Source organism: Arthrobacter sp. 2RAF6 (genome assembly GCF_052115205.1).
Taxonomy (GTDB): Bacteria; Actinomycetota; Actinomycetes; order Actinomycetales; family Micrococcaceae; genus Arthrobacter.
Genome location: NZ_JBFRGF010000034.1, coordinates 1 through 53,175, shown reverse-complemented (window position 1 = coordinate 53,175; position 53,175 = coordinate 1). Strand labels below are relative to the sequence as shown.

53 protein-coding genes and 1 pseudogene are annotated in these 53,175 nt (G+C 63.8%); 25 read left to right on the top strand and 29 right to left on the bottom strand.

All coding sequences use genetic code 11. From position 1 onward, the window contains the following. Window positions 1-481 precede the first annotated feature (481 nt). On the top strand, window positions 482-976 hold the full coding sequence (locus tag AB4Z38_RS20060; protein ID WP_441431333.1) for an FBP domain-containing protein: 495 nt from the start codon (window positions 482-484) through the stop codon (window positions 974-976). A 145-nt stretch (window positions 977-1,121) separates the two neighbouring features. On the opposite strand, the gene AB4Z38_RS20055 is transcribed toward AB4Z38_RS20060, so the two are convergent. The 3 genes and pseudogenes from AB4Z38_RS20055 to AB4Z38_RS20045 form a co-directional block, all read right to left on the bottom strand. Then, window positions 1,122-4,586 (bottom strand): ATP-binding protein, encoded by a 3,465-nt coding sequence (locus AB4Z38_RS20055; protein ID WP_441431332.1) that lies wholly within the window; start codon window positions 4,584-4,586, stop codon window positions 1,122-1,124. Between the two features lie 200 nt (window positions 4,587-4,786). Beyond that, window positions 4,787-5,662 (bottom strand): annotated as a pseudogene (locus tag AB4Z38_RS20050) (DUF4194 domain-containing protein); the annotation flags it as partial. Then, window positions 5,655-7,112, bottom strand: coding sequence for a DUF3375 family protein (locus tag AB4Z38_RS20045; protein ID WP_441431331.1), 1,458 nt, complete (start codon window positions 7,110-7,112; stop codon window positions 5,655-5,657). The gene AB4Z38_RS20045 and the pseudogene AB4Z38_RS20050, both read right to left, overlap by 8 nt. 245 nt (window positions 7,113-7,357) lie before the next feature. On the opposite strand from AB4Z38_RS20045, the gene AB4Z38_RS20040 reads away from it, so the two are divergent. Next, the gene (locus AB4Z38_RS20040; protein ID WP_441431330.1) at window positions 7,358-7,660 is read left to right on the top strand and encodes a hypothetical protein; all 303 of its coding nucleotides are present in this window, start codon (window positions 7,358-7,360) and stop codon (window positions 7,658-7,660) included. Window positions 7,661-7,724: 64 nt separating this feature from the next. Then, complete coding sequence (locus tag AB4Z38_RS20035) at window positions 7,725-9,677, top strand: acyl-CoA dehydrogenase family protein (protein WP_441431329.1); 1,953 nt, start codon at window positions 7,725-7,727, stop codon at window positions 9,675-9,677. On the opposite strand, the gene AB4Z38_RS20030 is transcribed toward AB4Z38_RS20035, so the two are convergent. After that, the gene (locus tag AB4Z38_RS20030) at window positions 9,674-10,078 is read right to left on the bottom strand and encodes a YchJ family protein (RefSeq protein ID WP_441431328.1); all 405 of its coding nucleotides are present in this window, start codon (window positions 10,076-10,078) and stop codon (window positions 9,674-9,676) included. The two genes, AB4Z38_RS20035 and AB4Z38_RS20030, sit on opposite strands and share 4 nt — an antisense overlap. 192 nt (window positions 10,079-10,270) lie before the next feature. Between AB4Z38_RS20030 and AB4Z38_RS20025 the strand changes: the two genes are divergently transcribed. Then, on the top strand, window positions 10,271-11,053 hold the full coding sequence (locus tag AB4Z38_RS20025; RefSeq protein ID WP_441431327.1) for a hypothetical protein: 783 nt from the start codon (window positions 10,271-10,273) through the stop codon (window positions 11,051-11,053). A 111-nt stretch (window positions 11,054-11,164) separates the two neighbouring features. Here the strand turns inward: AB4Z38_RS20025 and AB4Z38_RS20020 are convergent, their stop codons facing one another. Beyond that, complete coding sequence (locus AB4Z38_RS20020; RefSeq protein ID WP_441431326.1) at window positions 11,165-11,656, bottom strand: flavin reductase family protein; 492 nt, start codon at window positions 11,654-11,656, stop codon at window positions 11,165-11,167. 245 nt (window positions 11,657-11,901) lie between these two features. On the opposite strand from AB4Z38_RS20020, the gene AB4Z38_RS20015 reads away from it, so the two are divergent. The 3 genes from AB4Z38_RS20015 (at window position 11,902) to AB4Z38_RS20005 (ending at window position 14,145) form a co-directional block, all read left to right on the top strand. After that, a complete protein-coding gene (locus tag AB4Z38_RS20015; RefSeq protein ID WP_441431325.1) occupies window positions 11,902-12,936 on the top strand; it encodes an aldo/keto reductase in 1,035 nt (344 codons plus the stop codon). A gap of 54 nt (window positions 12,937-12,990) precedes the next feature. Then, entirely contained in the window at window positions 12,991-13,386 is a 396-nt protein-coding gene (locus tag AB4Z38_RS20010) for an RNA-binding S4 domain-containing protein (RefSeq protein WP_441431324.1), read from the top strand. 141 nt (window positions 13,387-13,527) lie between these two features. Next, a complete protein-coding gene (locus AB4Z38_RS20005) occupies window positions 13,528-14,145 on the top strand; it encodes a uracil-DNA glycosylase (protein ID WP_059388685.1) in 618 nt (205 codons plus the stop codon). Window positions 14,146-14,153: 8 nt separating this feature from the next. Here the strand turns inward: AB4Z38_RS20005 and AB4Z38_RS20000 are convergent, their stop codons facing one another. Next, window positions 14,154-15,155, bottom strand: coding sequence for a glycosyltransferase family 4 protein (locus AB4Z38_RS20000; protein WP_441431323.1), 1,002 nt, complete (start codon window positions 15,153-15,155; stop codon window positions 14,154-14,156). 147 nt (window positions 15,156-15,302) lie between these two features. On the opposite strand from AB4Z38_RS20000, the gene AB4Z38_RS19995 reads away from it, so the two are divergent. Then, window positions 15,303-15,809, top strand: coding sequence for a hypothetical protein (locus AB4Z38_RS19995; RefSeq protein WP_441431322.1), 507 nt, complete (start codon window positions 15,303-15,305; stop codon window positions 15,807-15,809). 88 nt (window positions 15,810-15,897) lie between these two features. On the opposite strand, the gene AB4Z38_RS19990 is transcribed toward AB4Z38_RS19995, so the two are convergent. Together AB4Z38_RS19990 and AB4Z38_RS19985 are read right to left on the bottom strand one after the other, a co-directional pair. Further along, window positions 15,898-16,479 carry a hypothetical protein gene (locus tag AB4Z38_RS19990; RefSeq protein WP_441431321.1) on the bottom strand — a complete coding sequence of 194 codons (582 nt, stop codon included), beginning with the start codon at window positions 16,477-16,479 and terminating at the stop codon, window positions 15,898-15,900. Window positions 16,480-16,577: 98 nt separating this feature from the next. Next, window positions 16,578-17,729: a Fic family protein gene (locus tag AB4Z38_RS19985; RefSeq protein ID WP_441431320.1), complete on the bottom strand. Its 1,152-nt coding sequence runs from the start codon at window positions 17,727-17,729 to the stop codon at window positions 16,578-16,580. A gap of 320 nt (window positions 17,730-18,049) precedes the next feature. Between AB4Z38_RS19985 and AB4Z38_RS19980 the strand changes: the two genes are divergently transcribed. From AB4Z38_RS19980 to AB4Z38_RS19955, 6 genes are all read left to right on the top strand, one after another. Then, window positions 18,050-18,769 (top strand): FadR/GntR family transcriptional regulator, encoded by a 720-nt coding sequence (locus AB4Z38_RS19980; protein WP_441431319.1) that lies wholly within the window; start codon window positions 18,050-18,052, stop codon window positions 18,767-18,769. Window positions 18,770-18,789: 20 nt separating this feature from the next. Then, window positions 18,790-19,815, top strand: coding sequence for an asparaginase (locus AB4Z38_RS19975; protein ID WP_441431318.1), 1,026 nt, complete (start codon window positions 18,790-18,792; stop codon window positions 19,813-19,815). A gap of 45 nt (window positions 19,816-19,860) precedes the next feature. Beyond that, on the top strand, window positions 19,861-21,285 hold the full coding sequence (gene aspA / locus AB4Z38_RS19970) for an aspartate ammonia-lyase (RefSeq protein WP_441431317.1): 1,425 nt from the start codon (window positions 19,861-19,863) through the stop codon (window positions 21,283-21,285). Between the two features lie 125 nt (window positions 21,286-21,410). Further along, complete coding sequence (locus AB4Z38_RS19965) at window positions 21,411-22,928, top strand: amino acid permease (RefSeq protein WP_441431316.1); 1,518 nt, start codon at window positions 21,411-21,413, stop codon at window positions 22,926-22,928. Between the two features lie 191 nt (window positions 22,929-23,119). After that, window positions 23,120-23,791 carry a FadR/GntR family transcriptional regulator gene (locus AB4Z38_RS19960; RefSeq protein ID WP_441431315.1) on the top strand — a complete coding sequence of 224 codons (672 nt, stop codon included), beginning with the start codon at window positions 23,120-23,122 and terminating at the stop codon, window positions 23,789-23,791. A 90-nt stretch (window positions 23,792-23,881) separates the two neighbouring features. Continuing rightward, entirely contained in the window at window positions 23,882-24,283 is a 402-nt protein-coding gene (locus tag AB4Z38_RS19955; protein WP_441431314.1) for a VOC family protein, read from the top strand. Between the two features lie 9 nt (window positions 24,284-24,292). Here AB4Z38_RS19955 and AB4Z38_RS19950 read toward each other — a convergent pair whose 3' ends face one another. The 8 genes from AB4Z38_RS19950 to AB4Z38_RS19915 all read right to left on the bottom strand — a co-directional run bounded on the left by AB4Z38_RS19950 (window position 24,293) and on the right by AB4Z38_RS19915 (window position 32,378). Beyond that, entirely contained in the window at window positions 24,293-25,195 is a 903-nt protein-coding gene (locus AB4Z38_RS19950) for an amidohydrolase family protein (RefSeq protein WP_441431313.1), read from the bottom strand. Continuing rightward, window positions 25,192-26,145, bottom strand: a complete 954-nt coding sequence (locus AB4Z38_RS19945) for an aldo/keto reductase (protein WP_441431312.1) — start codon at window positions 26,143-26,145, stop codon at window positions 25,192-25,194. Before AB4Z38_RS19945 ends, AB4Z38_RS19950 begins: the two co-directional genes overlap by 4 nt. Further along, window positions 26,142-26,456 carry an L-rhamnose mutarotase gene (locus tag AB4Z38_RS19940; RefSeq protein ID WP_441431311.1) on the bottom strand — a complete coding sequence of 105 codons (315 nt, stop codon included), beginning with the start codon at window positions 26,454-26,456 and terminating at the stop codon, window positions 26,142-26,144. The genes AB4Z38_RS19945 and AB4Z38_RS19940 overlap by 4 nt, the downstream gene beginning before the upstream one ends. Before the next feature lies 1 nt (window position 26,457). Then, on the bottom strand, window positions 26,458-27,741 hold the full coding sequence (locus AB4Z38_RS19935) for an alpha-L-fucosidase (RefSeq protein WP_441431310.1): 1,284 nt from the start codon (window positions 27,739-27,741) through the stop codon (window positions 26,458-26,460). Between the two features lie 76 nt (window positions 27,742-27,817). Next, a complete protein-coding gene (locus AB4Z38_RS19930) occupies window positions 27,818-28,717 on the bottom strand; it encodes a carbohydrate ABC transporter permease (protein WP_441431309.1) in 900 nt (299 codons plus the stop codon). After that, window positions 28,710-29,681 (bottom strand): carbohydrate ABC transporter permease, encoded by a 972-nt coding sequence (locus tag AB4Z38_RS19925; RefSeq protein WP_441431308.1) that lies wholly within the window; start codon window positions 29,679-29,681, stop codon window positions 28,710-28,712. The genes AB4Z38_RS19930 and AB4Z38_RS19925 overlap by 8 nt, the downstream gene beginning before the upstream one ends. A 73-nt stretch (window positions 29,682-29,754) precedes the next feature. After that, window positions 29,755-30,993, bottom strand: a complete 1,239-nt coding sequence (locus AB4Z38_RS19920; RefSeq protein WP_441431307.1) for an ABC transporter substrate-binding protein — start codon at window positions 30,991-30,993, stop codon at window positions 29,755-29,757. A 62-nt stretch (window positions 30,994-31,055) separates the two neighbouring features. Continuing rightward, complete coding sequence (locus AB4Z38_RS19915; RefSeq protein WP_441431306.1) at window positions 31,056-32,378, bottom strand: L-fuconate dehydratase; 1,323 nt, start codon at window positions 32,376-32,378, stop codon at window positions 31,056-31,058. Between the two features lie 144 nt (window positions 32,379-32,522). Here AB4Z38_RS19915 and AB4Z38_RS19910 point away from each other — a divergent pair, with 144 nt between their 5' ends. From AB4Z38_RS19910 to AB4Z38_RS19870, 9 genes are all read left to right on the top strand, one after another. Continuing rightward, a complete protein-coding gene (locus AB4Z38_RS19910) occupies window positions 32,523-33,434 on the top strand; it encodes a fumarylacetoacetate hydrolase family protein (protein WP_441431305.1) in 912 nt (303 codons plus the stop codon). Then, window positions 33,431-34,180 carry an SDR family NAD(P)-dependent oxidoreductase gene (locus AB4Z38_RS19905; protein ID WP_441431304.1) on the top strand — a complete coding sequence of 250 codons (750 nt, stop codon included), beginning with the start codon at window positions 33,431-33,433 and terminating at the stop codon, window positions 34,178-34,180. The genes AB4Z38_RS19910 and AB4Z38_RS19905 overlap by 4 nt, the downstream gene beginning before the upstream one ends. Before the next feature lie 97 nt (window positions 34,181-34,277). Beyond that, window positions 34,278-35,591: an ATP-binding protein gene (locus AB4Z38_RS19900; protein WP_441431303.1), complete on the top strand. Its 1,314-nt coding sequence runs from the start codon at window positions 34,278-34,280 to the stop codon at window positions 35,589-35,591. Window positions 35,592-35,670: 79 nt separating this feature from the next. Continuing rightward, entirely contained in the window at window positions 35,671-36,330 is a 660-nt protein-coding gene (locus tag AB4Z38_RS19895; RefSeq protein ID WP_441431302.1) for a transmembrane-type terpene cyclase, read from the top strand. A gap of 3 nt (window positions 36,331-36,333) precedes the next feature. Continuing rightward, entirely contained in the window at window positions 36,334-37,581 is a 1,248-nt protein-coding gene (locus AB4Z38_RS19890) for a low temperature requirement protein A (RefSeq protein WP_441431301.1), read from the top strand. 213 nt (window positions 37,582-37,794) lie between these two features. Next, on the top strand, window positions 37,795-38,034 hold the full coding sequence (locus tag AB4Z38_RS19885) for a helix-turn-helix transcriptional regulator (RefSeq protein WP_441431300.1): 240 nt from the start codon (window positions 37,795-37,797) through the stop codon (window positions 38,032-38,034). After that, window positions 38,031-39,242 carry a type II toxin-antitoxin system HipA family toxin gene (locus AB4Z38_RS19880; RefSeq protein ID WP_441431299.1) on the top strand — a complete coding sequence of 404 codons (1,212 nt, stop codon included), beginning with the start codon at window positions 38,031-38,033 and terminating at the stop codon, window positions 39,240-39,242. Before AB4Z38_RS19885 ends, AB4Z38_RS19880 begins: the two co-directional genes overlap by 4 nt. Window positions 39,243-39,412: 170 nt before the next feature. Beyond that, window positions 39,413-39,559, top strand: coding sequence for a lmo0937 family membrane protein (locus tag AB4Z38_RS19875; RefSeq protein WP_441431298.1), 147 nt, complete (start codon window positions 39,413-39,415; stop codon window positions 39,557-39,559). 184 nt (window positions 39,560-39,743) lie between these two features. After that, window positions 39,744-40,286 carry a DUF1003 domain-containing protein gene (locus tag AB4Z38_RS19870; RefSeq protein WP_441431297.1) on the top strand — a complete coding sequence of 181 codons (543 nt, stop codon included), beginning with the start codon at window positions 39,744-39,746 and terminating at the stop codon, window positions 40,284-40,286. Between the two features lie 27 nt (window positions 40,287-40,313). Here the strand turns inward: AB4Z38_RS19870 and AB4Z38_RS19865 are convergent, their stop codons facing one another. From AB4Z38_RS19865 to gluQRS, 4 genes are read right to left on the bottom strand one after another with little or no spacing between them, the layout of a single operon-like run. Further along, the gene (locus AB4Z38_RS19865) at window positions 40,314-40,847 is read right to left on the bottom strand and encodes a phosphohydrolase (RefSeq protein ID WP_332602888.1); all 534 of its coding nucleotides are present in this window, start codon (window positions 40,845-40,847) and stop codon (window positions 40,314-40,316) included. A gap of 8 nt (window positions 40,848-40,855) precedes the next feature. Beyond that, window positions 40,856-41,983, bottom strand: a complete 1,128-nt coding sequence (locus AB4Z38_RS19860) for a serine hydrolase domain-containing protein (protein WP_441431296.1) — start codon at window positions 41,981-41,983, stop codon at window positions 40,856-40,858. Window positions 41,984-42,009: 26 nt separating this feature from the next. Beyond that, window positions 42,010-43,026: an NADP-dependent oxidoreductase gene (locus AB4Z38_RS19855; protein WP_441431295.1), complete on the bottom strand. Its 1,017-nt coding sequence runs from the start codon at window positions 43,024-43,026 to the stop codon at window positions 42,010-42,012. Next, window positions 43,027-43,935: a tRNA glutamyl-Q(34) synthetase GluQRS gene (gluQRS, locus tag AB4Z38_RS19850; protein ID WP_441431294.1), complete on the bottom strand. Its 909-nt coding sequence runs from the start codon at window positions 43,933-43,935 to the stop codon at window positions 43,027-43,029. It lies immediately after the preceding gene. A gap of 102 nt (window positions 43,936-44,037) precedes the next feature. Here gluQRS and AB4Z38_RS19845 point away from each other — a divergent pair, with 102 nt between their 5' ends. Beyond that, window positions 44,038-44,262 (top strand): hypothetical protein, encoded by a 225-nt coding sequence (locus AB4Z38_RS19845; RefSeq protein ID WP_441431293.1) that lies wholly within the window; start codon window positions 44,038-44,040, stop codon window positions 44,260-44,262. A gap of 332 nt (window positions 44,263-44,594) precedes the next feature. On the opposite strand, the gene AB4Z38_RS19840 is transcribed toward AB4Z38_RS19845, so the two are convergent. From AB4Z38_RS19840 to AB4Z38_RS19805, 8 genes are all read right to left on the bottom strand, one after another. After that, window positions 44,595-45,185: a TetR/AcrR family transcriptional regulator gene (locus tag AB4Z38_RS19840; protein ID WP_268020064.1), complete on the bottom strand. Its 591-nt coding sequence runs from the start codon at window positions 45,183-45,185 to the stop codon at window positions 44,595-44,597. Between the two features lie 74 nt (window positions 45,186-45,259). Continuing rightward, window positions 45,260-46,429, bottom strand: coding sequence for a pyridoxal phosphate-dependent aminotransferase (locus AB4Z38_RS19835; protein WP_441431292.1), 1,170 nt, complete (start codon window positions 46,427-46,429; stop codon window positions 45,260-45,262). A gap of 80 nt (window positions 46,430-46,509) precedes the next feature. Continuing rightward, window positions 46,510-47,322 (bottom strand): SDR family oxidoreductase, encoded by an 813-nt coding sequence (locus AB4Z38_RS19830; RefSeq protein ID WP_441431291.1) that lies wholly within the window; start codon window positions 47,320-47,322, stop codon window positions 46,510-46,512. Window positions 47,323-47,434: 112 nt separating this feature from the next. Beyond that, window positions 47,435-48,472, bottom strand: coding sequence for a biotin-dependent carboxyltransferase family protein (locus AB4Z38_RS19825; protein ID WP_441431290.1), 1,038 nt, complete (start codon window positions 48,470-48,472; stop codon window positions 47,435-47,437). Continuing rightward, entirely contained in the window at window positions 48,459-49,271 is an 813-nt protein-coding gene (locus tag AB4Z38_RS19820; RefSeq protein WP_441431289.1) for a carboxyltransferase domain-containing protein, read from the bottom strand. Before AB4Z38_RS19820 ends, AB4Z38_RS19825 begins: the two co-directional genes overlap by 14 nt. Before the next feature lie 47 nt (window positions 49,272-49,318). Beyond that, entirely contained in the window at window positions 49,319-50,122 is an 804-nt protein-coding gene (locus AB4Z38_RS19815) for a LamB/YcsF family protein (RefSeq protein WP_441431288.1), read from the bottom strand. A gap of 119 nt (window positions 50,123-50,241) precedes the next feature. Further along, complete coding sequence (locus AB4Z38_RS19810; protein WP_441431287.1) at window positions 50,242-51,591, bottom strand: MFS transporter; 1,350 nt, start codon at window positions 51,589-51,591, stop codon at window positions 50,242-50,244. Between the two features lie 49 nt (window positions 51,592-51,640). Then, window positions 51,641-52,273 carry an RraA family protein gene (locus AB4Z38_RS19805; RefSeq protein ID WP_441431286.1) on the bottom strand — a complete coding sequence of 211 codons (633 nt, stop codon included), beginning with the start codon at window positions 52,271-52,273 and terminating at the stop codon, window positions 51,641-51,643. Window positions 52,274-52,540: 267 nt separating this feature from the next. On the opposite strand from AB4Z38_RS19805, the gene AB4Z38_RS19800 reads away from it, so the two are divergent. After that, the gene (locus AB4Z38_RS19800; protein ID WP_441431285.1) at window positions 52,541-52,999 is read left to right on the top strand and encodes an Lrp/AsnC family transcriptional regulator; all 459 of its coding nucleotides are present in this window, start codon (window positions 52,541-52,543) and stop codon (window positions 52,997-52,999) included. A gap of 2 nt (window positions 53,000-53,001) precedes the next feature. Here the strand turns inward: AB4Z38_RS19800 and AB4Z38_RS19795 are convergent. Then, on the bottom strand, window positions 53,002-53,175 hold a 174-nt coding region (locus AB4Z38_RS19795), incomplete at its 5' end, for an HNH endonuclease (protein ID WP_441429665.1).

Here is a 53,175-nt window from a genome sequence, read left to right as displayed (position 1 = left end):
CGTCCCGTGCGGCTGCAAATAGTACTCATGCATGAACTCACGGATCTCTTCACGCGTAAAACCCTTGTTATCAACGGCCATCGCCGGCTCCTTCAATCAACAGGTAATGAATGACTCACAACCAGCTTGACGATGAGGGGCCCGCTCACCTATAGTCGGGATTTTTGGACACCGAGGACGGCGTTTGCAAAGATGACAGAGCCGGTTGATTCAACGGACCGCGCCAGGGCCGCGAAAGCGGCGGAGATCGAGAGGATGAGCATGCGCACTGCACACGTTGGCGCTGCCATGGTTGGCGAGGTGGCCGTGTTGGCCTACTTTGCATCCCCCTCTGCGTCGGCCATCCCGCTCGGCGGCCAGGGAAACTAACCCCGCCGCCCCGCACGAGCAGCACGCGAAGGGTTCCTTTGTCGTGCCCTCAGATCGCCGAACGCCAGCGTCCTTACTCTTCGGAGCCCAAACGATCTGAAAGAACTTCGCCGTGCAGAAAATCAGCGCTCAACAAATCCGTTCCTCATTCATCAATGCGAGCCGCTCGGAGGCCACCAAACTCAACCTCCCGAAGGACTTCGATTCCCTCGACTGGGACAGCCTCGAATTCCTTGGCTGGCGCGACGAAAAGATGCCGATGCGGGGCTACCTCGTCCTTCCGAACGATAGTTCGCTCACTGGCATCATGCTGCGCGCGCCCGAGGGAGGCTCCGGCAAGAAGCGCTCGGTCCTTTGCGAATTGTGCCGCGACGTGTTTTCCAAAGACGATGTCTATCTTTGGGTTGCCAAGCGCGCAGGCCAATCGGGGCGCGACGGCAATACCGTGGGGACGTTGATCTGTGCCGAATTCGGCTGCTGCGCCAACGTCCGCAAGGAGCCCCCGGCGAACGAGATCAATCCGGACCCGGCCGCCGTAGTCGTTCGCCAAATCGCCGGACTGCAGTCCCGGACCGCCCAGTTCCTGGGGCGGGTCCAAGGAAAGTAGACGCCGCGGCGGCAAACGCCCGCTCACTTTTGAGGGCAAAACCCCCGACGCCGGCTCTCGTCTAGTGAGCGGGCGTCCGCCGAAAGTGCCACATAGGTGAGCGAGCGTCCCGCCGAAAACCGCTATAGGTGAGCGGGCGTCGGGGCTAGCGGAGGACGATGTCCACGGGGTTGGCTTCGGAACGCCATTCGCCGGGCACGCCCGGACCGCCGATGACGGGAGCCGTGAGCACGCCGGAGCGGTTGGTTCGTTTGTCGCGCAGGATTTCCGTGACGGAGCCAAGGTGCCGGGACAGGTCAATGACGTTTTCGGGCGCGGCCAGCAACAACTGGAAGCCGAACTCGTGCAGGGCCTTGATGCCTGCACCGGCGAACTCCTCCGAGGCCAGGACGAACGCCTCGTCCATCATTACCGTTCCATAGGTCGTGAAACCCTGCTCAGCGATGCCCAACTGGTAGCTCAGGGCCGCCGCCATGATGAACGCCGTGAAGCGTTGCCGCTCACCACCGGACATCGAGCCGGTGTCCGCGTGCATGTATACCTCGGTCTTCTTTCCACCCCGCGGGCCTTGGACGGAGCGGTGCTCCTTGCACTGGATGAAGAGATGCCCGCGAACATCCAGCACCTCGGCTCGCCATCGCCGGTCCTCGGGGGTCTGCGAACCGAGCCGCTTGACCAGGGTCTCAAGCGACTTGTAGCGGTTGGTGAGTTCGACGTCGTCGTCCGCCTCGCTCGGGGCCCCGGCACCCGAAGCCGCGCCGGCCGCGCGGGACGGCCGCGAGTGACGCGTCTTCAACGCGTTGTGGATGGCGTCCTTGAACTGCTTCGCGGTGGCGGGCAGCGTCTGCTTGATGTCGAGTTCCAGGAAGCTGCCCTCGTGGAAATTGACCTCGGACAGGATGCCGTTGAGGGGCAGGATGCGGCTCGTGATAGCGCGGCGTTCCTCGTCAAGCAGGTGGAGCAGCGTGCTGAACGATTCGTGGGTGCGCTGGTTGAAGAACTGCCGGAATTCGGCTTCCTGCGCGGGCAACCCTTCGCTGACGATCTGGTGATAGCGGGACTCGAACTCCCCCGCAGCACCGATCGAGGTGCCGTGGTCCGCGGAAATGGCGGTGCCCCATTCGCGTACGAATCCTTCGAACATGCGCGTCAGCCGCTCGGCCAACGCCTGCCCGCGCGACTCGGCGGCGTGCAGTTCCGCCAGGAGCTTGCTCCGGACTTCGGCAGCCAGGGTGTCGAGTTCGTGGAGCTCGCCAACCTCACCGAATGCGCTGAAGTACGGTTCGAGGGCAGTAACAGTAGTGCCCGACGGCGGCGCCTGGTCCAGGCGGTTGCGTGCGGCATCAAGGAGTGCGTCAGCCGTGGTCATCTGGTGGTCGAGCGTCCTGTATTCGCTCTGCAAAACCGCCGCCGACCCTGTGGAGGACTGGTGCTTTTCGCGTACGGCCTCGATGTTTGCACGCAAAGGTTCCAAGTCGGCCTGCGCTGCCAAGGCGTCCTTGAGCCGCTGTTCGATCTTCGCCAGCTCCTCGGCCGCCACTGCTGCAGAGACCTGATCCCAGCCACGTTCGTCGTCGGCGATGCGGCGCAACGCTTCGAGCTGGCGCGTCATGCCTTGGTGGGAATCCTCGCGGCTTTGGGCGAGTTCTGCGGCCTTCAGAAGCTCGTTTTCAAGCTCGCCGACTTTCGCCGCCACGAGCTCAAGCTTGGAAGCATTGTCGAAACCGAGAACGTAGTCCTGCCGGCTCGTGAAGCGGTCGTCCTTCTCCACGGTGTGCCTGTTGCGCTTGACCACTCCGCCCAGGCTCAGGCCTTTGTCCAGCTTGGCGAGCTCGTCCGGGTCCTCGACACACGGGTAGGCGAAATCGAGGGCGATCCGCTCGCGGATCCACTGTCCGGCGTTCTCATTGGCACCCAAGGTGAGGATGTTCAGCTTCGTCAGCAAATCGCCGTCGGACACGTCCTCCACAGCCAAAGCGCCGCCCGCGAGCGGTTTGGAAACGTCCACGGCCCGCAGCGCGCCGCGGACAGTGTTGTCGTTCAGGTAGCGCGTGACCGCAGCGAAATGCTCGCCCGGAACCAACAGCGTCGTGGCCAGGTTCCGCAGGGCGCGCTCGGCCGCGGGCCGCCACTGTTCCTCCCCCTCGGCGAGGTCTATCAGCTCGCCTCCAAAGGGCATGCGGTCCTCGGGAACGCCGGTGGCTGCGGCGATCGCGGTGCGGTTTTCAATGCTCGACGGCGGCAGCAGGGACTTGCGCGTCTTCAGCGAGACGAGCTCCTGCTGGGCTGCGGCGAGTTCGCGTTTCTTGGTGGCGTGGCCGTCGAAGGCTTCGAACCGGAGTTCCCTCAGCGCTTCGGAATCGTCCTTGAGTTCGACGGAGCGGCTCGCGGCCTGCTCGTGGGCCTGGTCCCACCCCTCAGCCGTCCACTCAAGGTTGAGTCCGGCGTCGGCCAGTGCTTGGCGGGCCGCTTCCTCGACCTGCTGGCGAAGCTTGAGGCCGACCCGGGCATTTTCAAGCGACTGCTCGATCGCCGAAATCGCGTTACCGCCCTGGTTGTTGTAATCCGATTCGAGCTGGCGAAGTTCCTTGGCGAGCGCGTCGCGGACCCCTCGCTCAGCGCTAAGCTCCTTGGCTTTCGCCTGGGCAAGGTCCTTGAAGCGGGCCAAGGTCCTGGCGTGGACCGTGACCGAGAGCTGCTGCTTGTAGGCGTCGAATTCCTCGCCGCTGAGCTCCCGGAGCCGGTTGGCCTCCAGCAGCGACTGGGCATACTCCTTATTCATCCCGGGAACGGGAGCGAGCTGATCACGCTGCTGGCGGACGTCCTCCAGCCGCTGCCTGATGGACATGAGGTTGCTGAATTCCTCGACGACGTCGTCCGCAGCAGTGAGCGTCGCGGGTGCGTCGAGCACCTGGTCGCGGAAGAACGTGTTGACGCTGCCGCCGAGCCCCTTACCGGCCTGGATCACACGCAAAAGCGGAAGCGCCTGGTCCGAGTTGATGCCGAGAAGCCTGCGGAAACGCTCCGCAAAAGCCTTGTGGACATCGAAGGTCTGGGCATCCGGGAAGATGGTCTCAAGCGCGCCCTTGGTGAAGCGCTTCTCCGCGATGCCCTCGATCGCTCCGAGATCCAGGGGCTTGTTGTCAATCACGTAGAACCGGCCGACGCTGGACTCCGTGCCGTTCTTTGGCAGGTCAAAGAGGGCCGAGATAGTGATATTGGTTCCGGCCGCATTGTCGAACGTCAGCGCGACGGCGGACCAGGTGGCACCCGGGCGCTGGAAGGCACTCGCCGAACCCTCGCCCACGGCCTTGTCACCCACTTTTCCACGCATGTACGTGAAGGTGGTCCTCTTGTCCTCCACAGCCCCGCCAGCCCGCTGCGCGGCAGCTTCATTGGAGCGCGGACGGGCATCGAAAACGCGCAGCATGGCATCGAAGAGGGTCGACTTGCCGACGCCCGAATTGCCTGTGAGCAACGTGCCGTTGCGGTCCACGTGCATCGTGTGGGCGCCATGGAACGTGCCCCAGTTGACCACTTGGACCAGGGCAAGGCGCATCTGGCCCGGGTTCGTGAGTTCGCCGATCGGAAGCATCGTCGCAATGGTCATTTGGCCGCCTCCCTCTCGGTTGCGTTCTTTGTGGTTGCGTCAGTTGTGGTCGCCTTTGCCTCCGCGGTGGATGCCGGCCCCGCCCCTTCGCCGCTCGGCTGATCTTCGATCAGCTCGGCGCGCGGCTCCGGCAGGCCCGATGCCACTCCCTGGCCGGCATCCACCGCTGCGGCTCGTTCGTCGCCGTTGGTGTCATCCACCTCGGTGTCATCGGGCAGCTCGGAAGCGTCGCCTTCGTCGCCGTCGTCGTCCGCATCTGTTAGTTCGATGAGGGGTTCCGTGCCTGATTCGTCGGCTGCTATTGCGATCAGTGCTTCGATTTGGGCCGGGATGTCGCCGATGTTTTCGAAGGGGAGGGCTAGGGGGAGGGCCCTGGAGATGGCGAAAGTGTCCTCGATGCCCGTGGCCAGGAGGAGTTGGCGGGCCAGGAGCTTCGTGATTGTACGGTTCACGACGTCGGTGTCGCGGAGGGCGTCTTGTTGGCCGGATGGCTGGTAGTGCGCCACGAGCTCGGCGATTTCTTCGCGGTTGATCACCGGGTCGGTCTGGGCCGTCACATGGCGGTCGAGGAGGAGCCTCAAGCGCAGAAGCACGATGGTTTCCACCCGGCTCAACGCGCGTTGTTGGCGAAGGATGCTCGAGCGGGTGCTTCCTCCGATGGCTTCGGGATCGACGGGTCGGAGCACCGCGATCTTGCGTTCGTGGTCCAGCTGCAGGTTCAGGAAGAGCTCCGAAAGCCGGCTGCGGAGAATCACTTGGTTGTCCAGAAGGGTCGTCCAGAGCTTTTCGTCGCGGCCGCCGTCGACATACGGGCCCTTGAGTAGCCGCACGAGGGCCTGGCGGACCTTCATGGGCAGCACGCCGGTGTCGCCCGGGAACAGCGCCGCGCCGTCGACGAACGTGTCGCGGGGCGTGACTCGGAACGGATCCGGGTGGACATGTCCATTCTCCGCCGCAGGTTCCGCCGTCCAGGAATGCGCATGTCCGTCTTGGGGAGCCTCGGACTGGACATGCTGCGTTATGTCCACTCCTTGCTCCGAAGAGGGGGCAAGCTCGGTGGGGTGGGCGTCAGTCATCGGAATCCTTAGTCAGCGTCACGAGCGGCAGGTACGCGGTGCGTGTGCTGCCATCGATTTGTTCGAAGTCGACGTTTTCCCAGGCGGCCCGGTCGAACGCCGCACCACCGTGCAGCGCTTCGGACAGGAGGGCCCGGACCGTGTTGATGTGCCGTTCTTCCTCCGGGAGGTTCGTCCAGGCCTCCGCCAGTGTGGAGGCGCCCGCCATTGCCGAGCGGACGACGTCGGGCCTTGCCTTCGCGGAGCGCAGCGAACGCACGCGGTCGGAATCGCTGAAGGCGATGGGGTCGGCGAGCTTTGGAGGCGCCGCGAACTCATCCGGATCGAAGAGCTTGACCATGGCGAGCGATTCGAATCCCGCGTTGAACAACACCGGGCCGCGGACAAGGCCGGGACGGTCGCGTTCGTAGGGCATGGAGCGAATAGCCTGTTCGGCTTCGCGCAGGACCTGCCGGAGCCGGACGGACTGGCGGATGTCGTCGCTCTGGATGTAGTTGTTGAGGCTTTCGGACAGCCTGCCGTAGATGCGCTGGATCTGGCTGTGCTGGGTACGCAGTTCCGCCACGAGGTTTTTGAGGGTTTCCCGGTCCTCATGGCTCAGGTCGTCCGCGAAGTGGCGGCTCAACACGTCGCCGATCGCTGAACGGAAACGCAACTGTTGCTGCGGGTCCTCGAGGAACGCCGTGAAGGAGCGGAACGTGCGGCCTTCGGGACTCTGCCGCAAGCGTTTGTCCGCCTCCAGGACCTGGGCCATGGTGGCGCCCTTGCTGAGGGACTCCTCGATGATCTGGTTGCGGAGCTCCCCTACAAGTTCTTCGATGCGGTCGCGCATCTTTTTGTAGTCGGCAGGCAGGCTCGCCGCAAGGTCGAGGATGTTCCCGGCTGCTTCGACGGCTTCCTCATCGTCCAAGAGACCGTCGAAGTCGCCCGAGCTGATGTCTTCGATCAACTGCTGGCGCTCCTGGATCTCGTCTTCAAGGGATTCCAAACGGGCGCTTTGGTCCGGGTTCGTCTCATTGGCGAGCTTTTCGACGTCGCCCAGCAGCGTTCCGAGCCGGGAACCGTTGAGGGTGGAGCGTTCGCTGGAGAGGCTATCGAGGAAAGCCAGGACGCGCGCGGCGGCCTCGGTGATTTCGTAGACGATCTGGCCGGACTGGCTGCGTCGGGTGAGGAACTGCTTGCGGGTCCATTCGTCGGCGAACGCCTTGCCGCTCCCCTGGCCGCCCAGTCCGGGATCCTGCCTGCGGAGCTGCTCCAGGAAAGCATCGACGTCGGCATGGAACTCTTCGAGCGGAAGCTGCGGCCTTGTTCGGGTGAAGGATGCCTGGAGCACCGCAATGACCCAGGGGGCCGAGCGCGTGAGAGCCCATGCGGGGCCTTTGGTCAGGAGTTCGAGGTCTCTGAGCCGTGCACTGATGGCGTCGGCTGAGGACATTGCTGAGCGGGACACTTACTCTCCTTCAGCTGCCGCGGAACCGTCTGGCAGCGGAAATCCCGAAAACTGCCCCGTACAAGGTTAACGCAGGGTGCGCCGCAACCCTTCCGTGACCTACCTAGCGGTATGGTTTCGATCGCGTATCAACAGGCCCGGCTCCGGTGTCGTTGCTGGCAGAACCGTTGATGCCACCCCTAGTGTCGACACCAACGACGTCGACGCTCCGACGTCGGCTTTGGCAGCGTTGCGGAGGGGACCCAATGCAGTTCGACTTGACCACTTTAGACAGCAGCACTTATGTCTTCGCGGGAACACTCATCCTTGGCCTGGTTTTGGCAGCCTTCATCGCGGTAGCGGCCATGGCCGCCCTTGCGTTGGTCGGAGCCGGGAGCCTCGCCTGGTACACCGTGAAGAACGTGCTGGGCGGGCTGGTCCACGGCATCAATTTTGCGTGGGACCAGCTGGTCCACCAGGCCGGAAAAGTGGAACTGCCGGTGGAATTCCCATCGCAAACCGCCCCTAGCACAGGTACCTACCCGCGGGTAGCATTGAGGGACAGCTGAAGGGTCCCCCACCCGAGGCGGATCCTGGGCTCGAACCGGCACAACCGGCAAGAGGAGTCCTCCCATGACCTCCGCCACTGATAACAAGAGCAGCGGCGTCACGGCCGCAGAAGCCCGCGCCGTCGCCGAGGCCGCCCGCGACACCGAATGGAACCGCCCGAGTTTCGCCAAGGGACTGTATTTGGGAGACTTCGATCTCGGGCTGATCCATCCGTGGCCCCAGGCAAGAGCCGAAGACGTCGAGCGCGGCGAAGAGTTCATGGCGAAGCTGACGGAGTTCTGCGCCACCATGTCCGGCCGGACCATCGAACGCGATGCCAAGATCCCGGACGAATACCTCGCAGGCCTCACCGAACTAGGCGTTTTCGGCATGAAGATTCCGCGCGAGTATGGCGGTTTGGGCCTGTCGCTGGTCTATTACGGCAGGGCGTTGGCACTGCTGGGGTCAGTCCACCCGAGCCTTGGCGCGCTGCTTTCGGCCCACCAGTCCATCGGCGTCCCGGAGCCGGTCAAAGTCTTCGGCACGCCCGAACAAAAGCAGGAGTACTTGCCGCGTTGCGCCGCCGGCGCCATCACAGCATTCCTGCTGACAGAGCCCGATGTCGGCAGCGACCCCGCCCGGATGGGCTGCACCGCGGTGCCAAGCGACGACGGCGAGTCTTACCTTTTGGACGGCGTCAAACTTTGGACCACCAACGGCGTGATCGCCGAACTGGTAGTGGTCATGGCGGTTGTTCCTGCCCGCACCGCCCCCGACGGCACGGTCCTCAAGGGCGGGATCACAGCGTTCGTCGTGGAAATGGACTCCCCCGGCATCACCGTCGAGAACCGCAACGCCTTCATGGGCCTGCGCGGCATAGAGAACGGCGTGACACGGTTCCACCAGGTCCGCGTACCGGCAGCCAACCGGCTGGGCCGCGAAGGCCAGGGCCTCAAGATCGCGCTCACCACGCTCAACACCGGCCGGCTCTCGATACCCGGGCTGTGCGTAGCGGCGGGTAAGTGGTCGTTGAAGATCGCCCGCGAATGGTCCAACGCCCGCACCCAATGGGGCCGGCCGGTCGGAAAACACGAGGCCGTCGGCAAGAAGATCGCGTTCATCGCCGCCACCACTTTTGCCCTTGAAGCCGTTTTTGAACTGTCTGCCGAGATGGCCGATGCCGGCCAGAAGGATGTGCGGATCGAGGCCGCGCTGGCCAAGCTTTGGTCCACTGAACTCAGCTACACGGTGGCTGATGAGTTGGTGCAGATCCGAGGTGGCCGTGGATTTGAGACGGCGGATTCCCTGGAGGACCGCGGGGAACGCGCGGTGGCCGCCGAGCAGTTGCTGAGGGACATGCGCATCAACCGGATCTTCGAGGGCTCGTCCGAGATCATGCGCCTGCTCATCGCCCGTGAAGCCGTCGATGCCCACCTTTCGGCCGCGGGCGAGCTCGCCTCCGCGGACGCAACCCTGCAGGAGAAGGCGCGTGCCGCCGTCGGCGCCTCAGGTTTCTACGCCAAATGGCTCCCTAAGCTGGTGGCCGGAGCCGGCATGGACCCGCGGTCCTACGCTGAGTTTGGGCGCCTCGCGAAGCAACTGCGGTATGTGGAGCGGGCTTCGCGCCGGCTCGCCCGGCAGACGTTCTACGGGATGGGCCGCTGGCAGGCGAGGCTTGAATACAAACAAGCGTTCCTCGGCAGGATCGTGGATATCGGGGCCGAGTTGTTTGCCATGGCGGCGTGCTGCTCACGGGCCGAGATGCTGCTCCAGACCGCACCGGAGCGAGGCGCAGCTGCGTACGAACTTGCCGAAGCCTATTGCGAGCAAGCCCGGATTCGCGTGGACGGATACTTCGATCAGTTGTGGCGGAACACCGACGACGTCGATCATGAGTTGTCCTCGAATGTCCTCGCGGGCGACTACGCCTGGCTTGAGGCGGGAATCCTTGACCAATCCGAAGGAACGGGTCCGTGGATCGCCGACGCCACCCCTGGCGCCTCGTCGAAGGAGAGCCTGCACCGGAAGTACCGCTAGCCGGCGTCGCCGTCGATGTAGTACCAGCGCCGGTCGATCCGCAAGAAGCGGCTGTTTTCGCGCTGGACTCCACGTTCGCCGTCAGAACGGTAGTGTGCCGCGAACTCGACCGTCCCTTCGGCGTCCAAAGGGCCGCCTCGGTGCGTCGCCAGGATGTCCAGCCGGCGCCATTCGATGTCCGGGTCCAGGTCCAGCGCGGCAGGCCTGGTGTCAGGGTGCCACGTGCGCAGAAGATAATCGCCGTCAAGGACCACAAAGGCCGAGTAGCGCGAACGCATGAGCTGTTCTGCCGTCGGCGCGTCCGCGTCTCCGCGGTGGAAGCGCCCACAGCACTCGGTGTACTGCTCTCCGGACAAACAAGGGCAAGCGCCTAGGCGGAGACGGACCGGATCGAGTGGCATTGAAGCCCTATCTGGAAGAGAAGGTGAGAGCTAGGCAACAAATTTTGCCACAGCAGATAACAGCTTCGAAACAACCTCGGCGAGCCGGAGTTAGGCGGATGATTCATTCAGATTTCGCCCGTAGTCTAGAAGACATGCCCGCAGACCTTCGGTTGCGGCGCCCACCTCACAACTCTGGCTCGGGGAGGCTACGTGGAGGATCCAACAACACTTGGCCTCAATCTGACTTTTTTTGGAACGCTCGGGCTGGCTTTGCTGATGTTCCTTGGCTTGGCCTTCCTGATGGTTGTCACCTTGGTGCTGGCCGGCGTCGCGAAGCTGGTTTGGATCATCTTGCTCGCGATGGTGGGGATCTTCCCGAGGCGCGATGCCGTACCGGTTGTGCACCTGCCCCCGAGGCCTCGACGTGCCCCCGCCCCGCCGTCGGATTCCGAGGAATCGACGACGGCGGAAGACGGCTTGCCGGGCGCGGGGCCATTCGTCCCCGCGAAACCGCGTCCTGGAATCATTGGGACCGCAAGGTTGCTGTGGTCGGCGTCGTGGTCTGCTGTCCTGAACTTCCCTTGGACGTCGCTCGTGAACCCACGGACGTGGCCGAGGCCCGCCCAGGTCAAGGCCGGAATCGCAGCCACGGCCGCCGCCGTAGCCACAACCCAGGCCAAGGAACATCCCTTTGTGGTTGCGGTAAAGCAGGATCCTCCGGTCCTGAACAGCCAGTGGGCTGCCGCCGTCGCCGAGGCTGACGCCCGGGCCGCAGCGCGCGATGCTGAACGGGCGCAGGAAGCGTCAGCCGATGAGGAAGCGTCAGCCGATGAGGAAGCGCCTGCTTCTGACAAGGAACCCGCCGAAGGGAACGCCGCGGAGTCGCCCGGGACTGCCGCGCCGGCCCGCGAACACCGGGGAGACTCCCACGGCGGCAAGCCTGTGTCTTCCGGCCGCATGACAGCCTCTGCCGGGGCCCACCCCCGGGCCTAGCGTCCGCAGTGCCCGGGCTGACCCAACTGATCCCCACCGCCACCCTCGCAGTTGTCGTTTTGGCGCCCGATAACGACACTTACTGCGAGTCAGTTGGGGCCGCGCCCAAGCTCAGGCGGCCAGTTGCCGGAACCCGGCCCCGTGGTAGATGAGGGGCTCGGCGTCGTGGTTGATCTCCACGGACTTCACTTCGAGGACGACGATCGCGTGGTCGCCCGCGGGCGTTTCGGAGACCACTTCGCATTCAAGCACGAGCGCCGCGCCGTCGATCAGCACCGCACCTGCGTCGCTCGTTGAGGTCGCAAGGCCGGCGAATCGGTCCTGCGTCCGCGAGGAAAGCTGCAGGCACACGGATTCCTGGCCTTGGGCCAAAATGGAAACACCCAAACGAGGGGCGCGCCGGAGCTTGGGCCATGTGGTGGAGGAGTTCTGAACCGCAAACATGACCAGCGGTGGTTCGAGCGAGACTCCCACTGTGAAGCTCGATGCCACCAGGGCCTCCGGTACGAAGCCGACCATGGCACTGAAGGCCGCCACGCCTGAGGGAAATTGCGCGAACGCCTGCTTGATCGAAGCGGCTCCATCCACCGTTACCTGGGTCATGGCGGGTTCCTTTCTCTGTAGTTTCGTGCCTGCCTTTCTACTAATTCACTGGACGCAGATAACAGCAATATTTGTGTATTTGCGTGTCGATTCAAGTCAATTCTTAATTCGTCATGCGTTGTTTTCATTACCCCGCAATACGAAAAGCGAAGAATTCGTACGTTTTTCGAGCGCCTCGGCCACGACATGTGTAGCGTCGTGTCAATCCATTGCACAGCCTTGATTCTTCACGGAGGAAGCCGGAGATGAGCCTCAGCGAGCTTCGAACCCTGGGACGCACAGGCGCCCTGATCAGCCCCCTTACCCTGGGAACCCTTAACCTCGGAACGGGTTCGGCGCCCACGGGCGCCGAAGAAAGCATCCGCATTGTCCATGCGGCCCTCGACGCCGGCATCACGAGCGTCGATACCGCAGACATCTATTCGCAGGGCGAGGCAGAGGCTATTGTGGGCCGGGCCCTCCATGGCAGGCGGGATGATGTTTTCCTTTCCACCAAGTTCCACGGACAAATGGGGCCGAATCCCGCGCACGCGGGGAATTCCCGGCGCTGGATCATGAAGGCCGTGGAAGGCAGCCTGAACCGCTTGCAGACGGACAGGATCGACCTTTACCAGGCACACCGCCCCGACTACAACACCGACGTCCTGGAAACCATCACGGCCCTCAACGACCTCATCCGGCAGGGCAAGATCCTCTACTACGGAACGTCGGTGTTCACGCCGTCGCAACTTGTGGAGGCACAGTGGATCGCGACGACGAACCACCTCATACCGCCTGTGGTGGATCAGGTGCCGTATTCCTTGCTGGTCCGCGCGAATGAGCGCGACGTCTTCGCGATCACGCAGCAGTACAACCTTGGCGTGCTCAGCTATGGACCGCTCGACGGCGGCTGGCTCTCCGGGAACTACCGCGTGGGAGTTCCCCAGCCCGCAAGCTCCCGCGCGTCGGCCGTTCCCGGGCGCTTTGACGTCTCGGCACCTTTCAACAGGAACAAGCTCCTGGCAGCCGATGCCTTGGCCCGCGTCGCCGAGAGGCATGGGCTCACCCTCATCCAGCTTGCTGTCGGCTTCGCCCTGAATCATCCGGCCGTCAGCAGCGTGGTTATCGGTCCACGCACGGAGGACCATCTGGTCGATTACCTCAAGGCCGCGGATGTTGTCCTCAACGAAGCCGTCCTGGATGCCATTGACGACATCGTGGCGCCCGGCACCAACTTCCTGGAGCGGGACGCAGGGACCGTCGTCCCGCACCTTGAATACGCGGAACTTCGACGCCGGTAATCGGCTGTGCGGACAACGGCCGAGGCCGCGCGCCGACTATACTCGTTCGCAATCATGACTAGCCTTCCGACTTCCGCCCAAACATCAAAAAGCGGCAATGTGCGCATTGACGCCTGGCTCTGGGCCATCCGTGCTTACAAAACCCGTTCCGCGGCCACAACCGCTTGCAGGGCGGGACATGTGCGAATCAACGGGAACCCGGTCAAGGCCTCCCAGTCCGTGATTATCGGCGATACCATCCGTGTACGACAGCCTGGCTTCGAGCGAATCCTTGAGGTCCGGAGGCTCATTGCAAAAAGGGTAGGAGCCGAAGCAGCATCCCACTGCTTTACCGACCACACTCCGGAGCGCCCCGCCGCGCCCGCCCTCGGGCTGCCGCAGCGCGATCGCGGCGCAGGACGGCCCACCAAGAAGGACCGGCGCGATATGCAGAAGCTCAGGGGACAGTAGCCCAGCCGGCAGGCGGGACGGGAAGCCCGCCGCACGGCCCGGCGTCGGGGAGTTTTGTCCCTCGGCTCTGCAGGAGCGTGAGCGACGCGTAAAGTGACAAGAGACGCCGATTCTGGACGCCGCGCTGCCGAAGGAGAGAACGTGACCATTGACTGGGACGAAAAAAGGGCTTTGCTACAGGAGCCCAATATTGCTGCCGTGACGCAGCTGTGCGACGAACTGATGGCCAAAAGGCCCGGTTCTACCGTGCCTTACATCGATCCGGTGCATGACGAAGATGAGTGCCGGATCGTCACCCTCCAGACCAGCCCGGGGCGGGCTCCTACCTCGGGTTTCGTATCGCACCTCAACGATGACGACGCTGCCCGACGTGCGCAGCTGATCTATGACTCAGCCGACTTGGACGTCCGCTATGTCATGCCGTGGAACTGCTACCCCTGGGTCCGCGACCCGGAACTGCCGCCGGCACTGAGCGCACAGGAGAAGACCGACGGGCTCCGCCCGTTCCGCCAGTTCCTCAAGATCAACAAGCGGGTTTCCGCCGTCGTCGCTCACGGCGCGGAGGCCGCCGCCTTCCTTGCACTCTTTGAGAAGACCTACCACTCGCCGCTCCGGCAGCACGGGATCAAGGTCTACAAAGCCAGCGCGCTCGGTGGGCGGGCGTTTGCCCTGTCCGAGGCGAAGCAGCAGGAACTCCTGGCCAAGAACATCGAAACCTACCGGGACGCGATGCAGCGCGCAGGCATCCAGCACCTATAGCTAAGCCCTTACTCCCCGGTAACGGCGCGAAGGACCTCCCGTGCGGTGTCTTCCCATCGCGGCAACACCCTGCTGGCTGCCTCGGCTGCTGCCCGCCATCCCTCCCGCAGGGCAGGGTCGCCAAGCCATCTCCGCAGGAGCTTCTCCAGCGATCCGATTCCTGCGGTGAGATCGACCGCTTCACCGGCACCGTGGGCGCCGAGCGCTTCGACGGCGCCGGTTCCCTTGCGGACCACTACCGGTATGCCGTGAGCCAGGGACTCCTGGACCACCATGCCGAAGGACTCCGAGTGTGAGATCAACAGACTGAGATCAGCACGGAGCCACTGTTCCTCCAAGGCCGGGCCGGAAAGCTCAGCCGTTCTTTCCACCCGCTTTTCAAGTCCATTCCGGAGGATGCGCTCCTGCACGGCTGCGGCGTAGGAGGGGTCTGCCTTTGTGGAGCCCACAAGGGCAGCGGTCCACGCCAGGTCCTTGATCCGGGCCAGCGCGTCGACAAAGAAGATCTGCTCCTTATTGGGAAGCAGGGCGCCCACCATCATGAAATGCGGTGCCGCAGCCCCTCGTGGACTCGGGCGTGCCTTCGATGGGAGATCTACGCCGGGGGTCGCCAGATGCACGTTGCTCAGGCCCAATCTTCTGGCCGCTTCGGCAGTACGGGAACCGGTGCAGAGAAGACCTGTCGCTGCGCAGAGCGCGCTCCTCTCGAGCGGATCCTCCCCGGAAGGGGGCACGTGGAGCAGCACCCAGACGCGGTGCCCGGCACTGGTTGCTGTCTCGATTTCCGTGGGCGCGCCCGAGGCAATCAGGCCGTCGACAATGTAGATGCGCGGGGCGCCTCCGGCAAATGCATCGGCAAAGCGACTCCGGTCTCCCGCAGTTCCCGAAGGCCAGCCGCCGTCGAGCGTGCAGACGGAGACTTCTGCGCCCTCCGCGCGGAGTGCCTCAACCAGCCTCGCGTTGTAGACATTTCCCCCGGAACGATGGCGCACATTTGCGGGCAAAATCATGCGGATCTCGACCAAGGGTAGTCCTCCATCACGCCGGTCGTTTGGCCTCACGGTCCTCAGACCATGGTGTTGACCATATAGCCCGTCCAGCTTGCGTGGAAGGCGAACTACATGCCCTGCGCTGCGCATCGGCGGTAGATTGTGGGCATGGGACAGACTTCTTCAGATGGTCGGGATGTGTTCGCTGATCGGCTCTTGGGGGTCGCGGAGTTCACCCACGCACACTGGTTCTTCGGCAATCTCTACGAGGCCATCGTCAAAATCCCGGACCGGGTCGCGGCTGCGGAAGCGAGCCGTGAACTCCCTCGAACCCCCTTTGGAGCGGGAAGCCCCGGGCGCTACTACGCGCCGATCGCGCCGATCAGTGCCCCTGCCGCCGTCGCTGCCCTTATCAGCGGATGGAGGCATTCCGACAGCAGGACTTGGCTGATAGTGGCCGCCGCCAGCTCCGCCACGGGTGCGGCCGCTACGGCGTACCTGCTGCGGTCCATCAACCCCAAGCTGTTCTTCAGCCCCCAGCCGCTCGACGAGGCGCGCCGCAAGCCCCTGTTGAAGCGGTGGTACAGGGTCCACGCCCTCAGGCTCACGGCCAGCGCGGTTGCCCTGGCCGCCATCCACCAGGCCCGGACGATCCGGCTGAAAAGCCCCGGATAAGAATTCCAGGGCGACCCCAAAAAACGGTGAACAAGTTCGTCGAAACCGACGATGGCGTCGAAGTGCTTATCGCCGCTTGCAGGTACCACTACGGCAATTGAGGGAAATGCTGGCGGTTCCTGATGCGCGATTCGCCGAACACAACCTCCACTGTTCCGATCTCCCACGGTCCGCGGCCCCTGTGCAGGGGCCTGCCCACGGCGACGTGGGGTACCCAACGGGGCGAGCGGAATCCAAGGGCTGGCGAGCTGAGGATGAAGTCGTCGATGTTGTCGACCAGCAGTTCATCCAAAAGCTCGTGGAGGGCGTGCACGAGGGAGACCTGATAGTCACGTACCGGGGCTGGCACATCCACTTCCAGTCCGCACACTCCGCCGCTGCCTAGGATGATCAGCCTTTCGGCGCTGCCGGAGAAGGCCTCCAGCACGGGCAGAGCCTCAAGCCACGCGACGGTCCTGAGCAGGGTGGACTCGGCATTGGTGTTGCCCTTGGTCCAATCAGCCACGTCCCGACAAAAGTCATCCAGGACGCCCAGGTGCAATAGCGTCATGTGCAATCCCGGCGGCCTACGCAAGGCAAACACGTATCGCGCTAACTCCTCATAATCCGAGGGTCCTGCCCCGATGCCGAGGACCGGCACCTCCACCGTGATGGGCGGTGCTGTCTGCATCGTTGATTCCCATCCCCCGCGCGGACGGTTGGCCATGGATGCAATTATGCTCCGGCAGCAGTTCGTTCGCCTCACGAATGCCTGTTCGGCCAACTGGCCTATTGAGTGTCTCTCAGTATCTGAGGCAGGAATCCCATCTGGTCGAGGCGCCATGTCAGCAACGGTGTTAACTCACTCGGTGCCAGGCGGAGGCGGTAAGTCCTCCTACCGTCGCCAATCGGCTCGATGACGCCTCGATCAAGGAGCTTCCGGATATTCTGGCTGCGCGTTGCAGCCGAACCCGGGAAAGCGGATTCAAGGTCAGCGGCTTTCGCCTCCCCCTTCTTCGCGACGATGAACAGGGCGCTTGCTTCATTCGCCGTAAACCGCGCCGTCTGCAGTCCCCTTCGTAAAGCGGGCAGTATGAGTTCTTCCGTGACGAAACCCCGGGTCCCCAACATCGAAAGTTTCCTCATGTCAGCCAGGAGTCCCTCCAAAACATAGGTAGACCACCGGACGAGCGCCGCAGGCTCGAGCGAAGCAGCATCCTCGAGACGTTCGTAGTAGAGACTTCTGTTCTGGCCAAACACGGCAGTAGGGTTGAGCCCGCGGTAGCCGGCGGCGTCGGAGAACCCGTGTCGCCTCATCGCCGCATACGTGAGGAGTCTTCCAACGCGCCCGTTTCCGTTCCCAAATGGATGAATCCATACGAAGCGATGGTGGGCTAAAGCGATCTTCAACAGTTCAAAGTTCTGCTCGACATCTGCGTTGATGAAATCCAGGAGTGAAGTCATATCGCTGTGGACATCACCCGGAGCGGGAGGGCGATGGGCAGATCCGCTGATGGTGATATCGCTCAGCCGGTAGGCCCCAGGCGTACGATCGCCCTCACGCTCCAGTCCTGCGACCGATATTCGATGGATTTCCCGAACGAGTCCGTGTGTCAGCGTGGTTCCCGGGCTCACCGTTGCATCGACGAAGGCCGTTGCTTGTTGCAGCTGAACGATCTCTTGAACACCATCATTTTGCTGCACGTCGCCATAGCGATCGGCTCGTTCCACACCCGCCACGGCGTCGACAATCGATGTGCGGTTTCCTTCGATTCGCGCGCTCATGATGTTCGACATCAGCTGGAAGAGGTCCTTCAACTGCGAAAAGATCGCAGGATGAGTCGTTCCGGCGCCCATGTCACTACGTATCCGTTCAAGCTCAATGATGGTCTTGGCAAGCGGAGAACTGAACAGGAAGTCGGGAAATTCGATGGGCTTCATCGCATCAGGATTTTCGCCATGGTAGTCATAACAATTAAGACTAAGCCCGGCTGCGCCCCTAGAAATCAACCCACTCGACGTCATGAGAGCATCAGACAATTAAATCCGGACATTCAGCATTTAAGTCGGAGGCTCAGCCAGCAAGCCGGTGAACCTTGACACCGCCCTGTGACCCGTGCCATATTCGTAGAGTGAACCTGTCAGACAGCCGGACAGCCGGACAGGCCGCCACTGGACAGCCAGCCATCAGCCAGAAAGCTGCGGCTGGCCAGCGCACCGCCACAAGCGGCGCCGTCCCCGGGCCGGCCCAAGGAGCCCAAGTGGCCCAACCAACAAGCCCCCGGCCGGCCCAAGCGCCCAGGCCATCAAGCCCCCGGCCCCTCGCCCGCTTCAGTGCCGCGGAAGCCGTGTTCAGCGCCATCCGCCAGGACATCGAAGACGGAACCGTGGAAGTGGGGACCAAACTCAGCTCTGAAGCCACCTTGGCCGCGCAGTACGGAGTGAGCCGCTCGGTCGTCCGTGAGGCGCTCCGCTCCTGCACTGCGCTCGGGCTGACGGTCACCAAGACCGGCAAAGGCACGTTCGTCGTCGCGGACCGGGTAGCCAATGACCTCACGCTCGGCCACTACTCGGCACGGGACCTCAACGAGGCACGCCCGCATATCGAAGTCCCGGCAGCCGGCCTGGCGGCGAAACGCCGCAGCCCGGAAGACCTCGAACACCTCAAGGAAATCGTCGGTTCAATGGCAGCCGAGACCGACCCTGAGACCTGGGTCAGCCTCGACGCCAGTTTCCATTCTGCCATTGCCCGCTCAAGCGGCAACAAGGTCTTCGAAAGCGTCGTCGCAGACATCCGCGAAGCCTTGGCCCATCAATCCGAAACCTTGAACATGGTAGCCGACCGCCAGCATGTTTCAGACGATGAACACCTCCGCATCGTCGAAGCCATCGAAGCCGGCGACGCCTCCGCCGCCGAAGCCGCCATGGCCGACCATCTCAGCGCCGTCAGCGTTGCGTTGGACTCCATCCTCAGCAAATGATCCACCAACTGAAGGAAGTCATGCCCACCCCGCATGCAACGCGCACTGCTATGCCCGCAACCACCCCGGCAGCAAGCAATCCGCCAACCCCGCGCCATGTCCCCCTTGCGGAACAGACCCGCGACGGCTTGGTCGAGAGCATCCACTACGGTTCCCTTATCGCCGTCGGGCCGGACGGCGATACGCTCCTCGAAGCGGGCGAGCCCGATGGTGCGTTCTACCCGCGGTCGTCGCTCAAACCGCTGCAGGCGGTCGCCATGGTCCGCGCGGGGCTCAAGCTTCCGGAGAACCTCCTCGCCCTCACCGCGGCAAGCCACTCCGGCGCCGCGATGCACCTCGACGGCGCCACACGCATCCTCGAAATGCACGGCCTGGACAAAAGCGCGTTGGAAAACAGCACGGACCTCCCCTACGGCATCGCCGAGCGCGAAGCATGGCTCCGCGCAGGCGGCAAGCCCACCCAGCTCGCGCAGAACTGTTCGGGCAAGCACGCGTCCATGGCCGCGACGTGCGTAGTCAACGGCTGGCCTGTCCAGGGCTACCTGCACCCCGAGCATCCCCTCCAGGTGCTTGTGAAGGACACCATCACCGAGCTCACGGGCGAAGACCCCGCGGCCATCAGCACGGACGGTTGCGGCACTCCGCTCTTTGCCCACAGCCTTCACGGAATGGCCCGGGCCTATGGCCGTATGGCCGCGGCGGACAGCACGGAAGCAGAAGGCCAGGTAGCCCACGCCATGCGAGCCTTCCCCGAGATGGTGGCAGGCGAGGATCGCGACGTCACAGCCATCATGCGTACGGTTCCCGGGTTGCTCGCCAAGGACGGCTTTGAAGGCCTCCAGCTCATCGGCCTGCGCAACGGCACCGGCGTCGCCATCAAGATCTCCGACGGCGGCGACCGCGCACGCATGCCCGTCACCGTCCGCGTCCTTGAGGAGCTAGGGCTCGACGGCGGCCAGCTCGCCATGCTCGCCAGCGCGCCTGTGTTGGGCGGTGGCCACCCTGTTGGCGTACTCCGTGCCGCGAACTTCCTCGCATCCAACTGACTCCAACTGGCGCAGTCAAACAAGCACAAAGACCAAAGGACAGCAATGACATCTGCCGTGCACTCCACGACAATTCCAGGGTTCCGCTCGGAACACGATCTCCTCGGCGACCGCGACGTCCCTGCTGACGCCTACTGGGGCGTGCACACGCTGCGTGCCATCGAGAACTTCCCTATTACCGGTCACCCTTTGGCCAGCAACGCCAACCTCGTCAAGGGCCTCGCCGCAGTCAAGCTCGCCGCCGCCCGCACGAACCGCGAGCTCGGCCTCCTGGACGACGAACAGGCGGAGGCGATCGAGCAAGCCTGCCAGGACATCCTGGACGGCAAGCTCCACGAGCAGTTCATGGTGGACGTCATCCAGGGCGGCGCTGGCACCAGCTCCAACATGAACGCCAACGAGGTCATCGCCAACCGGGCGCTCGAAATCCTTGGCCACCCCAAGGGAGACTACGCCAGGCTGCACCCGAACGACCACGTCAACTTGAGCCAATCCACCAATGACGTCTACCCCACCGCCGTCAACCTGGCCACGATTTTCTCGGTCCAGGGGCTTCTTTCGGGTCTGCAGGAACTCCAGGTCGCGTTCGCGGAAAAGGGCGAGGAATTCCGCACCGTCGTCAAGATGGGCCGCACGCAATTGCAGGACGCCGTCCCTATGACCCTCGGCCAGGAATTCGGCGGCTACGCCGTGACTGTGGGCGAGGACCGGGCGCGTCTGGCCGAGTCCCAGCTGCTCATCCACGAGATCAACCTTGGGGCCACCGCCATCGGAACCGGCCTGAACGCCCCCGTCGGATACGCCGAAGCAGCCTGCAGGCACTTGGCCGAGATCACCGGCCTGCCCCTCGTCACCTCGGTCGACCTCATCGAGGCCACCCAGGACGTGGGTGCGTTCGTCCACCTCTCGGGCGTGCTCAAGCGCGTCGCCGTCAAGCTTTCCAAAATTTGCAACGATCTCCGCTTGCTGTCCTCCGGACCGCGTGCGGGACTGGGCGAGATCAACCTCCCGGCTGTTCAGTCGGGATCGTCCATCATGCCAGGCAAGATCAATCCGGTGATCCCGGAAGTGGTCAGCCAAGTGGCCTATGAAGTCATCGGCAACGATGTCACAGTCACCATGGCAGCCGAAGCGGGACAGCTCCAGCTGAACGCCTTCGAACCGATTATCGTACACAGCCTCCACAAGAGCATCTCCCACCTGGAAGCCGCGTGCCGCACACTCACGTCGCGCTGCATCCGGGGCATCACCGCGAACACCGAACGCCTGCGCCTCACGGTAGAGCAGTCGATCGGACTCGTCACGGCACTCAATCCGCACATCGGCTACGCCTCCGCCACTGCCATCGCCCAAGAAGCGCTGGCAAGCGGCAAGGGTGTCGCCGAGCTCGTTCTCGAACACGGCTTGCTGACCTCGGAGCAGCTCGACGAGCTTCTCCGCCCCGAACGCCTGGCCAACCTCAGCAACTAGCCTGAGCCGCGCAGAACGTCCGACGACGGCGGCACTCACCAGCCGCCGTCGGGCCTGAACGCGCGAAGAAACAGGCCGGACGGCAAGATCCGGACCCCCAACAGGACACCCCCCAAAGGATTCCCATGACTAATGCACCCATCACGGACCACACGGTCCCGCCGCAGGCGCACGCCACTGAAAAGCTCCTCCACGCCGAGGACAAGGGCTACCACAAGAGCCTGAAGCCGCGTCAGATCCAGATGATCGCGATCGGCGGTGCCATCGGCACCGGCCTGTTCCTGGGTGCCGGCGGCCGCCTCAACGCTGCGGGCCCCTCCCTCGTCATCGCGTACGCGGTCTGCGGCTTCTTTGCCTTCCTGATCCTGCGCGCCCTCGGCGAACTCGTGCTGCACCGCCCGTCGTCGGGCTCCTTCGTCTCCTACGCCCGCGAGTTCTTCGGCGAGAAGGCTGCGTTTGTCTCCGGCTGGTTCTACTGGATCAACTGGGCCACCACTACCATCGTGGACATCACCGCCGCAGCCCTCTACATGAACTTCTTCGGCAAATACGTCCCCTGGATGGGCGTTGTTCCGCAGTGGGCATGGGCCTTGATCGCCTTGGTTGTTGTCCTGAGCTTGAACCTGGTTTCCGTCAAGGTGTTCGGCGAAATGGAGTTCTACTTCGCGCTCATCAAGGTGGCCGCGCTGGCCGCCTTCCTCGTGGTCGGCACCTTCTTCGTCATCTTCGGCACGCCCGTACCGGGCCAGGAGGTCGGCTTCAGCCTCCTCACGGACCACGGCGGCATCTTCCCCAACGGCCTGCTGCCGATGATCATCCTCATGCAGGGTGTGCTGTTCGCCTACGCCTCGATCGAGCTAGTCGGCACGGCAGCCGGTGAGACCGAGAACCCCGAGAAGATCATGCCCAAGGCCATCAACTCCGTGGTCTTCCGCATCGCCGTCTTCTATGTCGGCTCCGTCATCCTGCTGGCCCTGCTGCTGCCGTACACCTCATACGTCAAGGGTGTCAGCCCGTTCGTGACGTTCTTCGGCCACATCGGCATCCAGGGCGTGGACGTGATCATGAACCTCGTGGTCCTCACAGCCGCGCTGTCGTCCCTGAATGCCGGGCTGTACTCCACCGGTCGCATCCTGCGCTCCATGTCCGTGGCCGGTTCGGCTCCGAAGTTCGCCCAGCGCATGAACAAGGCCGGTGTCCCTTACGGCGGCATCGCCATCACCGCCGGTGTCTCCCTGCTCGGTGTTCCGCTGAACTACCTGGTCCCGGCCGACGCCTTCGAGATCGTGCTCAACGTCGCTTCCGTAGGCATCATCGTCACCTGGGCAACTATCGTCCTGTGCCAGATGCAGCTCAAACGCTGGGCCGACAAGGGTTGGTTGAAGCGTCCGTCCTTCCGGATGTTCGGCGCACCCTACACCGGTTACCTTTCGCTGCTGTTCCTGGTGGGTGTGCTGGTGATGGTGTTCATCGACTCCCCGCTCACCATGCTGGTCACGGCAATTGCCTGCGCGCTCATGGTGGTCGGCTGGTACCTGTGCCGCAAGCAGATCCACGAACTCGCCGCAGCCCGCGACGGCTTCACCGGCAGCTCCCCCGTGATCGCCAACCTGCCGGTTGCCGGTTCAGAGAACAAGATCTAGCCCTTTCAGCCCTACGTGCCCGACGGCGGCACCTGCGGTTCCGTTCGCGCGGAATCCGGGTGCCGCCGTCGTGCGTTGCACCCGCGTCCCCAACTGACTCGCATTTGTTGTCGTTATCGGGCCTCTAAACGACAACAAATGCGAGTCAGTTGGGTGCCAGACATCCGATCATTCGCCGCTAGGATGTAGCCATGGCTGTCACAGATGAAGCGATCGGCAAGATCAAGGACATGCTGATCCGCGGCGAGCTCAAGGCCGGGGACCGCCTTCCGCCGGAGAAGGAACTGAGCGAGCGGCTCGGCCTCTCGCGAAGCTCCTTGCGCGAAGCCGTCAAGGCCCTCGAACTCATCCGGGTCCTGGACGTGCGGCGTGGGGACGGCACTTATGTCACCAGCCTTGACGCCAAGTTGCTCAACGAGGCCGTGGCGTTCGTCGTTGATCTTCATCAGGACCGTTCCATCCTGGACCTCTTTGAGGTCCGACGAATCCTGGAGCCTGCCACCGCCTTCATCGCGACAGGCAAAATCACTCCCGTCGCCCTCACAGCCCTGCGCGCCACGATGGACGGAATCGACGAAAACACCGACGTCGAAGAGCTCGTTGCCCACGACCTTGAATTCCACGGCATCATCACCCAGGCAGCCGGCAACGATTACCTCGCAGGCCTGCTCGAGGCGCTCTCCAGCAGTACCGTCCGGGCCCGCATTTGGCGGGGGCTGACCCAGGAAAAAGCCGTGGCGCACACTCTTGCCGAGCACAAGGCCATCGCGGACGCCTTGGAACGCGGCGACGCCGAGCTGGTCCGGGCGCTCGTGACGGTCCACATCAGCGGTGTCGAAAGCTGGCTGCGCCAGGCGCTCTAGCCATAATGACGTGGGAACGCTGTCTTCGTTCACGATGCGGACGTAGGATTCGGGTAAACCAACCTCATCCAGTTAAGCGGAAGTGCAGCTATGACCACCGTCGGAGTGCGTTACATCGTGGACAATGTGGACGACGCCATCGCCTTCTACTGTGGGCATCTCGGCTTCCGCGAACTCATGCATCCGGCCCCCACCTTCGCGATGCTCGTCCGCGGGGAACTGCGCCTGGCACTCAGCGCACCCAGCCAGCTGGGTGGCGGCGGCCAAACCATGCCGGACGGCACAAAGCCCGCGCCAGGAGGCTGGAACCGCATCCAGGTTGAAGTCTCTGATCTCGCTGCGACGGTAAAGACCATGCAAGACGCCGGCTTGCACTTCCGCAACGACATCGTCACCGGCGTCGGCGGCCGTCAGATCCTGCTCGACGACCCTTCGGGCAATCCCATCGAATTGTTCGAACCGAGCCTCCCCGAGGCTTCGCTCGCTCAATAGGCCCCGCCTTCACGCTGGCGCCGCCAGGGGCTGTGCCCGTTCAAGCCCGTACGTCCGCGCCGCGGTCGCTTCCAGGAACTCCTGGCGCTCCGCTGAAGTGAGTTCATCCGCAAGTTCCAGAAGCACCTCCATAGTGTGTCCGTACGGAGCACCTAGGGTGCTGACAGGCCAATCGCCACCGATCATGAGCCGTTTCGGCCCGAAAGCTTCCAGCGCTTCGTCCCAGAGCGGACGCAAGGCCCCGGCCGTATAGGGAATTCCCGGCACGTGCAGGCCCGACACCTTGGCAATGGTGTTGGGCAGCCCGGCCAAGTCCCGGAAATCCGCGCGCCACAAGTCCATCGCCGCAGCCTCGGCCAGCGGCGGCTTCCCAAGATGGTCCAGCACGATCGTCAGCTCGGGCAGATCCCGGGCCAGCTGGACCGTTCGCCCAAGGTGCCTCGGAAAGGCGTCCGGGACGTCGAACGCCAATCCTTGGCTGGCAAGCATGCGCAATGAATCGCGGACTGCGGGCAACTCCAGGAAGTCGTCCCGCGGATCGTCGTGGACCAGGTGCCGGACGCCCCGGAAAGCGGGATTCCGAAGGAACCGTTGCAACTCCTTCTCCGCTTCGGCGGGCTTGTCGAGGGGAATCCAGCCCACGACGCCGAGTACCCAGGAGTTGCGGTCGGCGACGCCGAGCATGAAGTCGGTATCCGCAACGGTGTCGTCAGCTTGGACGAGCATTGCTCCCTCGACACCCGCTGCGGCCAGGGTTTTCCGGGCCTCGGCTTCGCCGTAGCTGCGGAACAGGCCGCCGTGCCGCGGGCCAAGCCACGCGTAGGGCCGCGGTCCGTCACCAGTGCGGGGTCTTCCGGCGCGTGGACCCGGATCCGGCCCGAGTTCCCACAGATGCAGGTGCGAATCAATCACCCGAGGACACCCGCCAAAGCCGCCCACAGCTCTTCCGGCACATCCTCATTCATCCGCGCCGCGTTGGCGACAATCTGCTCCGGACTACTTGCCCCTGCCGTCACGTTCAGGACGGCCGGGTGCCGCAGGCTGAACTGGAGCGCCGCCGTCGGGAGCTCCACCCCGAACTCGCGGCACACGCCGGCGAACGCCCGTGCACGCTCCACCAGTGCGCGATGGGCACGCGCATAGTTGTAGTGCGCGTCCTCGGATACTTCCGGTCTCGCCAGCAGACCGGAGTTGAACACGCCAACGTTCACGACGCCGGTGCCGCGCGCCACGCAGCGGTCCAGGAGCGGAACGCCGGGCTGCTCGAGCAAGGTGTACCGGCCGGCAAGCATCACGAGGTCCAAGTCCGCGGCCTCGATGCATTCGAGGGCGGCCTCCGCAGAGTTCGTCCCGACGCCGATCGCCTTCACCACGCCGTCCGCACGCAACTTTTCCAGCGCAGGCAGGGCTTCGCTGATTCCCCTGCCGAGGTCATGGACATCAGGGTCATGCAGGTAGGAGATGTCCACGTGGTTCAGGCCAAGGCGTTCGAGCGATTCCTCGATGCTCCGGCGGATCCCTGCCTCGGAAAAGTCCCATTGGCGTTTGCTCGTGGCCGGGACGTCGAAGCCTTCGTCGTCCTTCTCGTCGGCTCCTGCGGCGTTGGGGACCAGCAATCGGCCCACCTTGGTGGAGACCGTGAATTCACTCCGTGGCTTATCGCTGAGTACGGCGCCGAGCCTGCGCTCTGACAGTCCCAGGCCGTAGTGCGGAGCGGTGTCGAAGTAGCGGACCCCGGCGTCCCAGGCCGCGTTGACGGTAGCAGCGGCCTGGGCGTCCGGCATGGCACGGTATAGGTTGCCGATGCCGGCGGCGCCGAAGCCGAGCTTGCCCAGCCCGCCACCCCACAGTGAGCCGCTCATACCAGCTCCCATACCAACGGGATGCCCGAGTCATTACCCGAATAGTCGTCCGGAACGTCCAGAAGCTCCGCCATGCGGGCTTGCCACGGGACATTGGCCGGATGGTCCGCGAGCGCCCGGCGCATGGCCTGGTAGTCGTCCACCTCAACCAGGTGGAAGAGGTCCAGCCCGCTGCGCCAGATCCGCCAATTGCCCACGCCGGCCTCCTTCAGGGCGGCGACGAGCCCGGCCGGGATCCCCGCATGGGCATCCGCGTAGTCCTGCTCGGCACCTGGCTTGAGCCGGGTGTGCAGGGCAATGGTTTCCGGCACGCTACACCCCGGGCTTCAGGAAGAGTTCGACGACGGGCACCGCCACGTCCGGTCGCTGGACAGGCAGCTTCAGTGTCAGGGTACCTGCTGGCTGTCCTCCCGGGGTCGTGTTGATCGCTTCCCGGTCCGGTGCGATCTGAAGCATCGCGACTTCGGAGGCGTCGTTGAGCAGCTGGGCGTATTCCACCTTGCCGGCGAGATCCGGGAGGTGGACGTATTCGAAGGGCCACGCAAACAGGTGCACGTAAAGACGGTCAGCGCGGCGCGTGTACCGGGAATCGGCGGGCGGGGTCCAGGCCGCAGGGCCTGCCCCGTGGATGGCCCTGGAATGCAGTTTCATCCAGTCGCCGATGCCGCGGAGGGACTCCACAGCCCTCGGATCGAAATTCCCGCGGCCTGTGGGGCCGACGTTGAGGAGCAGGTTTCCGCCCTTGGCCACTCCGTCGACCAGCATCCGTACCAGCAAGTCCACGGACTTGTAGTCCAGGTTGTCCCGGTCATAGCCCCAGCTCCCGTTGAGGGTCTGGCACGCTTCCCAAGGCACCTCGATACCGTCCACCACCATGGGACCGGATGGCTGGTACTGCTCGGGCGTGGCGAAGTCGCCGGGAATGTCGAGGCGGTCGTTGACGATGATGCCCGGCTGAAGTTCCCGGACCATCTTCAAGAGTTCCACGGAACCCCATGCCTCGCGCCCTTTGCCGCCCCAGATGTCCTTGTGGTCCTCGCTGGTGTAGGAGAAGTCGAAGAAGAGGTAGTCGATCTGGCCATAGTTGCTGAGCAGTTCGCGCACCTGGCCGTGGAGGTATTCGCGGTAGCGGGCCATGTCGCGGCCTTCGTTGAGCTTTTCGGCGTCGGGGTTGTCCCGTTCGGGGTGGAACCCGTCGATAGTGAAATCCGGGTGGTGCCAGTCAATGAGTGAATGGTAGAAACCTACCTTCAGGCCGAATTCCCGCAGTGCCTCGACGTATTGGGCCACGAGGTCCTGACCGGACGGAGTCTTGGTGGATTTGTAGTCGGTGAGTGCTGAATCCCACAGGCAGAAGCCCTCGTGGTGCTTGGTGGTCAGCACCACATACTTCATGCCTGCATCTTTCGCAGCGCGGGCCCATTCCCGCGGATCGTAGAGATCCGGGTTGAAGTGCTGGAAATACTTCTCATATTCCTCGGCAGGAATGCGTTCGCGGTTCATGACCCACTCATGCCGGGCCGGCAGGGCGTACAGGCCCCAGTGGACAAACATGCCGAACCGGGACTCCGTGAACCAAGGTGCTTGGGCGATCATTGGTGGTTACTCCTTCAACGTTGTTGCGGGTCTTAGGTTGTTGAGCGTTGTTGTTAGCAGGCTGGACTTGGCAGGTTTAGCGTCCGCCAAAGCCGCTCGTGACGATGCCTTTGACGAGGTGTTTCTGCAGGAGGATCAGCAGCAGAAGGGTGGGAGCCATCGAAATCACCGAGGCGGCCATGACCAGGTGCCACTGATTGCCCTGTTGGCCGAAGAACATCTGCAGCCCGAGCGGGATGGTGCCGAGGTTGTTGACGTCGTTGATTACGACCAACGGCCAGAGGAACGAGTTCCAGTAACTGATGAAGCTGAAGACGGCCAGGACGGCCATGGTCGGTCTGGCCAGTGGAAGCATGACCAGCAGGAACGTCCGCAGCGTTCCGGCGCCGTCCACCCGGGCCGCATCGTCGAGTTCCTGGGGTACGCCAAGGAAGAATTGCCGCAAGAGGAATGCACCGAATGCGGTGAAGGCCCAAGGCACGATGAGGGCCTGGAAAGTGTTCACCCAGGCTACTTTTTGCATCATGACGAACATCGGGACGATCAGGACCTCTTGGGGAATCATCAGGGTTGCCAGGAACACCATGAACACCAGGTTCCGTCCCCGCCAGCGCTGCCGTGAGAAGGCGTAGCCGGAGAATGCCGAAACCACCAAGGTGAGTGCGGTTCCAGCGGCCGAGACCAACAGCCCGTTGCCCATGAAGCGCAGGAACGGCATGTAGTTCAGGGCCTCCTGGTAGTTCTGCCACCGGAATTCCGAGCCGAACAGTTTCGGCGGAACGCTGAAGATTTCAGCAGGGGGTTTGAACGAAGTCGCGAACATGTAGATCAGCGGGGACAAGAAGAGGAGGGCGATCAGGCAAAGGATCGCGTAGCCAATGGCGGGCCGGATCTTTGCAGCCCATCGTCTTCCGGGCGCTCTGGAGCCACGGGGACGGGCGGTGAGGGGGCGTATCCGGCTGGTTGTCTCAAGCATCGTAGTGCACCCACTTCTTTTGTCCGAGGAACTGGACTGCCGTCACGCCCAGGATGATGACAAAGAGGATCCACGCGGCTGCGGAAGCCAGGCCGAGCTGGTGGAACTGGAAGCCCTGGTTGTAGATGTACAAGACGATCGTCGAGGTGGACGAGCCGGGCCCTCCCTTGGTGAGGATGAACGGCTGGGCGAAGACCTGGAAGGAGGTAATGAGGGTCATCATCGTCCCAAAGAAGATCGACGGCGAAATGAGCTTGAGCTTGATCCGCCAGAAGATGGTCCAGGCGTTGGCGCCATCGATTGCCGCCGCCTCGGTGAGGTTCTCAGGGACGGCATCCAGGGCGGCCGAGAAAACCAGCATGTTGTAGCCGAACCCCTGCCATACGCTCATAACGACGATGGCCATCATTGCCCAGTGTTCGTCTCCGAGGAAGTTTGGCGCTGAAACTCCCGTGGTGCTTTGCAAGGTGCCGTCGATGAATCCACCGGGTTGGTACAGCATCCTCCAGACGACAATGTTGGCCACCACGGGGGTGATCGAAGGAATGAAGAAGATGACCCGGAAGATGTGGCGCCCCTTGATGCGCGGAGTCAACCACGCGGCAAGGCCCAAGGACACAACCAGGTTCAGGGGCACATAAAGGACCACAAACAGGACGGTGTTCGCGACAACCTGGCCGAAGATGGGATCGCTGAACAGCCGTTGATAGTTGCCCAAGCCGAGGAAGCTCGGGGTTCCCAGCAGCGGCCAGCGGAAGAGGCTGATGACAAGGGAAACAACGATCGGCAGCAGCGTGAAGATGGCGAGGCCGAGCCCATGCGGCAGGGCAAAGGCCGGTCCCCACATGGTCCGCCGGCCGAGCTGGGCATCCGGCTGGGCGTTCGCCTTCGTTTTCGCCTTCCCAGGGGAGATGGTTGCCGCGCCTTCAGGAAGCGGTGCCTTTGCGGGCTTGAGTAGTGTCATTTCTCATTCCTTTGCGAAGAGTGTGTGCCTGCCCGGCCGTTACTCAGGAACTGCCGGGCAGGCACCACACTGATCATCGGGGCAGCTGGGCCGCAATGTCTTTCATGACGTCGGCTGCGCTCTGCTGTCCGTTGATGGATTTGACGAGGTACTGATTGAAAAGCTGGCCCAGTTGGTCGCTGTTGGTGTTGCTTGGCATGGGCACTGCCGTGGCTTCGGCACTCTTGAGGGTCTCCGCGACTCCCGGAATGCCCGCGTTGTCAATCCACTTTGTCTGCTGGGCGGTGCGTGCGGCCAGTGCTCGCCCTGCTGCTGCCAAATCCCCCAGAACCTTGTCCCCGGTCATTTCCTTGAGCGCGGCAAAGGCCTTGTCTGGAGTGGCGCATTGCTTGGAGATGCCCCAGCCCGACCCCGCACTGAAGGTCTTTCCGCCGCCTGGGCCGGCGGGAAGGGTGGTCGCGCCGACCTTGAACTTGGCTTTGGCCTTCACATCCAGCAGGGACCAAGGACCGTCAATACTCATCGCAGTATTGCCCGCCATGAATTCATTGGCACTGAACGCCGTGTCGCCGCCGGGAAGCTGCGGGGAGACCTTCTCCTTGTTTGTCAGGTCCGAGACCCACTGGAGTCCCTTGGCGAAGGTCGGGTCGCTTGCGTCCATGGTGCCGTCTTCCTTGAGGACCCGTCCGCCGTTGTAGGCGAGGACTTGTGATTCAACGAAGAGATCGGCCGTGTTGGGCGCGATGGCGTGCTTTCCGTTGGCCGACAGTTTCTTCGCGGCGGCCACGAACTCATCGGACGTCCAACCTGCCTTCGGGACGGGCACGCCAGCGGCATCGAACACGTCCTTGTTGTAGAACATCATCACCGGGCCCACGTCATACGGCAGGGCATACAGATTGTTGTCGGCGCTGAGTCCCTTGATCATGGAGGGGTCGAACGCGCTCAGATCCAGGTTGTTCTTCTTCACCAGGTCATCGAGCGGGAGCATGCCATCTTTGAGCTGCGCTATCCGCAGGCTCTGGACCGACACTAGGCACGGTGCCGTATTCGAGCTGAGCTGGGTGCTCATCTTGGTGAAGTAGTCCTGGAAAGTAGAACCCTGCAGAGTGATCTTCACATCTCCCAGGGTGTTGCTGACGTCATCGGCAACCTTTTCCCAGTTCTTCTGGTCTTCCGTGCCGCCGACCCACATGGCCCAGGTCATGGCAGTCTTGCCGTCTGCGGTACTGCCGGACGAGCTGCCCCCGCATCCCGTGAGTCCAATGAGGCCCAGTGCCAAGGCACCTGCCACCAACGCTTCTTTGCGCATATCTTTCACCACGTGCTTTCAGTAGGGAACTGTGCTTTCGAGAGGAATTTCGATGAAGGCTATTACTGGGGAGTCAAAAGATTGGACCCACCGGCCCACATCGGGCCGTCGGGAAAGCTGTAGTCGACCAGCGTGCCACGGGCCATTTCGCCGCCGGCCCCCGGTGCGGACGGAGGCCAGTAGCAGCCGTCGTGGACATCGACCGGAGTGACGAAGTGCTCATGCAGGTGGTCGACGAACTCAATCATCCGACCATTCTTGTCGCCGGAAACTGCCACGAAATCGAACATCGACAAGTGCTGGACGGCCTCGCACAGACCAACACCGCCTGCATGCGGGCAGACACGGACGCCGAACTTCGCCGCGAGGAGGAGGATGGCGATGTTCTCGTTCACGCCCGCCACCCGCGCCGCATCCAGTTGCAGGACCTGTAGCGACCCGGCCTGCAGCATCTGCTTGAACACCACCCGGTTCTGGACATGCTCACCCGTGGCCACCGGGATAGGAGCCACGCCCCGGGCAATCGCCGCATGGCCAAGGACGTCATCGGGGCTGGTGGGTTCCTCAATCCAGGCAATGTCATAGGGAGCCAGGTACGCCATCCATTCAATGGCTTCCTGAACGTCCCAGCGTTGGTTCGCGTCCACGGCGATCTTGATATCCGGCCCCACGGCATCGCGGGCCGTGCGGACGCGCCTGATGTCGTCTTCCAGCGAGGCCCCCACCTTGAGCTTGATCTGCCCGAAACCGTCCGCGACGGCTTCCTTGGCCAGACGCACAAGTTTGTCGTCGCTGTAACCCAACCAGCCCGGCGTCGTGGTGTATGCAGGGTATCCCTCCGAGAGAAGCGCTGCCCTGCAGGCGGCGCGCCCCGGCTCCGCCGTCCGCAATATTCCCAGCGCGTCGTCCGGCGTGAGGGCATCGCTGAGATACCTGAAGTCCACGAGCGCCACGATCTCCTCGGGGCTCATTCCGGATAGCAGTTCCCAGAGCGGGAGCCCTGCCCGCTTGGCCTTGAGGTCCCAAAGGGCGTTGACGACCGCGCCGATCGCCATGTGCATCACGCCCTTTTCGGGGCCGAGCCAACGGAGTTGGGAATCGTGGGCGAGGAGCTTCCACGTGCCACCCATGTCGCCGAGAAGCTCCTCGACGTTGCGGCCCAGGACGTGGTGGCGGAGTGCTTGGATCGCCACCGTCTCCACCTCGTTGCCACGCCCGATGGTGAAGACGAAACCGTGGCCCTCGTGGCCGTCACCGGCGTCGGTGCGGATCACCAGATATGCCGCCGAATAGTCCGGATCCGGATTCATGGCATCCGATCCGTCCAGTTCCTGTGAAGTGGGAAAACGGATATCGAAGGTGTCCACCGCGGTAATGACGCTCATTGTGCTCCTTGCTTGGCAGCAGATCGTTTGCTGGGATGAGCGTAAACATCCGATGTCTGTATTGTCAATGGGTCACATTTCCGTATTATGGGGAGCAACAGCAGACTAGAGCTCGGATGTTAGAGCCAGAGCACGGAGGAATACATGAACATGAAATTCGCCCGGCTGGGCACTGCCGGAAATGAAAAGCCGGTTGTCATCGCCCAAGACGCCAACGGCACCGAAAAGTACTTCAGCCTTAACACGCTGACGAAGGACATCAACGGAGAGTTCCTCGCCAGCGACGGCATCGCACGCACCCGGGAAGCCCTTGATGCAGGCGATCTGCCCGAGATTTCAGCCGAGGGACTCCGGATCGGTTCCCCCGTCGCCCGCCCCGGAAACGTGGCCTGCATCGGCCTCAACTACACCGCCCACGCGGCCGAATCCGGCGCCACGCCACCGGAATCACCCGTAGTGTTCCTGAAGCCGAGCAACACGGTCAGTGGACCGTTCGACGCCGCGCCCATCCCGCCGTCGTCGGAAAAGTACGACTGGGAGGTGGAACTCGGAATCGTCATCGGCCGCGAAGCGTCATACCTTTCCAGTACCGAGGAGGCCGCGGACTGCATCGCGGGCTACGTCGTCGCCAACGACCTCTCCGAGCGCGAATACCAACTGCCCGGAGCCGCAGGCCAGTGGACCAAAGGCAAGTCGCTTCAGCAGTCCACTCCCCTCGGCCCGTGGCTGGTTCCCGCGGATGAGCTCGACGCCGGCCACCTCGCCTTGCGCACCTGGGTCAATGGCGAGATCCGTCAATCGTCAGACACCTCGGACATGATCTTCGACGCCCTTACCGTGGTCCACCACCTCAGCCAGTACATGGTCCTGGAGCCCGGCGACGTCATTCTCACGGGCACTCCCGAAGGCGTGGCGCTCTCCGGGCGCTTCCCGTACATCCAGCCCGGCGACGTGGTGGAGCTTGAGGTGGAAGGGCTCGGCCGCCAACGGCAAGAGTTCTACCGGGCCCGTTCCGGTTCGCTTGCATCAGTAGGCACTGACAAGGCCACGCGGTGAGCACCGACTTCGAGGGGCTCGTAGCGCTGGTCACCGGCGGGGCGTCCGGCATCGGTGCGGCTATCGCTGACCGGCTCGCCGCCGGCGGGGCGCAAGTCGCCGTGCTCGACCTCAACCCGTCCGGCACCCCGCATTTCGGCGTCGAATGCAATGTGGCCGACGACGCCTCGGTGCGCGCCGCCGTCGACTCCGTTGCCCGGAAGTTCGGCCGCCTTGACGTCGTGGTCAACAACGCGGGGATCGGCGCCCAAGGGGACGTTTCGGCCAACGACGACGACGAATGGCACCGCGTGCTGGACATCAACGTGGTGGGCATCGCCCGCGTCAGCCGCGCGGCCTTGCCGTACCTGCGCGAATCGCCGGCAGCGGCGATCGTCAACACGTGCTCCATCGCGGCGACCGCCGGACTGCAGCAACGGGCTTTGTATTCGGCGTCGAAGGGCGCTGTTTTGTCCTTGACGCTCGCCATGGCGGCCGACCATGTCCGCGAAGGGATCCGCGTCAACTGCGTCAACCCGGGCACGGTGGACACGCCGTGGGTGGGCAGGCTGCTCGAGTCCTCCGCCGATCCCGCCGCCGAGCGCACCGCGCTCAACGCCCGCCAGCCACACGGCCGCCTGGTGGAGGCCGCAGAGGTGGCTGGCGCCGTCGCCTACCTCGCGAGCCCGCTGTCAGGTTCGACGTCGGGCACATCGTTGGCGATCGACGGCGGCATGCAGGGGCTGCGGCTGCGCCCGGTGGGGTAGGGCCTCCGTAACGCAACGCCCGCGCAACCCCGCGCCGCCACCTGTTCGCCTATGCTCAACAGCAGGCAATCGATGGCGATCCACCAAGGAGCAGGGCATGAGCAATTGGCGTATCAGGGACTTCCATTCCTCGGACATGGACGGCATCCTGCACCTGTGGGAGTCGCTCAAGGCGGACAACGTGGATCCGGTCTATGCGCTCTCCGAGGTCCTGGCCTCGTGCGAGAAGGACCACGCCGTGGTGGCGGTGCAGGGCGAGCAGGTGGTGGGTGCGGCCGTCGGACGCGCGGCCCATGACCAGGGCTGGATCGTTTTCCTGGCCACGCTGCCCGAGTTCCGCGGCCGCGGGATCGGCACCTCGCTGCTGGCCGCCGTCGAGAACCGGATGACCCCGCACGGGCTCAACAAGCTCTCGGCGCTCATGCCGGAGTCCGAAACCCGGGTTGAAGCGTTCCTGGGCCGCGGCTTCCTGCTCAAGCAAAACCTGCACTACTTCGAGCGGACCATCCCGGTCCAGCGCCAGGAGCTCGAGCCGCTCAGCCAGCTCGGCGGCCGCATCCTGGCCCGGGACCTGTGGGAAAACGTCGCCGGCATGCGCCGCGAAAAGGAACTGCTGGAACGCCGCTTGGTCCTTCCCCTGGCCGAGGCCGACCTCGCCGATCAATTCGGCGTGGTGCCGCCGCGCGCCGTCGTGCTCTTCGGCCCGCCCGGGACTGGCAAGACGACGTTCGCGAAGGCGATCGCGTCCCGGCTCGAGTGGCCGTTCGTGGAGGTGTTCCCCTCGCGGCTGGCCTCCGACCCCAAGGGTCTGGCCGGCGCGCTGCGCGAGACGTTCCTGGAAATCGCCGAACTGGAGCACGCCGTCGTCTTCATCGACGAGGTCGAGGAGATCGCGTCCCAGCGCTCCGGCGAACCGCCGTCCCCGCTGCAGGGCGTGACCAACGAACTCCTCAAGATCATCCCGGCCTTCCGCGAACAGCCCGGCCGCCTGCTGGTGTGCGCCACCAACTTCATCCGCGCCCTGGACACCGCCTTCCTGCGCCACGGCCGCTTCGACTACGTCATCCCCATCGGCCTGCCCGACGTCCACGCCCGCGAGGCCATGTGGCAACGCTTCATCCCGGCCAGCGTGGTCGACGCGGTGGATGTGGCGCTGCTGGTGTCGCGGACCGAGGGCTTCTCCCCCGCGGACATCGAGTACGCGGCACGCAGCGCCTCCCAGCGTGCTTTGGAAAAAGCCGTGTACAACGACGGCGGCGCCTCCACTGGGGGCCCCGCACCGGCGTCGAACGGCCGCAAGGGACCGGTCACCCAGGACTACCTCGACGCCATCGCCGATACCCGGACCACCGTCAGCGAGGAAGTCCACCAGGACTTCCTCGAAGACATCGACGCACTGGGCCGGGTTTAGAGCAACGCGGGGTCACTTACGGCCCATGTTCGGCCCCGGGATGGGCCGTAAGTGACCCCGCGTTGCAGAAGGAGGAACCGTGAACCTGTTTCTGACAATCCTGAGCGGCGTCGCCTGGACGACGGTCTACATTTGCGCGATCCGGATCGGGTTTCGGGATAAGACATACGCGATCCCGGCAGCGGCGCTGGGTCTGAACTTCGCGTGGGAGGTCATCTACTCGGTGCATTCGCTCAGCACGAGGCTCTCCGTGCAGGGTGTCATCAACATTGCCTGGGCTTTGGCCGACGTGGCGATTGTGTACACCTTCTTCGCGTTCGGCAGGCGGGAGCTTCCCGGGTTTGTCACCCGGCCGCTGTTCATCGGATGGGCGGTCATGCTGGGCCTGGCATCTTTCGCCGTGCAGTGGCTGTTCATCGCCGAGTTCGATTGGGATCCCGCATCCCGGTACGCGGCATTCCTGCAGAATCTCCTCATGTCCGGCTTATTCATAGCCATGTTCGCGGCCCGCCGCAGCCTGCGGGGCCAATCCCTGGTGATCGCTGTGGGGAAGTGGATCGGGACACTCGCGCCCACCATCACCTTTGGGGTCCTCGAGAGTTCACTGTTCATTCTGGGCATTGGCGTCCTGTGCAGTGTGTTCGACCTGACGTACATTGGGCTGCTGTGGTGGGCAAGGAGAAACCCGGGTGCCCTCGCGCGGGCCCGGGACGCGGGGGGCCTCCCGGCGGTACCCTGAACCATGTCCATGAATCCATTGCGCCATGCACTTTCGCGCATGGGCGGGCGCGATCCCCAGGAGCTGAATCGCACGGCCACGCCCTTGGAACTGTTCTTTGACTTGACGTTCGTTATCGCCTTTGGGGTTGCGGGTAGCCAGTTCGCGCACGAGCTGGCCGAGGCCCGTTTCGGCTCCGGGTTGATCGGCTTCACTTTCGCGATGTTCGCTGTCATGTGGGCCTGGATCAATTTCTCGTGGTTTGCCAGCGCCTACGATACTGACGATTGGGTCTTCCGGGTTGTCACCATGGTGCAGATGGTGGGTGTGCTCATCCTTGCCATGGGCATCGAACCGATGTTCCAATCGCTCGACGAGGGCCACCGCGTGGACAACTCCACCATGGTGCTGGGTTACATCATCATGCGGTTGGCCTTGGTGTTTCAGTGGCTGCGCGCGGCGAAGCAGGATCCGGAACGCCGAAGCGCATGCCTCACCTACGCGAAATTCCTGGTGGTGGCGCAGATTGGCTGGGTGGTGGTGCTGATTGTCCACGCCGACATCCTGGCGAATTTCCTCATGGCTGCCCCGCTCTTCCTGCTGGAAATGGCGACGCCGACCATCGCCGAGCGCAAAGCCAAGACGCCGTGGCATGCACACCACATCGCGGAACGCTACGGCCTCCTGGCCATCATCGCCCTGGGCGAGTGCTTGATCGGAGCCATCGAATCCCTTCGGGCGATCGTCGCCCTTCACGGTTGGTCCGTTGACGCCGCCCTTGTGGGCCTCGGCGGTACCGGACTGGCCTTTGGAATGTGGTGGATCTACTTCATCCTCCCGTCCGGCCACGCCCTGCATCACCAACGGCACCGGGCATTCGTCTTCGGATACGGTCACATGTTCATCTTTGGGTCGATCGCCGCCACTGGTGGCGGACTTCACATGGCCGCCCTCTTCATCGATCATGCCGCCCACATCAGCGCCACCGTCGTAGTAGCCACCATTGCCGTCCCGGTGGCCCTGTTCAAGGTAGCCCTGAGTTCGCTATACGGCTACCTGCTGGGTTTCGACCGCGCGCTCGTCGGAGTCACGGCCCTCGTGGTCGTGTTGCTCTGCGGCAGTGTGGGCTTGGCCGCCCTGGATGTCTCTGTTCCGGTCTGCATGATGGTGATTGTGGCGGCATTGGCTATCTCGATCGTGATCGACGAACGGCGCGGGGCCGCACGCCGGGAAGCAGCGCTGGAGAGGCTGAGGGCGCGTCCGGCCACCTAGGCGAATCGTGGGTCCGGGCCCCAAATCGCTGCACCGGAACGCAGCGCACGGCCCGCACCCACGATGTCGACGTGAAACTCATCGGCACGAACGTACCGATTCGTGGCCACGAACCCTTGATTCGTCTCCCCAGGAGATGGAAAATGGTGAAACCGGCACGAACGTACCGGACGCGCGTATGCGCATGCCCCCAAAAGACTCAGAAGGGTGGACATGTCCCCCAAGGAATTCACGGAGTCCCTCGGCGCCAAAGTCCGTGCCCGCCGCGCCTCCCTCAGCCTGAGCCAGTCCGACCTCGCAGACCTCGCAGGAGTCTCGGAACGATTCGTCCGCTTCGTGGAGCAAGGGAAGACCACGGTCCAATTGGAACCACTCCTCGCGGTCCTCAGCACGCTCGGCCTTGAGCTCTTGGTGCAACCCGCGGGCAACCGGACGGCAAACAGCCGGTCATGACATTCCACCGCATCGCCGACGTCTACAAGCAGGGAGTCCTGGCTGCGCGCATCGAGCGGCATGAAGGCGGCACCAAGTTCAGCTACTTGCCGCGGTACCTCGAATCAGGCGGTCCAGCCGTCGCCACGACGCTCCCGCTGACGCGCGAAGCGGTGTTCACCCCGAGTGGCGCGGTTCCGCCGTACTTCACGGGGCTCCTCCCGGAAGGTCGCCGCCTGAATTCACTGCGCCGGGCGGTCAAGGCCAGCGCCGACGACGAGCTCGCGCTCCTCATGGGGGCGGGCGGGGACGCCGTGGGCGATGTCCAGACGGTCCCCCACGGTGAGCCGCCCACGGAAGGAGGCTCCGCCGTCGTGCTCGATTCGAAACTGCCGCTCGACTTCGACGCGCTGCTCGGCGATTCAGGCCTCATTGATCCTGTGGCGCTGGCGGGTGTGCAGGATAAGTTGTCGGCCGGGATGATCTCGCTCCCGGTGGCGCAAGCGGGCAAGCGCTTCATCCTCAAACTGAATGCTCCCGAGTTCCCGTTTGTCGTGGAAAACGAATTCCTGATGTTCCGTTTTGCGCGCAAGCTGCGGATCCCGGTGAGTACCGTGCAGTTGGTGCACGACGTCGGCGGGCGGGCGGGGCTGCTCGTGGAGCGTTTCGATCGCCTCACCGGAGCCGACGGCACCGCGCTGCGCCTCGCCGTCGAGGACGGAGCCCAAGTGCTGGGACTCTACCCTGCGGACAAGTACAGCGTGCCGTTCGGCGAGGTTTGCCTGGCTTTGGCGGCGCACTGTTCCGCGCCTCTCCCGGCCTTGCGGAACCTCGCCATTCAGCTGGCCTTCGCTTGGCTCAGCGGCAACGGTGACCTCCATGCCAAGAACGTGTCGATGGTTCAGTCACAGTCAGGGGTCCAGTCACCGCAGGGCGAGTACACCATCGCTCCGGTCTACGACATCCCCTCCACAGTGGTCTATGGGGACAAGACGCTCGCGCTGGGCATCGGCGGCAAGAAAAGTGGAATCTCCAGGAAGCACTTCCTTGCCTGGGCCGCGAAGCTCGGGCTGACGGAGCGCGCAGCGGAGGGAGTCCTGGGACTCGCACTCAGGGCCTCGGGCCCGCTTGTAGCAGAGCTCGACGCCGGCGCCTCACCTTTCGGGCCGGTGCAGACGAGGGACTGGGTCAAGGAGCTCAGGCATCGGCGAAGGTTGATGAGCGGGTAGCTTTCCCCGAGCCGGGCCACCAAATCGGAACCTGACTATTGCTTATTGCGTGGCCGTTAACACGAACCCGATACTGACATAGGGTGAGGGCACCACACGGTATCTGCGCGGGTCGCAGAGCAGCGGGGCGCAGATCAGAATTTCCATTTGTACACAAAAGGGAGACTGTTATGTTGCTTTGGATAGCCATCATTATTGCGGTTCTCTGGCTTCTCGGATTCATCGGCAACATCGGTGGCGGGTTCATCCACCTGCTTTTGGTTGTTGCCGTGATCGTTCTGATCTTCCACTTCCTCCGTGGAAGATCCCGCGTGTAATACCAGCCGTCATTCCGCCACGCGAGCACCGGGACAGGGCACTGCCGTTGCCCCGGCACTGCCCGGCTCCGCCCCCGACCCGCCGCACTTGCCCGAGCGTTCGTTCCTAGGTTCACGCGCATGGCAACGCTAGGCTCGCACCCAGAGGCGAGATGGGCTCGCCGCGAGCCAAGGGATTGAACGTATGGCACAGCAGGCCGGACACCAATCGACATCCGCGACGGGCACTCTTCCGCATTCACGCTCCTATCTGAGACCCACACGGTTGCTCTCTCAAAGCGAGCGGTCGAAGCTCCACCCATCGGTCCTGGCGGAGGCCGAGCGCCGGGCCGCCAGCATTCAGCTGCGAGTCGCGGATGCGATCACGGCCTTCGCCGGATCAATGAACTTCGTCTACCTGCACATATTGCTCTTCGCCGTGTGGATGCTCGTGTTCGAGCAGAGCCCGTGGCCGACGTTGACGCTGATCGTCTCGCTCGAAGCGATCTTCCTTTCGACGTTCGTCATGATCGGACAGAACCGCCAAGCGGCTTTCCAGCAGGTAAAAGCAGACCACGACTACAACGCCCAGGAGCATCTGCTCGAGGAGAACACCGACCTGACACGCGCGATTCACGAGCTCACCGCCCAGATCCATCAGCGGGTCCTCGCGGAAGTCACCGCATCCACTGGCCGGGAGGCGGCGGCTCCTTCCAGCCCGGGGCAGGACGAACCCACGAAACCATAGACAGGCGAGACCTGCCGCGTCGAACCGCTAGTCCGCCAACCGGTCCATCTCGGACAGCAGATCCGGGTTGATGCGTTGCAGGACCAAGTGGATTTCGCCCCGCGGCACCGCCTTGTAGAGCACTTCCCGGGCGTCCGCGTAGCGCGTGGTGGGTGCCTTGTCCGGCCACTTCTCGGCGAGCGCCCGCACGCGCTCCGGCACGGAGTTGTGGGCGTTGCAGGCGATCTTGACCAGGGTGGCGTCATGGTCCTGTGCGATATGAAGGACGACGGCTTCATCGTTGTCCGAGTCATCCTGGAATCGGCGCGTTACTCGTTCGATGATGCCCACTGCGCGCTCGGAAACACCCATGTCGAGCAGCGCCTGCTTGGTGATCGGCGTGTCCTTGGCGATGTCGTGCAGGTAGCCTGCGATCCGGATGTCGTCGTCGAAATCGGCGAGCGCATCCCCTACCGCCAGCACGTGCTCGCGGTACGGCCGCTTCAGCTTGTCCTTCTGGCGGTTGTGCGCCACTTCGGCAAGGACCATGGCTGTTTCAACGGTGAATCTCGGTTCGGTCATGCTTCATCCTACTGAGCCAGTTCGGTGACTGACTTCCGCACGGCGGCGCTCAGCTCGAGGTTGCGGCATCCCGCTCCACCCGGCTCGGCCTGTTGCGGCACGTACCCGAAGGCGAGTTCATACACAGGGTCAGCGAACCCCAAAGATGCGCTGGCGCCGTCGTGCCCGAACGCCCGGTAGCTGCCGTACGGCGAGCGCGCATGCGATTTCATGAACACGGTCCCGAAGCAGCTTGTCTCGCCGAACACCCGGTCGATGCCGAAGACCTGCTCGGCGGTGACGGTCCGGATGGTCTCTTCGCTAAGGAGGGGCCCGACGGCGGGTCGGTCGCCGTCGGGGGCAAGTCCGGTGAGTGCCGCAGCGTAGACACGGGCCATGCCTTCGGCGCTGGCAACTCCGGCGGCTGAACTCAGGCCGGCTGCGCGGACCTCGCGGAGGTTGGGCAGGTCAAGGATGTCTCCCACGGCCGAGTTTGTCGAAAGACCGAAATGGCTGGCGGGATCAATCCACGGCTGGGAGAGGTCTGCGGCCCATCGGAGGGTGGCATAGCGCGGCTCCTCGGATTCAGGCAGTCCGAGGAAAAAGTGGGCACCGGTGACGGAGCGGATGCGTTGTTCGTAGATTTCCTGGAGCGTGGACCCGGTAATCCTGCGGCAAAGCTCCTCCATAAAGACGCCGATGGTCAGGGCGTGGTACCCGAAGGCGGCCCCGGGCTTCCACAGCGGCCGCATCTGCGCGAGCTTGGCGGCGGCCAGCTCGGAGTTGTTGTATTCCGCGAGGGTGAGTCCGCCTTCGACTCCCAGAAGCCCGGCCTGGTGGGAGAGTAGCTGGGCCACGGTAATAGTGGCCTTTCCTTCGGCGCCGAATTCCGGCCAGTACTTGACCACTTCGGCGTCGAGGTCCAGGAAGCCATCCTGGACCAAAAGTGCGATGACGAGCCCGGACACTCCCTTGGAGCAGGAGAAGACACCGGTCACGGAATCCGGGCGGCGGTGCGGCCCGCCGCTGATGTCCAACACCTTGACGCCGCGGTGGTAGGCCGCGAGCTGGGCTGAATATTCCGGGTCCTCGCTGAGGAAACGGCCGAAGAGTTCGGCGACTGGTTCGAATCCAGGGGCAATCGTCTGTGCATCCACCCGGACAGCCTAATCCCTTCTGCCCCCTAACTGCCGCGGGTGTCCATGGTCACCACGATCTTGCCCTTGGCGCGTCCCTGCTCCAGCGCGGCAAAAGCGTCGGCGATCTTTTCGAGCGGATAGCTGCTGTCCACCACGGGTTTGAGTTTCCCATCGGAAACCAGGCGTGCCAGGAATTTCAGGTCCTCGCCACTTGGGCGCATGAAAAGGTAGCGGTACCGCACGTTGGCTTCACGGGCGCGGCTCCGGATTCCGAGGCTGATCGCCCAGAACAGGGCGGTCAGCCATGCGGGGGCCGCAAGGTCTTTCAGGGCCGTCTGCGGTTCGGGCATCCCGGCGATGCTGACCACTTTCGAGCCCGGCTTGAGGATCTTGAACGTCTGATCCAGCGTCTCCCCGCCCACGAGATCCAGCGCGGCGTCGAAGCCGCTGAGCACTTCGGCCAGGTTTTCCTTCGTGTAGTCGACGACGGCGTCCGCGCCGAGCCGCCTCACCAGCTCTTCTCCCCGGGGGGACGCGGTAGTGGTCACCTCGGCGCCGAAGTATTTGGCCAGCTGGATGGCCAGGGTTCCCACTCCGCCCGCGCCTCCGGAGATAAACAGCTTGGTCCCGGGCTTGACCTTGAGTTCGTCGCGCAGTGCCTGCAAGGCCGTGAGGCCCGCCAAGGGAAGGCTCGCGGCCTCGGCGTAGCTGAGCGACCTTGGCATGAGCGCCACGAGATCCTCCTGGACGGCGGCGTGCTCGGCAAAGGCTCCCAGCCGGGTCTTGTCCACGCGGGCAAACACCCGGTCTCCCGTGGCAAAGCGGGTGACGCCCGGGCCGACAGCTTCCACGATCCCGGCCAGTTCGCTTCCGGCAACCAAGGGCAGCCTTGGCCTGGTGATCACCCGGACTGCGCCTTCGCGTTGCTTGTAGTCCACAGGATTGAGCCCCGCGGCAAACACTCTGACCAGGACCTCGCCCGGACCGGCAATCGGCTTGGGGACGTCCTGCAGCTCCATTGCGTCGGCACCGCCGTAGCGGGTCAGCACGTAGGCGAGCACTTATGCCCCTTTCCGGAGGGTTGATTGCTGAATGCCGTTCCATATCCATGGCCCGCTTGGCAATCGGGCCGGATCAAATCTATCCAAGGCCTCTTCAAGCGGCCCTCCCGGCAAGCCGAGCGATTCCAGGATCACGTCCCGCACCTCTCCGGTAGACAGCCCGACGGCGGCAAGGTCGCCGAGCGTCACTGCACCGTCGCGCTTGGCCAGGCGGGCGCCGTCGCGATTCAGTACCAAAGGGACATGGGCGTATTCCGGAACGGCTAAGCCCAACAACGAGGCCAAATAGGCCTGGCGGGGCGTAGAGGAGAGGAGGTCGTCTCCGCGGACCACCTGGTCCACGCCCTGTTCCGCGTCATCCACCACCACGGCCAAATTGTAGGCAGTGACGCCGTCGTTCCGTCGGAGTACAAAATCATCCACGACGCCCGTGTATTGTCCGTGCAGCCCGTCTTCCACAGTCCATTCATGGGTTTCGGCGCGAAGCCGGATGGCAGCCGGGCGGGAAGCCCTGCGGATCTCAAGCTCCGCCGTCGAAAGGTTCCTGCACGTCCCCGGGTAGGCGCCTTGTGGCGCGTGCGGGGCGGACGGCGCGTCCTGGATCTCGCGTCGCGTGCAGAAGCACTCATACGTCAATCCGGCGTCCGTGAGCCGCTCGATCGCGTCGTCGTACAGCCCGGCACGGTCCGTCTGGCGAACGACGGCGCCGTCCCAGGTCACGCCGACGGCTTCCAGGTCGCGGAGCTGGACCTCCTCGGCACCGGCCCGCGCACGGTCGAGGTCCTCCACACGTAGCAGGAACGCGCGGCCCGTGGAACGCGCGAAAAGCCAGGCGAGCATGGCCGTGCGCAGATTGCCCAAATGAAGCTCGCCGGAGGGGCTCGGAGCGAAGCGGCCAGCGGAAGTCATGGCACAAGACTATGCGGCGCTCGGCCTACCTGCAGGATTCCGGCGAGGGTGCGGGACACGGGGAGAATTGCGTAAGTTCACTTTCCAAAGAGAGGACCAACGTTGAGCTCAGCTCGAATGAAGGCAACGGTTTCCTTCTGGAAAGCCGAAGAAGGTTGGGGGGAACTTATTCTTCCCGACGGGAAGAAATGCTTCGGACATTTCTCGGTCATCGAGCAATCAGGCGGGTACAGGTCCCTCAAGGCGGGTGATCTGGTGGATGTCGAGTGGACCACCGCCTCTGAAGATGAATACGACTATGTCGCAGTGTTGATTCAGCCCCTCTGAGAGCACAACCCGGGCAGCACAAGAGCCCCTCAGCTACCGCAACGCGTTCGGTGGCTCAGGGGCTCTTATGGTGGTGCCGGCGCTGTCATGACAATGCCGGCGGGGTGCGGAAAGACGATGCGTGAACAAGAGTCAATCAGCGGCTGCGTCTTTGCGGGACGATGTTTCGGGTGGCCGGGTGGTGTACCGGAGGGTCCGTAGCCTGCGGGGTCCGGCGGTAGCCATTCCCTTCGTTGCCACTATTTCAACAGGAACACTACAACTGGCGCAACGGACTCAACCGCCATTGGTCAATCTGACTAATTTATCGGCAGAAGATGAACAAGGGATGGTCACTTTGCCGAAGTTGGTTCGGCAGCGGCCCAGGCGGCCATGGCTCCGCGGAGCGCAGCACAAAGCTTGGTGGACACTTGGTCCTTGTCCAGGCCGACGGTGTTGAGCAGATCGAAAATTTCCCGGGGGTCGAAGAGGATGTTCCACAGGAACATGGCTTCGTCCCCCAGGGGCGGGAGGCCTAGTTCCTCACAGGCCTCGCGGAGTGGCCGCTCCAAAGCCTCGGCCTGGATGGTCAGGTAGTACGCGCCGGAGCGAAGACGGGCCAGATACCCCTCGCCGGAACGGGTATGGACCATGGAACCGCCATGCTTGATGACAAGGCCCACCCAGTGCCGGCTTACGCTCTCCAGCAGTTCCACGCCCGAGGTGGTCTGGGCGACGCTGAAATCGCGTAGCTTCTCGCCAACACCAAAACGGAACGCGGCCAGTACGTCCTCCACCGAGGCGAAATGCCGGTACGCCGTTGCGGGGGAGATCTCGGCTTCGCGGGCGATGTCCGTCATGCTCACCGGGCCCTTGGCCTTGGCAAAGAGCTTCCCGGCAGCCCGCACCAGCTGGCGGCGGTTGCGTTGGGTGTCGCTGCGCATGGGCGCCCCCTTCCGTGTCAGATTCCAGCGTAGCGCCTGAGCGGCAGGCGCTACGCTGGCCACATCCGCGGCACTCACCGGAGCTCGGCCAATCCGGCGGCCAGCCGCTCCACACCTGCGGTAATGGCCTCGGAGCTGGCCGCGTAGGACAGGCGCAAGTGGAACTCGCCGTTCCGGCCGAACTCGCTGCCGGGACGGACGGCCACGCCGTGGTTGCGAAGGTGGGCCACCATCGCGGCCGCTGGCAGCTCGACGTCGTACTTGGGGAAAAGGTAGAACGCACCTTCCGGCGAGCTGACCGTGAGACCCGGAATCTGCTGGAGACCGTTGGCCATGAGCTCCCTGCGCAAGGCATAGGAGGCGTGCATGCGTTCGATGTCCGGTCCGCATGTCTTGAGAGCAGTCAACGCAGCGTATTGCACGGCCTGGTTCATGGAGCCGTTGAAGGTGTTGTGGACCCGGGCTGCGGAGGCGATGACGTCGGACGGGCCCCAGAGGTAGCCGATGCGCCATCCTGTCATGGCATAGCTCTTGGAGAAGGTCTGGCAGTAGATGGTCCGGCCGCCCAGGGCTTGGATTTCAAGTGCCGAGGTGAAGGGTTCGGGCGTGTAGACCAGATCGCTATAGGCCTCGTCGGAAAGAATCAACGTGTCGGTTCCGGCGACCATGTCGGCGAGTGCTTCGAGTTCGCGGCGCGAGTGCACGATGCCGGTCGGGTTGGACGGGTTGCAGAAGACGAACATCCTGGCGCCTTCAAGCGCGGTGGCCAGCGCTTCCAGGTCCCAGTGAAGGTCATCGGCAAGCGGCACCGGCACAGTGATGCCCCCGGCCATGCTCACGAGATCCGCATACAGGGAATAGGTGGGGTCTGGAATGACCACTTTGTCGCCGGGGTTGACGATGCCGAGGATCGCTGCGGACAGGCCGGCCGTGCCGCCCTGCGTGATGAGCACGTCGCCGGGGCTGGCCACTCCGCCGAGGAGCTGGCCGATACGGGCAGCCAGCTCCTCGCGAAGCACCAGCTCGCCGAGCAACGGCGAGTAGTGGGTGAAGCCATCTTCGAGGGCGCGAGTGGCTGCTGCTCGAACCTGGGCCGGAGTGTCGAAGTCCGGCTCGCCCATGGCCAAGGAGACAAGGTCCCCCTTGGATTGGGGCTGCTGCACCCGCAGCGATGTGCGCTGGATGCGCTGCACCGCCTCGGAGGGCTGGAAATCGGCGACGGCGGTGGCTGGCTCGAGTGTCATGAGGGTCCTGATCTGGGTGGTTGCGGAGGTTGTTCTAGGGGTCTTTGTCGCAGCCGCGGGCGCGTAGAGTCTGCGGGGCTTCATTGCCGCCGTGCCTGGTCGGCGGGTGATTGATCGGCGGGGGCTCCGGCCCAGCGGCTGATCTCGATGTCGCCGGAGGTATCCCGCTGGATGGTGGGGGCGATGACCAATTCCTGGACGACGGTGCGCTGGGGCAGCGTGGCCACGAGGTGAATGGCTCGGGCCACGTCCTCTGGCTGCACCATGGCATCGCGCTCCTCTGCCCGGGGTGGTCGGGCGCGGTTGTCCAGGATGGGCGTCGCCGTTTCACCCGGCAGGATGGTCACCGCGCGCAGTCCGTCGTTGCGGAAGGTGTTATGGAGGTACGTCATGAAGTTCCGGACCGCGGCCTTGGCCGCACCGTACGCGGCGCCGCCGAGCAAGTTGGGGTTCACCGCTGCGAGCGAGGAGACCGTGATGATGGTTCCGGTCTTGCGGGCCAGCATGTCCGGAAGGACTGCCTGGCTGAGCAGGTAGACGGCGTTGAGGTTGACGTCCAGGACCTCGTTCCATTCCTGCTGGCTGATCCAGCGGACGTTGAGGACCTTGCTGGAGCTACCTGCGTTGTTGACAAGGATGTCCACCGGGCCCAGATTCTCGTGGACCCAGTCCAGCAGTGCATCTACGTCGTCTTTGGAAGTGATGTCCGCGGCCCGGGCAACGGCACGGCCGCCTTCGGCAACAATTTCCACGGCGAGTTCCTGAAGCACGTCTACACGACGCCCCACCAGCACCGCCGCGGCACCCTCGGCTGCCAGCAGGGCCGCCGTCGAGCGTCCCATGCCGGTACCGGCGCCGGTGATGATCGCGAGCTTGCCGTCCAGAAGTCCCATGGTTTCAGTTCCTTGCGTTTTTAGTGTGAATCATTTGAGATGCCCATCACATATGAGAAGAGTTTCTCATTTCAGAAGATGATGGTCAAGTGTTTTCTTCGGGGACTGCGAATCACGCCGCTGCGGGACTCCGCGAGGCCGCCGCGGAACTTGCGGAGATGGGGAGCCCGACGGCGGCAAACAGGGCGTGCACGCGCTCTTCCAGATGCGCCAGGCCGCGCTGCTGTTCCCGGTATTGCCCGACCGCCTCAGCGTTGCTGATCCAACGGAAGGTCATCCTCCGGCCGGGGCTGGCCTGCCCCAGCATGGACAGGGAGGCTTTGGCTGCGACCGCCACAATCGGGTAGCCGGCGGTCAGCGTCCTTGAGCGGCCCAGGATGATGAGCTCATCGCCATGGGGGATTTCGAACGCCCCGATCGGGACCCCATGTGACACGATTTCCCCGAGCCCCTCCGGATGCACCACGGGACCCTCCAAACGCAGGCCCACGTGGTTGGATTTGGCGCCGACGGTGTAGTGGCTGGAGCTGAGCAATTTCCGGATGCCGGGCGTCCGGTCCGTTTCAGGGCCGTCGACGACGTCGATAGTCCACACCTCGGGGCTGAAGTCCGGCACAGGAACAGGCAGCCGGAACAGGGGCTGGGTCAGGAACGGGTGCGTGAATCCGCGGTACCGGCTGCGGAGGGTGAGCGTCTGCCCGGGAGCGAGTTGCTGGGGAAAGCCCATCCGGGATTCCGGCGCGGCGCTGCCCATGAAACGGGCGGTTTCCAGTTCGCCACTGAAGGCCAGGTAATTCCGCATGCCGCCGCTGGCCTTGGCAATCACAACTCTGGCTCCGGCCGGGAGGCATAACGGCTCCCACATGCCCACCGGATCCCCGTTGACCGTGACCTCGGCCGGGACCCCGGTCACGGCGCACATCACGTCATGTGTGGCTGTGAAGGCGAAACGGCCTCCCATGATTTCCAGGCACGCGGCCTTGCGGCTGTTTCCGACCAGGATGTTGGCGACCGCCGCGGAGTGCTGGTCCGCCGCGCCTCCGCAGGGGACGCCCATGAATTCGGAATTCTCGCGGCCCAGGTCCTGGAACGTGGACAGCCAACCGGCTTCACTTACTTGGATGCTGATCGCGTGTTCAGGGAAGGTCATTACTGCCGCCTTCAGGGCCGTCCGAGCCAACGCCGCGCGGAGCAGCTCCGCCGTTCGACGCGGTCCGCAGGAACTGGCCTTCAAGCCGCGACCAATCGCGCTCCGGCACCACCTCGAAACGCATCAAATCCCCCGGTTTGTAGGAGGTGGCGGGATCTTCGCGGATGTCGCAAATAGTGAGCGGGGTCCGGCCGATCACTTTCCAACCGCTCGGCCCGGGGAACGGCTGGATGATGGCGCTGGTACCGGCCACCATCACGGACCCGGGTTCCACGTTGGTCCGCGGCTCGACGCAACGGCTGACCTGACCTGGGAATCGGACGCCGGCCATCATAGGGGCCATGGCTGCGGCCAGCAGGTTGATGGTCAGAACCGAGGACTGAAACTGTTCCAGCACCGCCTCCGGACTCAGGCCCAACTCTTCGGCCACGCTCTGAAGATCTGGCGAGAACTCCTCGCTGACCACCATCGGGATGACAAACCGTGATTGCGAGGCACCAAGGGCTCCCGGTTCCAGGCTGTTGCCGGCAACAGCCAGGCGAATGGTCTGGGCCAGTTGTTCATGGGTCACGGCCAAGCAATCGAACTCGACCAACAAGGACTCAACGCCGGCCACGATGTCCAACACCCCGTACGGTCGCACCTCCAGCAGCACATCGCGGAGGCGGCTGCCCGCCGCCCGACGGAAGTCGGCGTCGTCGTGCTTGACCCGAAGCATGAGGGCTGAGTCGCCGAACGGCTCGGCTTCCAGTTCGTGCGGGTGGTTCATCCGCTCCGCGGGTGCTGTGTGCGTGGTCATGAGTCCTGCTCGGTGGTACGGGTGATGGATCCTGTAGTAGCTCAGCTTCAGACCGTGGCGAGCCGGGCCTTTTCGGCGAGGACTTCCTGGAGTCCTGTGGCCGTGATCCCTGCCTTGTCCAGGGCCGCACGGAGAGCAGTACCGTTCTGCAGGACTTGCGGGTGGTCGCCGTGGAGGAGGACGACGTCGGCGTCGTGGCCGAGCGGGACGACCTTGCCGGTGACGGCGCGGACTGTCCCCTCGGTGACCACCTGGACCACGCGGCGGCCGATCTCCTCGGGGTCGTGCAGTAGTGCGCCTTCGCTGTTGCGGGAGACGGGCATGCCATCTTCGCCGTAGCCGCGGTCCGCCAGGAAGACGTAGCCAACCTGAAGACCGCGCTTGCGGGATTCATCGGCCAGGAGGCCGTTCTGGCAGATCACAATGTAGGAGGGGTCGTAGGCCTTGATGGCATCCGTGATGGCCCGGGCGTGCTTGGCGTCGGTCTGGGCGATGCTGCCCATGCGTCCGTGCGGAGCCACGTGGCTGATTTTGCCGCCGTGGACGCGGGCGAATGCGTCCAGCGCGCCGATCTGGTAGAGGACGTCGGTGCGGATTTCTTCTTCGCTGGCTTCGATGAGGCGTCGGCCGAAGCCCACCAGGTCCGGATATCCGGGGTGTGCGCCGAGTTCGATGCCGCGCTCGACGCAGGCCTTGACAGTGGCATCCATGACCCGCGGATCGCCGGCGTGGAAACCGCAGGCGATGTTGGAAGCGGTGACGAGGCCCAGGAGGGCGTCGTCGTCGCCGATCGTGTAGTTGCCGTAGCTTTCGCCGAGGTCTGCGACGACGGCGACTGAATTGATGCTCAAGGTGACTCCCGCTTCTGTTCCTGGTTAGGGGGTTCTGTTGTTTTGCTAAGGGTTCGACGGCGGCGGCTGCCGTTGCGATGGCTGGCGGCCGCCGCCGTCGGGGTTCTGGTGGTCCGTTATTAGTGCGTCTGCAGGGGCTGGCCCTTGGTTTCCTTCAGGAAGTAGACCGAGACGAGCGAGATGATGGCCGTGCCGATCGAGGCGTAGGCGGGAACCATGCTGTTGCCGGTGGCCTTGATCAGTTCCGTCATGACCAGCGGCGCGCTGCCGCCGAAGATGATAGTGCTGATGCTGAAGCCGATGCTGTACGCGCTGTAGCGGACGGTGGTGGGGAACATTTCGGTCAACACGGTGTGGACGACGGCAGCGTGGCCGGAGAAGGCGATGGCCATGACGACCGTGGCAACGCAGGCAGGCGCCATGTTGCCGGTGGTGATCATGGCAAACATCGGGTACGAAACCACGGCCATGAGCACGGCGGAGAGCGCCAGCACCGGCTTGCGGCCGATCCGGTCGGACAAGCGGGCCATGAGCGGGATGGAGATGATGATGGCTACCAGGCTGACCGCAGTGACGAGGAGTGCCTGGAGCATGGTGAAGTTGTTGCCTGCACCCAGCTGGGTCTTCAGGTACGTGGGCATGTACGCGAACAGGAGGTAGTAGCCGGGGCCGTTCAGCGCGGGGAGGAAGATGGTCAGCGCGATGGCTTTGAGGTGACGCTTGGACGTGAAGACGGTGCGCAGGGGGTTGCGTTCCACCTCGTTGCGCTCACGTAGTGCGGCGAAGTGCGGGGTGTCTTCCATCTTGGAGCGGATGTAGAAGCCGACGTAGCCCAAGGGCAGGGCGAAGAGGAATGGGATGCGCCACGCCCAGGATTGCATGGTCGAGTCGCCGAGGGTGGTGATGAGGCCGGCGGAGAGGGCGCTACCGAAAAGCAGGGCGCAGAAGGAACCGACCGCGATGAAGCTCATGGAGTAGTTGCGATGTTTGTTGTGGGCGTATTCGCCCACAAAGGCCATGGCGCCTGCCACTTCGCCGCCGGCGGAGAAGCCCTGAAGGATGCGGAACAGGATCAGCAAGGCCGGAGCGGCCCAGAAGATGACCGAGTACGACGGGATGAGGCCGATGCAGGCGGTGGCCCCGGAGATGAGGAGCAGGAGGACGGCGAGCAGGTTCTTGCGGCCCAGCCGGTCACCCAGGAAACCACAGATGACGCTGCCGAAGGGTCGGGCAAGGAAGCTCACCAGGAAGCCGACGTTTGTCAGGAGTAGGGAGCCGACGTCCTTGGAACCCATGATGTTCATGGCCAGGTACGTGGTCAGCAGGCCGTAGATGCCGTAGTCGTACCACTCCACGAAGGAACCCATGGTGCCGGCAAAGGTTGCTTTGCGCACCATCCTGCCGTCAGCGGTTACGACTTTGATTTGAGCGGTGTTCAGTTCCACTGAGTCCGTCGATTGCTTTGTCATGGTGGGTGCTTTCAGTCTATGAGGGGGCTGGGGTGGGAGAAAGCGCTGTTCAGCTGTATTCGCGGGTTATTTCCGCGGTCATCTCGGCCTCGTGCGCGGCCACTGCGATGACTCGTTCCAAGATTTCCGCTGCACGGGCCTGGGGGATGATGACGACTCCGTCGTCATCGGCGGCGACGATGTCGCCTGCCGAGCAGACGATGCCGCCGATTGCCACGGGCTCCCCGATGACTCCCGGGCCGTTCTTGAACGGACCGGCAGGGGTGACACCGCGGGCAAAGACGGGGAACTTGATTTCGGTGATGGTGGCGCGGTCCCGGATATAGCCGTCAATGACGGCTCCGGTGGCGCCGGCGGCTTCGAAGCGCTGGGACAGTTGCTCGCCCACCAGCGCACGGTGTTCGTGGCCAAACCCGTTGACCACCACCACGTCACCGGCCTGGATGTAGTTCAGCGCTTCGATGACGGCGGCGTTGTCTCCAGCGGCGCCCAGGACGGGGAGGGCCGAGCCGACGCAGCGGGCGCCTTCCCAGACCGGGCTGATTCCGCCGTCGACGATTCCGAGCCGCTCCATGGCGTCACCGATGTTTGCTACGGGGAACGCTTCGAACGCGCGGACCAATTCGCGGGGCGGCCGGGTCCAGGATGCGGTGCGGATGGTCAGTTCGAGTGTTGTTGCCATTTTCTTCGCCTTTGGTTTCTTCCCAAGAGCCGGCGCTGTGGGCGTCGATCGTCTTGAGACGTCAATCACATATGAGAAGAGTTTCTCGTTTTAAATTCATGCCGTCAAGGGTTTCCCGTTACGGGCATGTAAATGATTCGCAACCATGACTCAAGGACGGCTTGCTCCCGGCGGTAAGTCACTCGGCAGGGATTGTGCGGGAGAATGGGGTTTGGTTGGACATTCTGACCAGTCAGACCTTCGGTGACTAGGCAGAAAGCGGTAGCGATGCAGGAATTGGATTCAACGGACAAGCGCATCCTTTCCGCGCTCGACGACGACCCCCGGGTGCCGATCATGGTCCTCGCCCAGCGCTTGGGCTTGGCGCGCGGGACCGTCCAGTCGCGCCTTGAGCGCATGTCGGCGTCGGGCGCTTTGCGTCCGAACAGCAGCCGGGTGCTGCCCTCAGCGCTGGGCCGCGGCGTTGCGGCGGCGGTGAGTGCGGAGCTGGATCAGAGCCGGCTGAACGAGGCGATCGCTGCCCTGCGCAACATCCCCGAGGTGCTTGAATGCCACGCGCCAGCCGGGGACACCGACCTCATCATCCGCGTGGTCGCGACGAGCCCGGACGATCTATACCGTGTGTCCGAAGAAATCAGGCTGTGCCCGGGAATCGTGCGGACGTCCACCAGCATGTTCTTGCGCGAGGTGATTCCGTACCGGACGACGGGGCTGCTGGGGGCGTGAGCCTATATCTGGAAGTAGTGGTTTCTTCGGGGTTTCCGGTGTGGGTCGGTGTGGGGTGGCGGGATGAACCAGGGGATCTGGTTGCGGACCTGGATGTGCCAGTCTTCCTTGTGGATCAGGTGGTGGTGATGGCTGCAGAGCAACGTCCCGTTGGCGGTGCTGGTGGGTCCGCCCCG

Coding starts and splice junctions, on each gene's coding strand:
- AB4Z38_RS20055 (WP_441431332.1), bottom strand. CDS start 4,586: ATGACCATTGCGACGATGCTTCCGATCGGCGAACTCACGAACCCGGGC.
- AB4Z38_RS20040 (WP_441431330.1), top strand. CDS start 7,358: ATGCAGTTCGACTTGACCACTTTAGACAGCAGCACTTATGTCTTCGCG.
- AB4Z38_RS19810 (WP_441431287.1), bottom strand. CDS start 51,591: ATGACAAAGCAATCGACGGACTCAGTGGAACTGAACACCGCTCAAATC.
- AB4Z38_RS19960 (WP_441431315.1), top strand. CDS start 23,120: ATGGCTGTCACAGATGAAGCGATCGGCAAGATCAAGGACATGCTGATC.
- AB4Z38_RS19870 (WP_441431297.1), top strand. CDS start 39,744: ATGGCACAGCAGGCCGGACACCAATCGACATCCGCGACGGGCACTCTT.
- gluQRS (WP_441431294.1), bottom strand. CDS start 43,935: ATGACTTCCGCTGGCCGCTTCGCTCCGAGCCCCTCCGGCGAGCTTCAT.
- AB4Z38_RS19910 (WP_441431305.1), top strand. CDS start 32,523: ATGAACATGAAATTCGCCCGGCTGGGCACTGCCGGAAATGAAAAGCCG.
- AB4Z38_RS20020 (WP_441431326.1), bottom strand. CDS start 11,656: ATGACCCAGGTAACGGTGGATGGAGCCGCTTCGATCAAGCAGGCGTTC.
- AB4Z38_RS19830 (WP_441431291.1), bottom strand. CDS start 47,322: ATGGGACTTCTGGACGGCAAGCTCGCGATCATCACCGGCGCCGGTACC.
- AB4Z38_RS19865 (WP_332602888.1), bottom strand. CDS start 40,847: ATGACCGAACCGAGATTCACCGTTGAAACAGCCATGGTCCTTGCCGAA.
- AB4Z38_RS19840 (WP_268020064.1), bottom strand. CDS start 45,185: ATGCGCAGCGACACCCAACGCAACCGCCGCCAGCTGGTGCGGGCTGCC.
- AB4Z38_RS19820 (WP_441431289.1), bottom strand. CDS start 49,271: ATGACCACGCACACAGCACCCGCGGAGCGGATGAACCACCCGCACGAA.
- AB4Z38_RS20000 (WP_441431323.1), bottom strand. CDS start 15,155: ATGATTTTGCCCGCAAATGTGCGCCATCGTTCCGGGGGAAATGTCTAC.
- AB4Z38_RS19900 (WP_441431303.1), top strand. CDS start 34,278: ATGAGCAATTGGCGTATCAGGGACTTCCATTCCTCGGACATGGACGGC.
- AB4Z38_RS19915 (WP_441431306.1), bottom strand. CDS start 32,378: ATGAGCGTCATTACCGCGGTGGACACCTTCGATATCCGTTTTCCCACT.
- AB4Z38_RS19920 (WP_441431307.1), bottom strand. CDS start 30,993: ATGCGCAAAGAAGCGTTGGTGGCAGGTGCCTTGGCACTGGGCCTCATT.
- AB4Z38_RS19890 (WP_441431301.1), top strand. CDS start 36,334: ATGTCCATGAATCCATTGCGCCATGCACTTTCGCGCATGGGCGGGCGC.
- AB4Z38_RS19805 (WP_441431286.1), bottom strand. CDS start 52,273: ATGGCAACAACACTCGAACTGACCATCCGCACCGCATCCTGGACCCGG.
- AB4Z38_RS19955 (WP_441431314.1), top strand. CDS start 23,882: ATGACCACCGTCGGAGTGCGTTACATCGTGGACAATGTGGACGACGCC.
- AB4Z38_RS19885 (WP_441431300.1), top strand. CDS start 37,795: ATGTCCCCCAAGGAATTCACGGAGTCCCTCGGCGCCAAAGTCCGTGCC.
- AB4Z38_RS19800 (WP_441431285.1), top strand. CDS start 52,541: ATGCAGGAATTGGATTCAACGGACAAGCGCATCCTTTCCGCGCTCGAC.
- AB4Z38_RS19935 (WP_441431310.1), bottom strand. CDS start 27,741: ATGATCGCCCAAGCACCTTGGTTCACGGAGTCCCGGTTCGGCATGTTT.
- AB4Z38_RS19875 (WP_441431298.1), top strand. CDS start 39,413: ATGTTGCTTTGGATAGCCATCATTATTGCGGTTCTCTGGCTTCTCGGA.
- AB4Z38_RS19835 (WP_441431292.1), bottom strand. CDS start 46,429: ATGACACTCGAGCCAGCCACCGCCGTCGCCGATTTCCAGCCCTCCGAG.
- AB4Z38_RS20010 (WP_441431324.1), top strand. CDS start 12,991: ATGACTAGCCTTCCGACTTCCGCCCAAACATCAAAAAGCGGCAATGTG.
- AB4Z38_RS19975 (WP_441431318.1), top strand. CDS start 18,790: ATGCCCACCCCGCATGCAACGCGCACTGCTATGCCCGCAACCACCCCG.
- AB4Z38_RS19825 (WP_441431290.1), bottom strand. CDS start 48,472: ATGACCTTCCCTGAACACGCGATCAGCATCCAAGTAAGTGAAGCCGGT.
- AB4Z38_RS19930 (WP_441431309.1), bottom strand. CDS start 28,717: ATGCTTGAGACAACCAGCCGGATACGCCCCCTCACCGCCCGTCCCCGT.
- AB4Z38_RS19880 (WP_441431299.1), top strand. CDS start 38,031: ATGACATTCCACCGCATCGCCGACGTCTACAAGCAGGGAGTCCTGGCT.
- AB4Z38_RS19985 (WP_441431320.1), bottom strand. CDS start 17,729: ATGAAGCCCATCGAATTTCCCGACTTCCTGTTCAGTTCTCCGCTTGCC.
- AB4Z38_RS19945 (WP_441431312.1), bottom strand. CDS start 26,145: ATGAGCGGCTCACTGTGGGGTGGCGGGCTGGGCAAGCTCGGCTTCGGC.
- AB4Z38_RS19995 (WP_441431322.1), top strand. CDS start 15,303: ATGGGACAGACTTCTTCAGATGGTCGGGATGTGTTCGCTGATCGGCTC.
- aspA (WP_441431317.1), top strand. CDS start 19,861: ATGACATCTGCCGTGCACTCCACGACAATTCCAGGGTTCCGCTCGGAA.
- AB4Z38_RS20035 (WP_441431329.1), top strand. CDS start 7,725: ATGACCTCCGCCACTGATAACAAGAGCAGCGGCGTCACGGCCGCAGAA.
- AB4Z38_RS19925 (WP_441431308.1), bottom strand. CDS start 29,681: ATGACACTACTCAAGCCCGCAAAGGCACCGCTTCCTGAAGGCGCGGCA.
- AB4Z38_RS20015 (WP_441431325.1), top strand. CDS start 11,902: ATGAGCCTCAGCGAGCTTCGAACCCTGGGACGCACAGGCGCCCTGATC.
- AB4Z38_RS20030 (WP_441431328.1), bottom strand. CDS start 10,078: ATGCCACTCGATCCGGTCCGTCTCCGCCTAGGCGCTTGCCCTTGTTTG.
- AB4Z38_RS19965 (WP_441431316.1), top strand. CDS start 21,411: ATGACTAATGCACCCATCACGGACCACACGGTCCCGCCGCAGGCGCAC.
- AB4Z38_RS19990 (WP_441431321.1), bottom strand. CDS start 16,479: ATGCAGACAGCACCGCCCATCACGGTGGAGGTGCCGGTCCTCGGCATC.